A 57,671-nucleotide genomic window follows, 5' to 3' on the forward strand; every position below is an offset into this window, starting at 1 on the left:
CCCGCCAGAGAGGCGAAGAAGTCATCGAACCAGCCCGCCCACACCTGCACCGCCCGCTCCGTACTCACGGACAGGTCAACGCATCACACGGCTACCAGACACGGACACGAGTCACGGCTGTAGTACCGGGGGAAGAGAGCGAGTGCCACGTGCGCCTTCTCACGGCCATGACCAGCGGTGACGCAACGGCGCTGGGAACGTGGCTGGATGAACGGCACGGCCCCGGCACCTTCGCGGGCCTGTTCCGAACGCCGGGATACTTCGACCCCGGCCTGACCGCCTGAGCGGTCCCTTGGCGGCCCTGTCCGTGCGTCGTTCCCCCGTGGCGCACGGGCGGGGCCTTGCTCTGTTCAAAGGGGTTGGCCACGTGACCAACGCATGACCAACAGCGGCCAGGAACGGGCAGAAACAGCAGGTGAGCATGACCAACCCTCACCACTCCCAAGGGGGTTCAGAGGGTACGTATCCGCAGGTCAGCTAACTAATGAGCTGGTGCCCGAGTGGAGAGTTCAAGTCCCCCCTCGGACACAAAGAACACGCAAGGGGCACCCGCCTCTGGCCTCACGGCCGGGAGCGGGTGTTTTTGTCGTTCCGCAGCCTGGGGCCCACTTCCGCCCACACGGTCTTGCCACCCGGCGGATACGGTTCCCTGCCCCAGCGGTCGGCGAGGCCGGCGACCAGAAGCAGGCCCCGGCCCGACTCGCTGTCCACCGGTGTTGCGAAGTCGGCGCGCAGGAGCGGGAGTTGCTCGCCGCGTGCGTCAGCGACCGCGATGCGTACGGTGCCGGTCGCGGTGTCGAGCGTCAGCGCGACCTGGAAGTCGCGGCCCTGGACACGGCCGTGCAGCGCGGCGTTGGCGGCGAGTTCGGCGACGGTACCCAGGGCGACAGCTGCGTCGAGGTCGCCCTCACCCAACGGGCCATCTGCGTACGGGACTCCAAGGATCTGGCGCGCCCTCACTTCGCGGTCGGGCGTGACGGCTGGACCTCGTTCGTACGGTACGCCGCGTACGGCTGAGCCCCTCGGGCAGGCCCAGCCGTACGGCGTGGATCAGTCCCGCAACCGGTCGATCTGGCGCAACTTGTTCGTCGCGTCCAGAGCTGCGACCTTGTAGGACTCCGCGAGCGTCGGGTAGTTGAAGACCGCGTTGACGAGGTAGTCGACCGTGCCGTCGCAGCCCATCACGGACTGGCCGATGTGGATCAGTTCGGTCGCTCCCGTGCCGAAGCAGTGGACGCCGAGGAGCTTGCGGGTCTCCGGGCAGACCAGCAGCTTGAGCATGCCGTGGGAGTCGCCGATGATCTGGCCCCGGGCCAGTTCGCGGTAGCGGGAGACGCCCACCTCGAACGGGATGCTCTCCTCGGTGAGTTGGTCCTCGGTGCGGCCGATGAAGCTGATCTCGGGGATGGTGTAGATGCCGATGGGCTGGAGGTTGTGCATCCCGTCGACCTGCTCGCCGCACGCGTGGTACGCCGCAGCCCGGCCCTGTTCCATCGAGGTCGCGGCGAGGGCCGGGAAGCCGATGACGTCGCCGACGGCGTAGATGTGCGGCACCTCGGTGCGGTAGTGCTCGTCGACCGTGATCCGGCCGCGCCGGTCGGCGGACAACCCGGCCTTGTCGAGGTCGAGTTCGTCGGTGAGGCCCTGTCGGCCCGCCGAGTACATCACCGCGTCCGCGGGGATCTTCTTTCCGCTCTCCAGGACGGTGAGGGTGCCCCGGGCGTGGCGTTCCACCGCCGCGACCGTCTCCCCGAAGCGGAAGGTGACGGCCAGGTCCCGCAGGTGGTATTTCAGCGACTCGATCACCTCGACGTCGCACATGTCGAGCATCACGGCCCGCTTCTCGACCACCGTGATCTTGCTGCCCAGGGCCGCGAACATCGAGGCGTATTCCATGCCGATCACCCCGGCCCCGACGATGACCATGGAACGCGGCACACCTTCGAGGTTGAGCACGTTGTCGGAGTCCATGATCGTACGTTCGTCGAACTCGACGGTGTCAGGACGGGCCGGCCGGGTCCCGGTGGCGATGACGATGTGCTCGGCGCTCAGCAGCTTCTCGTTGCCGCCCGCTTCGTGCACGGCCACGGTGTGGTCGTCGACGAAGCTGCCGGTGCCTGCGAACAGGGAGACGTGGTTGCGGGACAGCTGGCTGCGGATGACGTCGACCTCGCGACTGACCACGTGCTCGGTGCGCGCGGTCAGGTCGGCGACGGTGATGTCCTCCTTGAGGCGGTAGCTCTGGCCGTACAGATCGCGCTGGGTGAGGCCGGTGAGGTAGAGAACCGCCTCGCGCAGTGTCTTGGAGGGGATGGTGCCGGTGTGGATGGAGACCCCACCGACCATGTCGGGGCGGTCGATGACGGCGACGCGGCGGCCGAGCTTGGCCGCCGCGATGGCAGCCTTCTGGCCGCCGGGGCCGGATCCTATGACAAGCATGTCGAAGTCGGGCACCCTGGTGAGTCTGTCAGCCCGAGGCCGCCGCCCGAAAGGGTGAACGGGCAACAGTTGACGTCAACACCGCCGGTCCGGACCCTGATTCTCCCGCGCGATCGTCCCGCGTTTCGGCTCAGGACGGCCGTGGAGTGAGGCGTTCGAGACCCTTGCGGTCGTAGTAGCGGGCCATCGCGAAGCCGAAGAGCAGCGCGAGCGTGGCGCCGACCGCGATCATGATCCAGGCGCGGGTCAGTCCGGCGTCCCCGCGGGCGTCGAAGTAGAGGATCGCGCGGGCCCCGTCGCCGAGTTGCCGCATGGGCTCGAACACGGACAGGAAGCGGTAGAAGTCCGGGACCGCCTGGAGCGGGACCGTGGCCCCGGACGAGGGCAGGCCGAGGACGATGAACACGAACATCGACACGAGCTGCCCGATCCCGCCGAACGCCGCGTTGATGGCCTGGACGCCGAGGCCGACCGCGAGGGTGGCGCAGTACGAGTACAGCCACAGGAGGGGCAGGTGGTCGGCGTCCATGCCGAGGATGCCGACGGTGGCGACCATGATCAGGGAGACGCTCAGGAGGGTGATCCCGGCGGTCATGCCCATCTTCAGCAGCAGGGTCTGGGTGCGGGTGATGGGCACGGTGGGCCGGCGCGTGTGCCAGGGACCGATCTCGTTGTCGGCGTAGCCCAGGGAGGTGTCCACCCCGTTGCTGATGACGTTGGCGCCCAGGAACCCGGCCAGCACGAGCAGCAGCGTGTAGTAGAAGGTGCTGAGTCCCAGGCCGCTGTGGGTGCCGATGGGGTGGCCGACCTGAGGAGTGACCGTGACCGGGTCGGCCAGCAGCAGCTTCGTCGTTGCGCTCGCCCCCTTCGCGCTCGCCGTCAGCTGCTCGCCGATGGTCTGTGAGGCCTGGTGCGCGGCCAGCGTGGTGATCTGACTGGCGAGGGAGGAACCGAGGCTGCCCTTGCCGGGGTTGGTCAGCACGGTCAGGGCCGGACGGGCGGTGGCGTCGGTGCCGGTCAGCGCGCCGACCGAGGCGGTGAAGCCGTCGGGTACGACCAGCGCGCCGTAGAGCTTGCCCGAGTCCAGTTCGTCCTGGGCTTGGGCGAGGCTCAGTTGACGCCACTCGGCCTTGTCGCCGTTGGAGGTGTCGGTGGTGATCGCCTTGATGATCTGCGCACCCAGGTTCTCCTTCTGCCCGGGCAGCGGCGCACCCCGGTCCGCGTTGACGATGCCGATGGGCAGGTCGTGCAGGTCGCGGTTGGGGCTGACGATGCCGCCCATGTAGAGCAGCGACAGCAGCAGCGCCAGCAGCCCGGTCAGGACGGTGGGCAGCAGCCACAGCTTGGGCCGGCCCAGCAGCGCGGTGGCACGCGCCTGAACACCGGTGGACGTGGGGGAGGGAGACGGGGACGGGGATTCGGACGTGCTGTCCTCGGTTGCCATGGTTCTCCGGTGGCTCTGGAGCGGTTCGGGACCGTGCGGGGGGAACGGTCGGCGTAGCGGCGTGGGACCGGCAAGTTGCCGCCTGCCGGCCCAGGATCGTGCGTACGGCGGCACAGCCGCGTCAGCGACTCGCCGAGCCGGAGACTACGTCCCCCGGGTGAACACCCATCGCGGCAGGGTCGCGGCGCGGAGGGGACGGCGTCGGCTGCCGCTCATCTCGTCCGCGAGCAGCCGGAGCGGTTGCCTGGCCGGTGTGTCCTGCCCGGGGGGTCGGGCTCATCGGGTCGGGGAACCGCCAGCGGGAGCACGCGTGCCTGTTCGCGCTTCGCGAGGCCGACTCGCCCTTCACCCCCGTCCGGTACCAGGCGGGGCAGAGCAGGGCAGGCAGGGCAGACACCATCCACGACTTCGTGACACTCAACGCCCCGCGCGGGACCTGCGCCGCCGAAGCCGCCGTCGGCCGGGCGCGCAGCACCCCGTACGGCACTCGCCACCGCCTGAGGGCCGTACCCCGGAGAAGGGCCGCCTCACATGGCGTCGAGATAGTCCCGCAGCACCTGCGAGCGGGACGGGTGGCGCAGCTTGGACATCGTCTTGGACTCGATCTGGCGGATGCGTTCGCGCGTCACGCCGTACACCTGGCCGATCTCCTCCAGGGTTCTGGTCCGGCCGCCGGACAGGCCGTAGCGCAGGGAGATGATGCCGGCTTCCCGGGGTGTCATCTCCGCGAGGATGGACTGGATGGTCTCCTGGAGCAGCAGGAAGGTGACCATCTCCATCGGGGTGACGCTGTCCCGGTCCTCGATCAGGTCGCCGAGCTCGCCGTCGCCGTCCTCTCCGAGGGCGGTGTGCAGGGAGACGGGCTCCCTGGTGTAGGCGCTGAGTTCCGGCAGCCGCTCCACGGGGACGCCCGCCTTCTCCGCCAGTTCCTCCGGTGTGGGTTCCGTCCCGAAGTCCTGGATCAGCTCGCGGCGGGTACGGGCCACCCGGTTGATGACCTCCACCAGATGCACGGGGATGCGGATGGTCCGGCCCTGGTCCGCCAGCGCGCGTGAGATCGCCTGCCGGATCCACCAGGTCGCGTACGTCGAGAACTTGAAGCCCTTCGTGTAGTCGAACTTCTCGACGGCCCGGATCAGGCCAGTGTTGCCCTCCTGGACCAGGTCCAGGAACAGCAGCCCGCGGCCCGTGTAGCGCTTGGCGACGGACACGACCAGGCGGAGGTTGGCCTCGATGAGATGGGACTTGGCGCGTTCCCCGTCCGCGGTGAGGATCTCCAACTCGCGCTGGAGTACGGGGCCCTCGGGTGGGTCCTCCAGCAGTTTGTGCTCGGCGTACAGCCCGGCCTCGATCCGTTTCGCGAGGTCGACCTCCTGCGCGGCGCCGAGGAGCCGGACCCGGGCGATGAGCCGGAGGTAGTCCCGCACCTGGTCGACCGAGCCTCCGCCGGTGGCCAGCCGGGGGAGGGGAGCATCGCTCTCGTCCTCGGTGGCCGGGTCGAACACATCGGTCACCTCGGTATCGGTCGCCATCGTGCTCACTTCCTCTCCAGGAGTGCACGTAGGAACGTCCCTGTAGGAGAACGAGGCACCGCCGCCACGTGTTCCGGAGTCTCCTGGGCAATCGCCAGGCCACCGCCGGTCCCGCCCTCCGGGCTGATATCGCTCACCCGTTCGACCCTAGGATACAGGGGGCTGTGAGGTTCCGAATCGTCAACGAATTTGGCGGAGCGGGAATTCGTGCACACGGATGCACACGGATATGCGTCATTGTCAATTCCCCGGGGATTTTCCATTTCCCCTTCCCCGTCCCCGGGGAATTGCCGTCAGGTGCGCCGGCCCGGTGGGTCAGCAGTCGCGGAACTCCGGCGACTGGTTCAGGACCTGCGAGCGCAGCGAGGTGAAGCGGGCGTAGGTCGCGCCGCTCTGCGCGCCGGGGTGGAAGGCCGCGACCCGGTGGCAGTTCTGGAAGGCGAGCGCGATACCGAAGTGCCGCTCCAGGCTGCCGCGGATCGCGTCGCTGGCCAGCGCCCGCAGCAGCTGACCTCGCTCCTTCTCGGAGGGCGGCGGGGTCTGGTTGTCGGCGAACTCTGCCGTGCCGCCCCGGAGCTCGGAGGCGAGGTCGGCGATGAGGCCGTAGGCGTACGGGAGCGAGGTGCGGACGGTTTCGACGAAGTCGTCCTCACGGATGTCACCCTGCTCGGCTTCGGCGAGGAGTTCGGGGGAGACGTCGAGCGACATGTATGGGTGTCCTGTTCTTTTCTCTGGATCTGTTCTCTGGTTTTCTTGCGTTCTCGCGGGTGGCGAGTCCGGGGTGCGACCGAGGTGGGATCAGACGAGAGCGGCGGGCCCGTGTACGAACTCCGGGTCGACCTGCTCGGCCAGGTCCAGGCCCGTCGCCCGGTCCGCCCACGCGCGGGCGTTGCGCAGATGGAACTCGACGGCGTGCCGCTGAAAGGTGGCCCAGTCCTTGGGCCGGGCGTCGACAGCGTCCCGGAGCTGGCTGAGCGCGTGCAGGTTCTGCGGCTCCAGCTCGCCCTGGTCGCGCCCCTGTTCGGCGGCGCGCACCCAGCTGGACTGGACGAGATGGGTGAGCAGGTCGTCGCCGGTCTCCTCCTTGAGGAAGAGCAGGTCGTCCTCGCCGGTGACCTTGTTGCCGATCACCGCGAGCGGAATCCCGAACTCGCGGGCGTGGTCGCGGTACTGGCGGTAGACGGAGACGCCCTTGCGGGTCGGTTCGGCGACCAGGAACGTCATGTCGAACCGGGTGAACAGCCCGGAGGCGAACGCGTCCGCGCCGGCGGTCATGTCGACGACGACGTACTCGCCGGGTCCGTCGACGAGATGGTTGAGGTAGAGCTCCACCGCGCCCAGTTTGGAGTGGTAACAGGCCACGCCCAGGTCGCTCTCCTCGAAGGCGCCGGTAGCCATCAGCGGTACGCCACCCACGCGTTCGACGTGCCGGGAGTGGATCTCGTCGTCGCCGAGCGGGCGCAGCAGCCGTGAGCCCCGGCCGGCCGGGGTCGTCTTGACCATGGCCTCGCGCGACTCGATGCGCGGGTTGGCGCCGCGCAGATAGTCCTTGATGTCACCGAGGTGGGCGCTGAGCGGCGGCGCGGCGAACGCCTCGCCGCCGACCGGGTCGAGCGCCTCGGCCAGGTGCTGGTTGATGTCGCCGTCGATGGCGACCACGGGCGCGCCGGAGCGTGCGAGATGGCGGGAGAAAAGTGCGGACAGCGTGGTCTTGCCGCTGCCGCCCTTACCGACGAACGCGACGCGCATCAGCGGGCCGTTCCATGTTCATCGGTGGCCGGCCCAGGGGCAGCCATTTTGAAAATGAATGTCATGTGGCAAGTTTTTATGCGGCGCCCGGGCCTCTGTCAAATCGCATCGCCATCAACTGGGCTGCGACTGTGCGGAGTTGGCGATCATTTGTTCGATCAACTTAAATGCATATGATGTGCAGGTGCGTGATTACTGCATCAGGACGGCGACCCCTGGCGACCTCGACGGCGCGCGAGCCGTCATGCTCGACACCGTCTACCGCGACTTCGAAACGGGCTATGTGCCGCGCTGGCACGGCGACATCGTCGATCCGGCGTCCGCCTATCTCGTGCCAGTCCGTCACACCCTCCTCGTCGCGGTCGACCAACGCGACGCGAGCATCGTGGCCACCGCCGCCCTCGACTCGCGCGGCCCGCTCCATCCGCCGAACCCGCGCCATCTCGCGGAGCGCTACCCCTCGGGCGCCACCGCGCAGTTGCGTCGGGTGTACGTCCGTCCCGAGCACCGCAGGCGTGGCCTGGCCCGGCGTCTCGTGGCCGAACTGCTGGCGTTCGCGGCGGCCGACGGCGGATATCGCGCCGCGTATCTGCACACGGACCCGGCGGTGGCCGGTGCCGAGGGGTTCTGGCGGTCGCTGGGCAAGGTCGTGCACGACGAACGCGAGGATGCGGGCGGCGGGCAGAGCGTCGTGCACTTCGAGGTTCCGCTGACGCGGTGACGGCCGGTGGTCGCAGGCGGTCGCCGGTGGTCGCAGGTGATCGTCGACGGCCGACCCGGGCTGGCTATTGGAAATGATTATCAGCTAGGCTCCCGTTTCTGTACGGCCGACCCGTCCCTGTACGGCTTCTTCGTGCTGCCCAGCCTTTTGCAGAGACCCCTGCAGAGCCCTCTGTAGACCCCTGCAGACCCTTACGGAACCGAGGATCATGCGCACCCCCCGCCGCCCCCGACTGCTCGTCGGACTACTGCTCTCTCCGCTTCTCACCGGCTGCTTCGCCTCCGGCGGCGGCGACGGCGACTCCTCGTCCGACGCCGGGTCCGGCTCCCGGCTGCGGGTCGCGCTCGCCTTCCCGCCCGCAGAAAACCTCTCGCCGTACGGTGCCGACGCCACCCTCCTCAGCCGCCTCGGCGTCACCGAGGGCCTGACCACCCTGGACGCCAACGGCTCCGCCGCTCCCGCGCTCGCCGAGTCCTGGACCCGCAAGGGCGACCGCACCTGGCTGTTCACGCTGCGCGAGGCCACCTTCCAGGACGGCACAGACGTCACCGCGCCCACCGTCGCCGCCGCTCTCACCCGGGCCACCAGGGCCGAGCCCGAGCCCGCCGCCCTCACCGGCGTGACCCTCACGGCGAAGGCCGCCGGTGACGGACGTGTATCCGTCACCACCGCCGAGCCCGACCCCGTGCTCCCGCTGCGCCTGTCCAGCCCCGGCCTCGCCGTGCTCGCGCCCAAGGCGTTCGCGAAGAAGGGCGCCGTCGATCCGGTCGGCACCGCCACCGGACCCTTCGAGCTGACGAAGACAACCGGCTCCACCGCCGCGACCCTCGACCGCTTCGACGACTACTGGGGCGGACGCGCCCAGGCCGCCGGGATCGACGCGAGGTTCATCGCCGACGGCACCGCCCGCGCCAACGCCCTGCGCACCGGTCAGGTCGACATGGCGGAGGCGATCCCCGTCGCCCAGGCCGCCTCCCTCGACAAGTCGACCAGCCGTGAGACCGCCACGGCCCGCACGACCTCCCTGCACCTCAACACCAGGACTGGCGTCTTCAAGGACGCGAAGCTGCGCGCCGCCGCCCGCGCCGCCGTGGACACCTCCGCGCTCGCCGACGGTGTCTACGAAGGTCACGCCGACACCGGCCAGGGCATCTACGGCCCGGCGCTCACCTGGGCCGAGGGCAAGCGCGTCCAGCCCACCGGACGCGCGAAGGCGGCGGCGCCCGAGGGTGCGTCCGTCACCCTGGCCACGTACGACAACCGGCCCGAACTCCCTGAAGCCGCCCAGGTGTTGAAGCAGCAGCTGGAGAAGGCCGGGTTCAGGGTGAAGCTGGAGGTGCGGGAGTACTCACGCCTCGAAAGCGACGCGCTGGCCGGTAAGTTCGATGCCCTTGTCGCCGCCCGCAACACCATGCTCGACTCCGGAGACCCCGTCTCCGTCCTCGCCAGCGACTACACCTGCGACGGCGGCTACAACCTCTCCCTGCTCTGCGACAAGAAGGTCGACAGGGCCGTCGCCAGGGCCGAGGGCATCGAGGACACCGCCGAGCGTCAGGACGCGGCCATGGCGGCCGAGGCCCTGATCCTCGGCGACGACGCCGTCGTCCCGCTGGTCCACCAGCGGATCATCACCGGCGTCGACGCTGAGGTACAGGGCGTGCTCCTCGATCCGTACGAGCGCACGCTGGTCGGTACCGGAACGCGGCGCTGACCCGTGCGGGGTCGTGTGGGCACGCTCCTGTGGCGTGCCCTGCTCGCCGCGCTGCTCGTGTGCGGGATCGGTCTGCTGCCCTGGCTGACCCGCACCGACCCGGCGTTCACCGTGCTCAAGGCCCGGTCGGCCGAGCGTGAGGCCACCCCGGCCGTGCTCGCCGACATCCGGGACCAACTCGGCCTCGACGCCGGGCCGTTGCGGCTGCTCGGGGACTGGCTCGGCGGGCTTCCGCGCGGCGACGCCGGGCGGTCCTGGATCTCCGGGGCCGAGGTCATGCCCGATGTTCTGCAGGCGCTCGGAGCCTCGCTGCTGCTGATGGCCGTGGCGCTGACCATCGCCTTTCTCGTCGCCGCCCTGGTGTGCGCACGGACGTTGTGCGGCGGCGGGCGGCGGCGCGGTGGCGGCAGCGGGTCGGCGATGGTCGCCGCGCTGCCCGAGTTCCTCACGGCATCCGTGCTGGCCACGGTCGTCGGCGTCCAGCTCGGCTGGCTGCCCGCCCTCGGCTGGTACGGACTCCAGTGGACGATCCTGCCCGGCCTCGCCCTCGGCCTGCCCGCCGGGGCGCTGCTAGGACGGCTCCTCGACGATCTGCTGCCCGGCGCCTTTGCCGAGCCCTGGGCGCTGGCCGCCGCCGCACGCGGCATCCCGGCCCGTCGCATCGCGAGCCAGGCCGTCCGGCGCTGCCTGCCCGCACTGCTCCCCAACGCCGGTCTGTTCGTCGTCGGACTGACCGGCGGCTCGGTCGCCGTCGAGCAGATCTTCGACATCCCCGGCCTCGGCCGCACCGCCCTCCAGGCCGCCATCGCCCAGGACCTGCCCGTCCTTCAGGCGAGCACCCTCGCCCTCGTCCTGCTCGCGGCCCTCGCGGCAGGCGCGACCCGGATCACCGCCCGGCTGCTCATCGGCCCCGCCCTGCGCGACGGCGGCCTCTCCTCCCTGCACCGGCCCGCACCGCCCGCCCGCCCCACCCCGCCTCTGCTGTACGGCGGTGTGCTGCTCGGCGTCGTCGCCCTCGGGCTGCCACGTGACCCGCTCGCGCTTGACACCCGGGCCCGGCTCCAACCCCCTTCCTGGGCGCACCCGTTCGGCACGGACGCCCTCGGCCGGGACGTCCTCGCCCGCGTCGGGCACGGAGCCCTGGACACGCTGCTGCTCGCCTCCGCGATCAGCGCCGCCGCCCTGCTGATCGGGCTGGCACTCGGGCTGATGCCCCGGCTGTCCGGACCGCTCGTCGACACCGTGAACGCGATACCGCCCGTACTCGCCGCGCTGCTGGTCACGGCGGTCGTGGGCAGCGGCGGGGCCACCCCCGCGCTCGCCGTGACCGTCGTCGCCTGGGCGCCACTGGCCGCGCACACCGCCGCCCTCCTTCGCCAGGAACGGGCCACCCTCCATGTCACGGCCACCCAGGGTCTGGGCGCCGGCCGCTGGTACGTCCTGCGGCATGAACTCCTGCCCGCCGCACTGCCCCCGGTCACCCGGCACGCCCTGCTGCGGCTGCCCAGTGTCGCCCTCGCCCTGGCCGCCCTCGGCTTCCTCGGCCTCGGCGCCCAACCGCCCTCCCCGGAATGGGGGTTGCTCCTCGCCGAGAACCAGCCGTACGCCGAACGCGCCCCCTGGGCGGTCCTCGCCCCCGCCGCCGTACTCGCCCTGCTCGGCGCCCTGGCCGTGACCGCCGCAGGCGTGAAGTTTCGGCCGCGGAAGACTGTGCGTGTGGTCCAACCGCGCCCGGAGACAAGAGAGTTGGCCTTCCAGTGACCGCGCCCGCGTCCGCAGGCCTGCAGGACGAGGCGCCTGCCCGGATGCGGCTCTCGCCGCTGCTGCGGCTGCTGATCCTGACCCAACTCGCCTTCAACGTGGGCTTCTTCGCCGTTCTGCCCTTCCTCTCCGAGCACCTCGGACAGTCGATCGGCATGGCGGGGTGGCTCGTCGGGTTCGTCCTGGGCCTGCGCACCTTCAGCCAGCAGGGGCTGTTCGTGGTCGGCGGCGCGCTCGCCGACCGGTACGGGATCCGGCCGGTGGTGCTCGCGGGCTGCACCCTGCGCATCGCCGGCTTCGCCTGGCTCGGCTACGCCGACTCGACCGCGACCGTCATAGGCGCCGTCCTCCTCATCGGCTTCGCCGCCGCGCTGTTCTCGCCCGCCGTCGAGTCCGAGGTGGCCCGGCAGGCGGTGGCCTGGGAGCGGGAGGGCAACGGCTCGCGCACCCGAGTCCTCGCGCTGTTCACCGTCGCCGGACAGGCGGGCGCCTTCGTCGGGCCGCTCCTCGGCGGGCTTCTGCTGGCCGTCGACTTCCGGGTGGTGTGCCTCGCGGGCTCCGGGATCTTCGTCCTCGTCCTCGCCGGGCACGCCTGGCTGCTCCCGCAGCACATACCCGGCCGGGAGCGCATACGCGCGAAAGGGGGCGTGCGCGCACTGCTGCGCAACCGTCGGTTTCTCGCACTCTGCTCGGCCTATGGCGCCTATCTGCTCGCGTACAACCAGCTGTATCTGGCGCTACCCGCCGAGGTGGAGCGCGCGACCGGCTCGCAGACCGCGCTGGCCTGGCTGTTCGCCCTGTCCTCGCTGCTCGTCGTGACCGCCCAGCTGCCGGTCACCCGCCGGGTCGGCGACCGGCTCGCCCTGCGCCGCTCGATGGTCACCGGCATGCTGCTGATCTCCGCCGGGTTCGCGGTGGTGGCCCTGGCCAGGCCCGCAGGGTGGACCGGCACGGCCGGGCTGCTGCCCGCGGCCGGCTTCGTCGTACTGCTCACCTTCGGCCAGATGCTGGTCGCCCCCGTGGCCCGCGCGTGGGTGCCCGACCTCGCCGAGGAGGGCCGACTCGGCCTCTACACCGGCGCCCTTTCGTCGGTTTCCGGCCTGATCGTGCTGGTCGGCAGCTCACTGACCGGCACCCTTCTCGACACCGGGCTGCCCGCGGCAGTGCCCTGGCTGGTACTGGCCGCCGTACCTCTCGGGGCGATAGCGGTGCTGCCGCGCCGGGCCTGAACCGTGGCCGGGGGACCACCCCAGGGGTCTGGGCGGCACAGCCGTGGGGCATGCCGAATTGGTAGCGTCACACCACTCACGCCGACAGGCACGAGTGAGCATCGACCAGCACCACCGACCAGCACCATCGAGCACGACCAAGCACCACGATCATGCACAACGACCACTGATATTCGTACGCGCTTTCGTACAGGGGGGCCCATGGCCACGATTCGCAGGGCAGTCATTCCCGCCGCCGGACTGGGGTCCCGGCTGCTGCCGCTCACCAAGGCGACACCGAAGGAGATGCTGCCCGTCGGTGACAAGCCCGTCATCGAGCACACCGTCCGGGAGCTCGTGGCATCCGGCATCACCGACATCACCATCGTGGTGTCCGGCGGGAAGGGCCTGATCCAGGACCACTTCCGGCCCAACCCCGCCCTGGTCGACCAGTTGCGCGCCGACGGCAAGGCCGCCTACGCCGACGCCGTCGAGGAGGTCGGCGAGCTGTCGCGGCTCGGCCACATCACCTACCTCGACCAGCACGGCCCGTACGGCAACGGCACCCCGGTCCTCAACGCCGCCCGCAACTTCGGCGACGAGCCGATGCTCGTGCTGTGGCCCGACGACGTGTTCGTCGCCGAGGTCCCGCGCGCCCAGCAGCTGATCAAGGCGTACGAGGCGACCAACTCCCCGGTCCTCGCGCTGATGCCGATGGACCCGGGCGACTCGCAGCGCTACGGCGTCCCCGTCGTCAAGGAGGACCTCGACGACGGTCTCCTCCGCATCACCGGCCTGGTGGAGAAGCCCCGCCCGCAGGACGCGCCCTCCTCGTACGCGGCCATCGGCGGCTACGTCATCACGCCGGGCATCATCGACGAACTCCGCGTCCAGACCAAGCGCTGGTACGACCATCGCACCGGCGAGGTCTATCTCACCGACGCCATCAACGCCTACGCCGCCAGCCGGGCCGTCTACGGCCAGGTGATCCACGGCCGCTGGTACGACACGGGCAACCCGCTCGCCTACCTCACCGCCCAGTTCGCGGCGGCGCTCAACGACCCGGAGTACGGGCCGCACCTGCGCCGCCTGGCGAAGGAACTGGAGGGTGACGAGACCGGCGGGGCCGAGTGACCCCCGGTTCCTTCCTCGGGGCTCCGCCCCCAGACCTCCGGTCGAGCTGAACGCGCTCGTCCTCAATCGCCGGACGGGCTGGAAACGCGGGCGGCGCTGTGAAGTACACGGACTGGGTGACCCGTCGCGTCGTGCCGTTGTCCAGCCGTGGGAGGATCCCGGCACGATGAGCGCTTCCCCGGCGGTACGGAGTCTGCGCGCCGCGGTGTTCGCCGCGGTGTGCGTCCTGCTGGCCGCCGCCGCGCACGGCCTCGCGACCGGCGGTACGCCGTCGGCGAAGGCGGACGGCGCCGGGTTCGCGGCGGTGTTCGCCGCCGGGTGGCTGCTCGGCGGGCGGGAGCGGTCGCTGCCCGGGATCGGCGCCTTGATGCTGGTCACCCAGGCGGGGCTGCATGTCGCGTTCGGGGCGGTGCGCGGCCGGGCGATGTCGCACGCGCACCACCCCGGGATGCAGATGCCCCACGCCCACCTGCATGCCATGAGCGCCCACACCGTCTCCGCGCACGTCGTCGCCGCTCTGGCCGCCTCCTGGTGCCTGCGGCGTGGCGAGGCCGCGCTGTGGTCGCTGCTGCGCTGGGCGGTCGCCTTCGTACCGGGCCTCGTCGCCTGGTGGCAGGGCGCGCCCGCCGGTCTGCCCCGCAGCACGGGCCCGGGACGCGTGTCGTCGCAGGCCGTCCGGGTGCGCCGGCTTCTCCTGAGGTACGCGGTGAGCGGTCGAGGGCCGCCGACAGGGATTCCGTACACGCCCTGAAGTTCCCCGACACCAGTCACCACTCACCAGTACTGAAGTACTCAAGTACGGAGTTCCGCTCATGTTCTCTGCACGCATCACCCTGCGCCGCGCCGGCGTCGTCACCGGTCTCACCGCCGCCGGTGTCCTCGCCGCCGCGGGCGCCGCCTCCGCGCACGTCACCGTGCACCCCGAGAGCTACGCGAAGGGCGCCACGGACGGCGTCCTGACCTTCCGGGTCCCCAACGAGGAGGACACCGCGAGCACCACGAAGGTCCAGGTCTTCCTGCCCACCGACCACCCCGTCCTCGGCGTCCTGGTCACCCCGGAGGAGGGCTGGACCGCGAAGGTGACGACCACCGAACTCAAGACGCCGATCAAGACGGACGACGGGACGATCACCGACGCCGTCTCCGAGATCACCTGGACCGGCGGCCGGATCCGGAACGGGGAGTACGAGGACTTCGACGTCGCGTTCGGCCAACTCCCCGACAACACGGACCAGCTGGCCTTCAAGACCCTGCAGACGTACTCCGACGGCAATGTCGTCCGCTGGATCGAGACCGCTCAGGAGGGCCAGGACGAGCCGGAGAACCCGGCCCCGACTCTGAAACTGACGGCAGCGGCGGCGGACGAGGGTGCCAGTGCCAGTCCCTCGGCGGCGGCGTCCGTGAAGAGCGACGCCGGTCAGGCCTCGGACCCGGCCAGTGACTCGACGGCTCGCGGGCTGGGCATCGCCGGGCTGATCGTGGGGGTACTTGGCCTGGCCGCGGCGGCGTTCGCGCTGGTCAGGACCCGGACTTCACGTTCGTAGAACATTCGTAGAACAGGAATTGCAGGACTGCGGCAGTTGTCGTGGAAGCGGTCCGCGTCTTGTCGGGTGCGGGCCGCACCTCAGCGGGAGACGGACTCGGACATCAGGGCACGCAGCTGCTGCTCGACCGAGGCGACCGAGGCGATCGAGGTGAGCGACGCGACGGGCGACGCCGTACGCGGGCGGGACGTCCGGTACAGCCAGAGGATGTCCCGGCCGAACGACCAGACCAGCGTGCCCAGGGCCAGTGCGATCACGGCCTCCGTCGCGGCGAGGGGCAGGTAGCCGGAGGCGCCGAGCAGGAGCAGGATGCCCTGGAGGGCGGCCACGGTCTTGCGGGCGGTGCTCGGGGGGAGCGGGGCGTTCAGCCAGGGCAGAACGCGGGCGGCGGCGACGAAGGCGTAGCGCATTCCGCCGATCAGCAGGACCCACGGGCCGAGCGACATCGACACGTACACGCTGAGCACCAGGATGAGGAACGCGTCGACCTCCATGTCGAAGCGCGCGCCCAGCGTCGAGCAGGTGCCGGTGCGGCGGGCGACCTTGCCGTCCACGCCGTCGAGGATCAGGGCCACGGCCGTCAGGCCGACGAACAGGGTGACGGGCGGCGAGCTGACATAGGAGTCCGCGACCAGCGCCGTCACCCCGCCGACCAGCGTCGCCCGGCCGAGGGTCACCCGGTTGGCCGGGCCGAACGACTTCGATCCGGACCGGTGCAGCGCGCGGGACAGCACGGCCCAGGTGGCGATCGCGAACGCCAGTCCGGTCAGCCAGCCCACCGGGCCCAGGCCGATCGCGGAGCCGAGCAGAACCAGCAACAGGACCTGCAGGCCCGCCCCCAGAGCGGTCTCCTGCTGAACCAGCCTCGCCTCGTACGTGTTGATCAGGGCCACCGCGAGTCCTCCGCCGTATGTACAGAGTGGATCATGCCGCGTACTGTGCGCGGACTGTGCACCCCGCAGTACGTGAACAACTTCCCAAGCGTTCAGGAGGGACTCCGATGAAGCGCGCCGCACGTGCGTTCTGGCTCGGTTCGCCGGACCACGGAGAGATCCGTGACGTCGAACTGCCGGCGCCCGGCGAGGGCGAGGTACTGGTCCGCACCCTGTTTTCGGGCGTGAGCCGCGGCACGGAGACCCTCGTCTTCCGAGGTGGGGTCCCGGTCAGCCAGTACGCGGCCATGCGGGCGCCGTTCCAGGAGGGCGACTTCCCCGGTCCGGTCAAGTACGGGTACCTCAACGTCGGTGTGGTGGAGGAGGGCCCGGACGCGTTGGCGGGCCGTACGGTCTTCTGCCTCTACCCGCACCAGACGCGTTACGTAGTTCCGGTGGACGCGGTGACACCGGTGCCGGACGGGGTGCCCGCCGAGCGTGCGGTGCTCGCCGGGACCGTCGAGACCGCCGTGAACGCGCTCTGGGACGCCTCGCCGCTGGCCGGTGACCGGATCGCGGTGGTCGGCGGCGGGATGATCGGCTCGTCGGTCGCCGCCCTGATCGCCCGGTTCCCGGGGGTGCGTGTCCAGCTGGTGGACGCCGATCCCGGGCGGGCGAAGACCGCGGAGGCGCTCGGCGTCGACTTCGCGCTGCCGGGGGACGCCCTGGGGGAGTGCGACCTGGTCGTCCACGCCAGCGCCACGGAGGCGGGACTGGCCCGCTCGCTCGAACTCCTCACCGCCGAGGGCACGGTCATCGAGCTGAGCTGGTACGGCGACCGGCGCGTCAGCCTGCCGCTGGGTGAGGCGTTCCACTCCCGGCGGCTCACCGTCCGCAGCAGCCAGGTGGGGACCGTGTCCCCGTCCGCGCGGCCCGGCCGCACCTACGCCGACCGGCTCGCCCTGGCCCTCGACCTGCTGGCCGACCCGGCGCTCGACGCCCTGATCACCGGTGAGTGCGCCTTCGAGGAGCTCCCGGACGTGCTGCCGAGGCTCGCCTCCGGGGAGCTGCCGGCGCTCTGTCATCGCGTCCGCTATCCGGACGTCGGCTGACGGATTCGACCGACCCCCGCAAAGTGGTTCGGGCACATGAACAAGTCGTTGAACAAGCTGTCGTGGGTAGCCGTACTACTCGGCATGCCCCGGCAGCGATCAGCACGGGGCAAGACGCGCCGCACCTGGAGGGTCGTCCGTTGTTCAGCATCACCGTCCGCGATCACATCATGATCGCCCACAGCTTCAGCGGAGAGGTCTTCGGACCCGCCCAGCGCCTGCACGGAGCGACGTTCCTCGTCGACGCCACGTTCCGACGTGAACAGCTGGACGACGACAACATCGTCGTCGACATCGGCCTGGCCACCCAGGAGCTCGGCGCCGTGGTGAGCGAGTTGAACTACCGCAACCTCGACAACGAGCCCGACTTCGCCGGGATCAACACCTCCACGGAGTTCCTGGCCAAGGTCATCGCCGACCGGCTCGCCGCACGGATCGAGAAGGGTGCCCTGGGTGAGGGCGCCCGAGGCCTGGCGGGCCTCACCGTCACGCTGCACGAGTCGCACGTCGCCTGGGCCGGCTACGAGCGTGCCCTGTGACCGACACGACCCTCGACCGTCCGGTTTCCCTCACCCCGGCGGCTGTTTCGGCCGCCCCGGCCCAGGTACAGGTACAGGTTCCCGTGCAGACGACGCTCAACTACGTGCCCGTGCAGAACGCGGCCCTCAAGAACGCGGCGATCATCCCCATGTCCCTGCGCTCCGTGCACTTCGTGATGCCGGGTGGCGTCGACGACCCGGCCAAGCCGAGCGGCGGCAACGCCTACGACCGGCGGATCAGCCTCGACCTGCCCGGCTTCGGCTGGCAGGTCCACAAGCACGCCGTCGACGGTGACTGGCCCCGGCCCGGTGAGGACGCCCGTGCGGAACTGGCGCGGACGCTGCGCGAGCTGCCGGACGGCACGGTCGTCCTGCTCGACGGCCTGGTCGCCTGCGGGGTCCCCGAGATCATCGTCCCGGAGGCCGAACGGCTGCGCCTCGCCGTGCTGGTGCACCTGCCGCTGGGCGACGAGACGGGCCTCGACCCGGCCGTCGCGGCCGAGCTGGACGCCCTGGAGCGGGCCACCCTGAGGGCGGTGCCGTCGGTCATCGCGACCAGCGACTGGGCCGTCCGCCGCCTCGTCTCCCACCACGGACTCGCCCCGGACCGCGTGCACATGGCGGCCCCCGGCGCCGACATCGCCCCCCTCGCCTCCGGTACCGACGGTGTCTCCCGTCTCCTCTGCGTGGCCGCCGTGACCCCGCGCAAGGGCCAGCACCGCCTGGTGGAGGCCCTGGCCGCGGTGACCGACCTGCCGTGGAGCTGCGTCTGCGTGGGCGGGCTCGAACAGGATCCCGAGTACGTCGCCGAGCTGCGCGCCCTGATCGCGAAGCACGGCCTGCAGGACCGGCTGCACCTGGCCGGCCCCCAGGCGGGCGCCCAGCTCGACGCCAGCTACGCCGCCGCCGACCTGATGGTCCTCACCTCCTACGCCGAGACGTACGGCATGGCGGTCACCGAAGCCCTCGCGCGCGGCATCCCGGTGCTCGCCACGGACGTCGGCGGCCTGCCCGAGGCGGTCGGGCGCGCGCCCGACGGTGGCGTCCCCGGCATCCTCGTACCGCCGGAGAACCCGGCGGCGCTCGCGGCGGAACTGCGCGGCTGGTTCGGCGAGGCGGATGTCCGCCGACGCCTGAAGGCGGCGGCACGAGGCCGCCGGGCAGCCCTGGACGGCTGGGCGGCGACGGCACGGAGCCTGGCCGGCGTACTGGGCCGGATTCCCTGGGAACCCCGGAGGGCGGCATGAGGACAGCGACGACGACGGGTGCCGGCATAGGGTCCGTCTCCGCTCGCGGGCTCCGGGCGGCCGCGCTGCGGAGTGCCGTCGGCGTGCGGGGGCCGATTCCCCCGGTCGTCTCGGAGGGTGGCACGACCAAGGTGACGACGATCACGGCCTCGGCCGACCCGGCGACGCCCATGGACGCCGACATCGAGCTGGTCGCCGCCCGGGGACGCCGAGTGGCCGCGCTGCGGAGTCTCGTAGGTGCGCTGGGGCGGACCCCCCGGGAAACGAGGAGCGCGGCATGAAGAAGACGACGATCACGACTTCGGCGGCGTCGGAAATACAACGACGGGGACCGGTGACTCCGGTGGACACGAATGCCAAGCCTGCCGCCGGGATCCCGGCCCAGCCGACGCACCGGGACGTGAAGCCCGGTGCCGGGCCGGTGGGCCCGGGGGAACGGGGCACGGTCCGGCTGCGCGAGGCCGGGCCCGACGACCCGCCCCGGTACGCCCCCGACTGGCTGGAGCTGCGCGAGGGCCCCGACGCCGCCGCGCGCTCCGTCGAACTCCTCGTCCCGCTGCGCGCCCGACTGGCCGACCTGCCCGGAAAGCCGGGCGGGCACGTCATCCACGACATGGGCTGCGGCACCGGCTCCATGGGCCGCTGGCTCGCGCCCCGGCTCGACGGCCCCCAGCACTGGGTCCTGCACGACCGTGACCCCTACCTGCTGCACTTCGCCGCCGTGGCCTCGCCGCGCGCCGCCGCCGACGGCAGCCACGTGACGGTCGAGACGCGGCGCGGCGATGTCGCCCGGCTGACCGCCGACGCGCTGGCCGGTGCCTCGCTGGTCACCGCGTCCGCCCTGCTGGACGTCCTCACCCGTGAGGAGGTCGACGCCCTCGCCGCGGCCTGCGCGGGCGCCCGCTGCCCGGCCCTGCTGACCCTGTCCGTGGCCGGCCGCGTCGAGTTCGGCACCCCCGACCCGCTGGACGGGGACATCGCCGACGCGTTCAACACCCACCAGCGCCGGGCGGGCCTGCTCGGCCCCGACGCGGTCACGGCGGCCTGCGAGGCCTACGACCAGCGGGGCGCCACGGTCCGTGTCCACCCGAGCGCCTGGCATCTCGGCCCCGTGGAGGCCCCGCTCACCGCGGAGTGGCTGCGCGGCTGGGTCGCGGCGGCGGTGGAGGAACGCCCGGCACTGAAGTCCCGCGCGGAGACCTACCTCACCGAGCGCCTGGAGGCCTGCGCGGCCGGGGAACTCCGGGTGGAGGTCCACCACAGCGACCTCCTGTCCCTGCCGAGGCCGACGGACGGGACAACGTCATGAGCGTGCAGACGGTGGAAGTGACGGAGGCTGTGCTGAGCGGCTTCGGGGAGGTCGGGCGCGGACCCGCGCCCCTGAAGGGGCGCGGGGAACTGCGCGACCAGCCCCCACTGGCCCGCGGCCGACGAACCGCATATCCCGAGGCGCGCTCCTCGGCCGGCCGCGCCGGAGTCATCGGCTTCGTCGGGCCCCGGGAAGCCGCCCCGCAGGCAACCGAGCCGAGCCGTCTCCGCCGCGCGGCCAAAAGCATCCGCCCCCACCTGGGAACCCTCGCCGGAGTAACGATTCTCGGTGTGCTGCTCTGGCGCCTGGGCACCGGTGTCTTCCTGGACGGGCTGCGGCGGATCGACGTACCGATCCTGTTCGTGGGCCTCGGGATCGGACTGCTCACCACCGTGTTCAGCGCCTGGCGCTGGGCCCTGGTCGCCCGGGGCCTGGGGATCAAGCTGCCCCTCGTCCCCGCGATCGCCGACTACTACCGCTCGCTGTTCCTGAACGCGGCCCTCCCCGGCGGCGTCCTCGGCGACGTGCACCGTGCGGTGCGGCACGGGCAGAGCGCCGGTGACATGGGGCGCGGCGTCCGTGCGGTCGTTCTCGAACGGGTCGCCGGACAGATCGCGCTGATCACCGTCGGCGGAGTGGTACTGCTCACCCAGCCGTCGCCGGTGCTGGCCGACGCCCGCCGGGTCGCGCTGATGGCGGTCTTCGCCGTCGTGGGCGCCGTCGCGGTCGTCGTCGCCGTCCGGATGAACCGCGCCCCGAGTGTCGCGGCCCGCCGGGCCCGCGCCCTGCGCGCCGCGCTCACCGAGGCCCGCGGCGCCCTGCTCTCCCGCGAGAACCTGCCGGGCGTCGCGCTCTCTTCCGTGGTGGTCCTTTCCGGGCACCTCGGGATGTTCGTGGTCGCCGCCCGGGTCGCCGGATCCCACGCCACCGTCGCCGAACTGCTGCCGCTGGCCGTACTGGCGCTGCTGGCGATGGGGATCCCGCTGAACGTCGGTGGCTGGGGGCCCCGAGAGGGTGTCACCGCCTGGGCGTTCGGCGCGGCGGGGCTGGGCGCCAGCATGGGGCTGAGCGTCGCCGTCGTGTACGGCGTGCTGAGCTTCGTGGCCGCCCTGCCCGGCGCGGTCGTCCTGGTCGTCCGCTACTTCTGGTCGCCGACGCCGCCGGCATCGGCAGCAGCCCCGGCAACGGCATCGGCATCGGCATCGGTGAGCATCGAGAAATACGCTCCGAAGGACTCGGCGAAGCTCGCCAGCAACGCCCTCCCCTTTTCGGCGGAGCCCAGCGAGGGGCGGCCGATGACACCGGAATCGGTGTAACCGGCCATACCGAGGGTGAGGAGATGCCGGCGGTCGTCGGCGACGAAATCAGCGGTTTCATAACCGGGACGGAGCAATTCGGGATGAGCGTGCAGCAGGATGGAGGTCTCGATTTCCCCCGCGTGCATGTCGGTGAGCAGCGAAGTCACCACTCCGGCCCGCTCGCGCGCCGTCTCCCAGTCCTCCCCGGCCGGGAACAGCGCCATGCGCTCACCGCGCGCGGAGGATTCCTGAACGACGTTGCCCAGTACGTAGTTTCCGCCGTGTCCGTTGACGATCACCAGGGCGTCCACGCCCGAGCGGCGCAGCGAATCGGCGATGTCCCGGACTACCGCGTGAAGGGTCACGGAGGAGATGCTGACGGTTCCCGGCCAGGCGGCGTGCTCGTGCGAGCACGCGATGGTCACCGGCGGAAGGAGGTGCACCGGGTATGCGGATGCGATCTCCCGGGCAATGGCACAGGCGACCAGGGTGTCGGTCGTCAATGGAAGGAAGGGACCATGTTGTTCGAAGCTCCCGACCGGAAGAACGGCTACCTGCGTTGAGACGCCGGCGGCTCGTGTCCGTACGTCTTCCGTAGTGTCCACCGGCAACAGGCCGCCGGTCGGCAACGCTACGGACGCCGTCGGCCGTATTCCCGAATCATCCATGTTCTCCCGGCCTTTCGTCTCTGCTTAGGAACCAGATCATGACAGAAAAAATTGGCGTACTCGGCAAAGCCTCCCAGGCCTCGGGAGTCGAACGCGTGGTGAATGCGCCGTTGCCCACCGTGTACGGCGATTTCCAGGCGGTCGGATACATGGACCACGATCGCGGTGACGAGCAAGTGGCGCTGGTCTACGGTGAGATCGCCGAGGACGACGTTCTCACCAGGCTGCATTCCGAATGCCTGACCGGCGACGCCTTCGGCTCCCAGCACTGCGAATGCGGTGATCAGCTCGACTCCGCGCTGCGCGCGATAGTCGCCGAGGGAAGCGGCATTCTCGTCTACCTCAGAGGGCATGAGGGCCGGGGCATAGGTCTGCTGGCCAAGCTGCGCGCGATGCAGCTCCAGGCGGAGGGCCTGGACACCGTCGAGGCGAACCTCGCGCAGGGTCTGCCGGTGGACTCCCGCGACTACGGCGTCGCGGCGGAGATCCTCCACGACCTCGGTGTCCGTTCGGTGCGCCTGATGTCCAACAACCCGCGCAAGCGCGAGGCGTTGCTCCGCCACGGCATAAAGATCGCGGAGGACGTGCCGCTGCTGATCCCGCCGTGCGAGAACAACATCACCTATCTGCGGACAAAGCGCGAGCGTCTCGACCACGTCCTGCCGCACCTGGACGCGGTGGCGCACTGGTCCTGACCTGACCGGGAGACCCGGCCGGGAGCCCCGAACAGGGGGCGCGCGTCACTCTGACGCGCGCGGGGGGTGCCAGAAGGCCCGATTCCGGAAAGGAAGAGGGAATGACCGATGACGTCCTCTTCCTCTCCCGGGACCAGGTGACGACCCTCCTCGACCCCGACACGGCGATCGCCTCGCAGCGCGCGGCGTTCGGCGCGCTGGGCGCGGGTGGCGCGCGTACGCCTGATCTGCCCGGGAAGATCATGCATCCCAGCCGCTTCGACGACAGTGTCGTCTTCGCGTACGTCTCCCGGCTGTCCCGGGACACCGGCGCGGTGGCGAAGTTCGGCAGCGTCAACCCCGGCAACGCGGCGGCCGGCCTGCCGACCGTGCACGCCGTCATCACGGCCCTCGACCCGGTGACGGGCGAACTCGTCGCAGTCATGGACGGCACGGCGGTCACCACCCTGCGCACGGCCGCCGCCAGCGCGGTGGCCTTCGACGCGTTGTCCACCGCGGACAGCGCCGAACTGGCCCTGATCGGCTCGGGCACCCAGGCACTCGCCCACGCGCGGGCCGTCGCCCGGGTACGTGATCTGAAGTCCGTACGGGTGTGGAGTCCGAGCCCGGAGCGGCGCGCGCGGGCGGCGGAGCTGCTCGCAGCCGAACTCGGCATCGCCGCCGAGGCGACCGGCACACCCCGGGAAGCGGTGACCGGGGCATCCCTGGTCGCGGCCTGCACCCTCAGCACCACCCCCGTCGTGCGCGGCGCATGGCTCGCGCCGGGGTGCACGGTGGTCAGTGTGGGCTCGTTCGAGCCGACCCGCAGTGAGGTCGACGCCGGAGTGGTTCGGCGGGCGGCAGCCGTCGTCGTCGACGACCCGGAGACCGCGGCGGAGCACGCGGGACCGGTGGTCGACGCGCTGCGGGACCGACTGCTGACCCGCGCGGACCTGATCGGGCTCGGCGACGTCCTCACGGGCGTGCGGACGGCCCGCACCGGCCCGGACGACATCGTCTACTACAACAGCGTGGGGCTCGGCGTGCAGGACGCTGCTGCGGCCTGGGCCGTCATCCACGCGGCACGCGGGGAGGGCCGATGAGCTCCTCGCGGCACGCGGGCGTGGTCATGATCGGTGTTGGGGAGACGGGACCTGGCACGCGGACAGCCTGTACAGGCTCTGCCGACACCGTCTTCCACAACAGTGTCGGGCTCGACGTGGAGGACGCTGTTGCGCCCTGGGCCGTCATCCACACGGCAAGCGGGGAGGGGCGATGACCGTGACGCGGGCCGACGCGGTCGTGGTCGGTGGTGGGGTGATGGGCACGAGCATCGCCTACCAGCTGGCCCGGGCGGGTGTACGGGACGTGGTCCTCGTCGAGCGTGACGAACTGGCCTCCGGCTCCACCTCGCGGGCGGCCGGCGGGGTCCGGGCGCAGTTCTCCGACGAGCTCAACATCCAGCTCGGGGCGCGGAGCCTGGAGGCGTTCGGGCGGTTCGGGGAGGAGATCGGGCACGACATCGGACTGCACCGGGTCGGCTATCTCTTCCTCCTCTCCACACCCGAGGACGTCGCGTCCTTCGAGGCGGGGGTGGCCCTGCAGAACGGCCTGGGCGTACCCAGCCGGATGCTCACCCCGGCCGAGGCACACCGCCTCTCCCCGCTGATCAGCACGGACGGCCTGCTGGCGGCGGCCTACTCGCCCGACGACGGCCACTGCACGCCGGAAGCGGTGGTCCACGGCTACGCCGCCGCCGCCCGGCGCCACGGCGCGACCGTCCTGCGCCACACCGAGGTCACCGGCATCGAACGCGACGGCGACACCATCACGGCCGTGGTCACGGACAAGGGCCGGATCGCCACCGACACCGTGATCTGCGCGGCCGGCGCCTGGTCACGGGCGGTCGGCGCGATGGCGGGAGTGGAGCTGCCCGTGGACCCCCTGCGCCGCCAGATCGCGGTCACCGAACCGGTCCCCGGACTGCCGCCGACGCTCCCCATGACCATCGACTTCAGCAGCAGCCTCTACTTCCACACCGAGGGACCCGGCCTGCTCCTCGGCATGTCCGACCCCGACGAGACGACCGGCTTCGCCACCGACACCCACGACCGCTGGATCCCGCGGCTGTACGAGGCGATGGAACACCGGGCGCCCGCCCTGCTCGACCTGCGCCGCACCGGCGGCTGGGCGGGCCTGTACGAGATCACCCCGGACCACAACGCCCTGATAGGCGAGGCGAGTTCACCCTCCCGCTTCCTCTACGCGACAGGGTTCTCCGGCCACGGTTTCCTCCAGGGACCGGCGGTCGGTGAGGTGGTCCGCGACCTCTACCTCGGCCGCGTACCCTTCGTCGACATCAGCCCCTTGAGCGCCGGCCGTTTCGCGGCCGATGCCCTGCGCCCGGAGGTCAACCTCGTATGACCGAGCTCCACTTGTGGCTGCGCCACGAGACCCGTACGACCGAACGCCGCACACCCGTCGTCCCGTCCGACGCCCGGCTCCTCGTCGAGCAGGGGGTACGCCTGACCGTCGAGGAGTCCCCACAGCGGATCTTCCCGACCGATGAGTACGAGGCGGTCGGCTGCGGCGCTGCCGACGCCGGGTCCTGGGTCTCCGCTCCCTCCGACGCGGTGGTCGTCGGCCTCAAGGAACTCCCCGACCAGCCGGGCGAGTTGCGCCACCGGCACATCTACTTCGGGCACGCCTACAAGGGCCAGCCGGGCGCGGCCGAGCTGCTGGGCCGCTTCGTCGCCGGGGGCGGGGCGCTGCTGGACCTGGAGTACCTGGCGGACGACCAGGGGCGCAGGCTGGCCGCCTTCGGCTACTGGGCCGGATATCTGGGGGCGGCCCTCGCCGTGCTCCAGCACCGGGGCAGGCTGGCGACTCCGCTGGTTCCGACCACCAAGGATGCGCTGGAGGCCGAACTCCGGTCACCCGGGACACGGTTGAGCGCGCTGGTGATCGGCGCCCTGGGCCGCAGTGGCCGGGGTGCGAGGGTCGCGCTCGACGAGGCCGGGGTCGACCCCACCTGCTGGGACCTGGCCGAGACGCGGAATCTGGACCGACCGGCCCTGCTGGCCCACGAGTTGCTGGTCAACACCGTCCTCACCACGAGCCCGGTACCGCCCTTCCTGACGGACCAGGACGTCGACACCCCGGGTCGCCGCCTTCGTACCCTCTCGGACGTCACCGTCGACGTCGGCTCGCCCATGAACCTCCTCCCCGTGTACGACACCGCCACCACCTGGGACGACCCCGTGCGCAGGCTGCGGGACGAGCCGCCGCTCGACCTGATCGCCATCGACAACCTGCCGTCCCTGCTGCCCCGCGAGGCGAGCGCGGACTTCTCGGCCGACCTGGTCCTTCAGCTCCTCGACTTCGAGGTGGGCGGCCCTGGCGGTCCCTGGGGGCGCTGTCTGGAACGGTTCGACGAGACATGCCGTGAACTCGGTCTGGTGAAGGACGAGTCGGGAACTCCGGGAAGTCCGGGAAGTCCGGGAAACGAAGGGGGAGTGGGCGCATGACCGACAGGGTTCCCGCGAGCGGCACCGTCCACTGGATCGGCGCGGGTCTGTCCACGGGCGGCGGACTGGCCGCGCTGTGCGACAGCGACGCCGTGCGCCACGTACGGGTGTGGCACCGCACGGAGGGTCGCGCGGCCGGGGCGCTGGCGCACCTGGGTCTCACCGGCCGGGCCGAACCCCGCGCGTACAGCCTCCCCGCGCTCACGGCCGAACTGGCGCCCGGAGACGTGGTCGTCTCCATGCTCCCTGCGCCCGAGCACGCCCCGCTGCTGGCGGTCTGTGTGCGGGGCGGGGCCCACTTCGCGTGCTCGAGCTATGTGTCGGAGGCGGTACTCGAGCACGTCCCGGCGGCCGAGGCTGCCGGGCTGGTCGTCCTCACCGAGTGCGGGCTCGACCCGGGCATCGACCACCTCTTCGCGCACAGCCTGGTCACCCGCGCCGAGCACGCGATCGGCGCCGGCACACCGGCCTCGTACCGCCTCACGTCGTACTGCGGAGGCATCCCCGCGGTGCCCAACGACTTCAGGTACCGGTTCAGCTGGGCGCCCGCCGGAGTCCTCAACGCCCTTCGCTCCCAAGCCCGTTACATCGAGGAGGGCGCCGAGACCGTCGCCGAGAGGCCTTGGGAGGTCACGCGACCGCACGGAATCGACGGTGAGACCTTCGAGGTGTACCCGAACCGGGACAGCGTGCCGTTCGTCGAGCAGTACGAGCTGCCGACGGCCTGGAAGGCGCGGACCTTCGTCCGGGGCACCCTGCGCCTGGACGGCTGGCTCAGCGCCTGGGACTCCGTCTTCGAGGAGCTGAAGGGCGGCGACGACGAGCGGATCGGCGCCCTGGCAAGGGAGTTGGCGGCGCGCTACCCGACGACCCACGCCGACCGCGACCGAGTGGTCCTCGCCGTCTCCCTGGACGTGGAGGTGGACGTGGAAGTAGACGTGAACGCGGAGGGGGAGGCGGGCAGTGATTCCGGGCGGCGGCGGAACTGGTCCGGCCGCTATCTCCTCGACCTGGAGGGCGATGCGGCCGAGAGTGCGATGGCCCGCTGTGTCTCCCGCACGCTGGCCCTGGGCGTCCGCCACATTCTCGACGGTTCGCTGCCACCCGGCCTGAGCCGCGCAGCCGAGACGGCGCGGCGTTCGGAGGACTGGCTGAGTGAACTCGGCGGGGAGGGAATGGAGTTCAGGCTCACCGTCGGCTGACGGCGGCACGCTCCCCGCCAACTACTTGTTACCTGTTACCCGTTACCTGTCAACCGCTACTCGGTGACGACCGCCTCGTGCACCAGACGCTTGAGGTCCTGCCAGTACGACTGACTCGTCCTGTGTCGTACCTGGGTCATGAACTGCACGGTCAGATCACGGCTCGGGTCGACCCAGAACGTCGTCGTCGCCACCCCGCTCCAGCCGTACGTGCCGAGGCCGGCCGGTGCCTGGGCGCGGTCCGGGTCGATCACCACCGAGACCCCGAGGCCGAAACCGACGCCCGCGTTGCCGGGTTCGTCGTGGGGACGGGCGCCGAAGGTCCGCAGATCGGCGCCGCCCGGAAGGTGGTTGGAGGTCATCAGGGCCACCGTCCCGGACGACAGGATGCGCACGCCGTCGAGTTCGCCGCCCCGGCGCAGCATCTCCATGAACCGGTGGTAGTCGTGGGCGCTCGCGACGATACCGCCGCTGCCGGACAGGAACCGGGGTCGGCTCTTCAGGGGCAGGCCGAGGATCGGCTCGATGCCGCCGTCCTCGGTCTCCCCGTACAACTCGGACAGCCGGGCCACCTGTTCGCCGTTCACGCAGAAACCGGCGTCCGTCATGCCGAGCGGACGGAAGACCCGCTCGGCGATGAACTCGTCCAGCGGCTTCCCGGACGCCACCTCGATGACCCGGCCCAGGATGTTCGTGGCGACCGAGTAGTTCCACTGGGTGCCCGGCTCGAACTGGAGCGGCAGCCCCGCGTACACCGAACACGTCTGGGCCAGGGTCGAGCCCGGCACCACCGACGACTCCAGGTTGGCGGCGCGGTACAGGGCGTCGACGGGGTGCGAGTGGTAGAAGGCGAAGGTGAAGCCCGCCGTGTGGGTCATCAGGTGCCGGATCAGGAGAGGCTGGGCGGGCCGGGTGCTGAGGTCGCTCCCGGAACCGCTCACATGCACCTGCGGGTCGGCGAACTCCGGCAGGAAGCGGGAGACGGGGTCCGTGAGCGCGAGCCTGCCCTCCTCCAGCAGGATCAGCGCGGCGACCGAGGTGACCGGCTTGCTCATGGAGTAGATCCGCCACAGCGTGTCGGCCTCGACCGGAAGGCCGGCCGCCCGGTCGCGCCGGCCGTGTGTGGTGAGGTGTGCGACGCGGCCGGCGCGGGCCACGGACACGAGGAAGCCCGGCAGCCGTCCCTCGTCGACACAGTGGGCGAAGTGCTGGTCGAGGCGGTCCAGCGCCTTCACGTCCAGTCCGACCTCGCCCGGGTCGACCTCTTGTCGCAGCTGTGCCATCGTTCCCCTCCGGTCGCTTGAAGTGCCGTCCTGTCATACCCCGACAGGATCACCTCAGGCCTCAGACCCCCCATGGTGACGCAGGGACCCCGCAGGCGTCGCCCGCAGGTCACCCGGGTCCGGCAGTTTCAGGGCGGCCAGTACACCTACGAGTGCTATACCCGCCAGTACGGGCAACGACATCCGAAGCCCGTCGGTGACGGCGGCGAGCGTGGCCGCGGTGGCCACCCCGAGGACCGGTCCGACGTTCATCGCGGTCTGCTGCAACCCGCCCGCCACCCCCGCGGACTCGGCTGCCGCATGCCGTACGACGACGGCCGTCGCGGTCACCATCACGGTGCCGAAACCCGCTCCGAGCAGTAGGAATCCACCGCCGAACGTCTCGGTCCCGGACGCCCGGAACAGCACGAGCACCCCGAGCGCGAGCAGCAGCAGCGCGACGACGGTCGTACGCCGGGCCCCGTACCGACGCAGGAGTACGGCGGCAGACGGGGCCCCCAGCACCATCGCCACACCGCCGGGCAGCGCGGTCAGACCGGTGCGCAACGGGTCCATGCCCAGCTCGTCCTGGAGCACAAAACTGGCCACGAAGAGTGTGCCGAACATCGCAGCCGACGCGGCCACGAGAATGCCCAGCGCGGCGCCCACGACCCCTGATCCGAGCATGCCGGGCGGCAGCAGCGGGTCGGCGGTGCGCCGCTCGTGGCGTACGAGGACGAAGCCCGCGCCCGCCGCCGTGAGCAGCCCGAGGACGGCCGGGGCACTCCAGCCGTGCTCCGGGACGTCGACGAGGGTGTGCACGAGGCAGGCGAGGGTCAGCGCGAGCAGGGCGGCGCCGGGGAGGTCGAGCCGCCTGTGTCCGGCCGCGGGGGACCGGCGTGGGCCGGGAGTGCGGACGAGCAACGCCAGTACGCCCAGCACCAGCGCCGGTACGACATTGAGGAAGAACACCGCGCGCCAGCCCAGGTGGGTCACCAGGACGCCACCCACCAGCGGACCGGCCGCCGCGGCCACCCCGATCGCACTGGTCCGCAACGCGATCGGCATCCCCAGCCGGTCGGGCGGGAACGCGGCCCGCAGCATCCCGAGCGTGGCGGGTTGCAGCAGCGCGCCGAAGACGCCCTGGAGGACCCGCAGCCCGATCACCCACCCCACCCCGGACGCGAACCCGATACCCGCCGACACCGCCCCGAAGCCCAACACCCCGATGGCGAAGAGCCGTTGGTGCCCGTACCGGTCCCCGAGCCGCCCGGCGAACACCAGCAGACTCGCCACCGCGATGAGATACCCGGTGCTCGTCCACTGGACCTCGGCGAAGGAGGCGTGCAGATCCCGTTGCAGGGCGGGCTGCGCCATGGTCAGTACGGTGCCGTCGAGAGCGACGACCACCGCCCCGATCACGCTGCTCGCGAGGGCGATCCGACGATGTGCGGTCACCGCTCCTCCGGTCCGAGGTGCGCGTCGAGGGCCGTACGCAGCAGGGGCGCGAAGTCGTCGGCGCCCGTGGTGAGCTGGAGGCTGCCCCAGGCCCACAGCTGGGCGATGCCGTAGAGGTTCGCCAGCAGCGCTCCTGCGACGAGCCGGGCGTCGGCGTCCGGCCGGGCCTGCCCGACGAGGTCCACCAGCAGGGCGAAGACAGGCAGGCTGGCCTCGCGCAGACCCAACTTGTTGCTCTCCAGCAGGTCGTGACGGAACATCAGCTCGTGCATGCCCCGGTTGGCGAGCGCGAAGTCGAGGTACGCGCGCCCGAGTACGGCGATCCGTGCCCGGGGTCCCGCCGTACCGGGCCCGATCTCCTCGATCGCCTGCGATCCCCTGGCCGCCAGCTCGGTGAAGCCACGGCGCGCGATGGCGGACAGCAGCTCCAGATGGGTCGGGAAGTAGCGGCGCGGGGCGCCGTGCGAGACGCCGGCGCGGCGGGCGATCTCCCGGAGGGAGAGCGCGTGGACGCCCTCCGCGGTCACCAGCTCGACGCCGACATCGATGAGCCGGGTACGCAACGACAACGAGTCACTCATAGACACTGTCTACCAAACTTGGTAGACAGTGTCTACTGGAATGAAAGGCCGGTGGCGTGCTGTTGCACGGGACATGACTCAGGACGACGCGCAGGACCCGCTCCTCAAGCTGCTCTCCGAGTACGACGGCGGAGTGCTGACGACCATCAAGGCCGACGGCCGCCCCCAGCTCTCGAACGTCAACCACGTCTATGACCCCGACGAACGCACCGTCCGCGTCTCCATCACGGACTCCCGCGCCAAGACCCGCAACCTGCGCCGGGACCCGCGGGTCTCCTACCACGTGACCAGCGGCGACCGCTGGGCGTACACCGTGGTCGAGGGCGTGGCCGACCTGACACCCGTGGCCGCGGACCCGCACGACGAAACCGTCGAGGAGCTGGTCCGGCTCTACCGTGCCGTGCGGGGCGAGCACCCCGACTGGGACGACTACCGCGCGGTCATGGTCCGGGACCGGCGGCTCGTGCTGCGGATCAGGGTGGAGAGGGCGTACGGCATGCCGCGCCGATAGGTGAACCAAGGTGGGTGACTGTCCGTCAGGAAGCCCTGGAGTCCCTGGGCAAGGAGGCCACCCGCGACTTCGACGGCCGCCCCCGGCCGGCCCTCCTGCACGGCCCGGAAGGCATCGGCACCAGCACCCTCGCCATCCACTGGGCCTGGCGGCAACAGGCCCGCTTCCCCGACGGACAGCTCTACGCGGATCTGCGCACCCTCGGCCCCGAGGCCGCCCTCGCAACCCTCCTGCGCCAACTCGGCCTGCCGGACGAGGAAGTACCGCCCGCTGCCGCCGACCGCGCAGACCTCCTCCGGCGCTGCCTCGCCGACCGGCGTCTGCTCCTCGTCCTGGACCACGCCCAGTCGGCGGGCCGGGTAAGGGCGTTGCTCACTTCGGCGCCGGGCGTCGTCACCCTGGTCGTCGCCCGGCAACCGCCGGCGGGCCTGGACGCGCTACGAGTCCCGGTCGGTCCCCTGGCACGCAAGGACGCCGTTCGGCTGCTCACCGACCTGGTCGGCAAACCCGCGATCGGTGCGGCCCGCGCCACCCTGCCCGGTGTCCTCGACCGCTGTGCCGGCTCGCCGTACGCCCTACGGGCAGCGGCACCCCGCCTGACCATTGCCCCCTCCGCGACCACCACAGAGAGCCCCGCCGGTGATCGCGCCCCGGACGCGGTGGGCGCCGCCACCGAGGACTCCTACCGGCTGCTGACCCTCGACGCCGCCCGCCTCTACCGCCTGGCTGGGCTGCACGCCTGGCCCGCCTCGACACCGCCGCGGCGGCCCGCGCCGCCGGCCTCGCCGAGCCCGAGGCTGCCCGGCTCCTCGAAGAGCTCGCCGACGCGCTGCTCCTCGAACACGCGGACTCCGGCCGTTACCGCCCCGCCGTACGCGCCCACGCCGAGCGCACCGCTGCCGCCACCGACGGCATCGCCGCGTGCTCTGCGGCCGTCACCCGTACCGTCGATCACTATCTGCACCTGGCGGTGGGCGCCGCGCGGGCCGCACTCCCGGAGAGCCGGCGCGTCCCGGCCGGAACCTCGCCGATCTCGTACGGCGACCGGGGCAGGGCCGTCGCCGCCCTCGCCGCCGAGGCGCAGAACCGCGTTCCCGGAACGCCGAGTCCCCGAACAGCCTGTGGCTGCCGGGGACTTGGGAAGGAGGGAACGGCTCAGGCCGACACGGCTTCCCGCTTCGACACGTTCTCGGCGCCACGCTCACCGAGCCGCTCCGTCGGCACCCGGTGTGTCTCACGTGCTGTGATCGCGGCCAGCACCGGCGGGATGCACAGGGCCGAGGTGAACAGGGCGACGGAGAACCAGTCGTCCCCGTCCGGACCGGCGATCTCCGCGGCGAAGGTCACCGCGAAACCCGCGACGGCGAAGCCGATCTGCGTGCCGATCGCCATGCCCGACAGACGTACCCGGGTCGTGAACATCTCGCCGTAGAAGGAGGGCCAGGTGCCGTTCGCGGCGCTGTAGACCACGCCGAAGGTGACGATACCGAGGACCATGATCAGCGGGTACGAACCCGTGGAGATCGCCCACAGGTAGACGAACATCATGACCCCGCTGCCGGCGGCGCCCGCCAGGAACACCGGGCGGCGGCCGATCCGGTCGGACAGCGTGGCCCAGAGCGGAATCGCGGCCAGCGCGACCAGGTTGGCGAGCGCGGCCACCCACAGCATCGACGAGCGGTTCATGCCCACCGAGTCGCTGGTCGCGTACGCCAGCGCCCAGACCGTGAAGATCGTGGAGACGGAGGCCACCAACGCGCCCGCGATCACCCGCAGTACGTCCGCCCAGTGCTCGCGCAGCAGGATCAGCAGCGGCAGCTTCACGACACCCTCGGCGGCGGCCTGCTCGGCGAAGGCCGGGGTCTCCTCCAGCTTGCGGCGGATGACGTAGCCGACGACGGCGACCGCGATGCTCAGCCAGAACGGCACCCGCCAGCCCCAGGACAGGAGTTGGTCCTCGGGCATCGCCGCGATCGGGATGAAGACCAGCGTGGCGAGGAGCTGGCCGCCCTGGGTGCCGCTCAGGGTGAAGCTGGTGAAGAAGCCGCGTCGGTCCGGCGGGGCGTGTTCGAGCGTCATGGAGTTGGCGCTCGCCTGCTCACCGGCGGCCGAGATGCCCTGGAGGACGCGGCAGAGCACGAGCAGGACCGGCGCGAGGGCGCCGACCTGGTCGCGGGTGGGCAGGCAGCCGATGAGGAACGTCGACAGGCCCATCAGGATCAGCGTGAAGACCATGATCTTCTTGCGGCCGAGCCGGTCGCCGAAGTGGCCCAGGAAGAGCGCGCCGACCGGGCGGGCGGCATACGCGACGCCGAAGGTGCCCAGTGACAGCAGGGTCGCGGTGGCCGGGTCGGACTCGTCGAAGAAGACCTTCGGGAAGATCAGGGCGGCAGCGCTGCCGTAGATGAAGAAGTCGTAGTACTCCAGGGCGCTCCCGATCCAGGCGGCCGTGGCGGCCTTCTTCGGCTGGCCCCCGGGTGGGGCGCCCAGGGGTGCTGCGGGGTCGTGGGATGCGACGGAATCCGCCACGGCGTGCTCCTTCGAGGGAACTCCAACGTGCGTGGAGTGAGCGGAGGGGAGGGAGAAGTGCCGGATCCCTGGGGTGACGGGACGGCCGGGCCGGGAGCTACCCGGTTAATTAACCCACTGGATAGTTAGTAGCGGTTGGCTACGGATGTTGCGCCCACGTTTCCCGGGTGTCAAGAGGTCGCGGCGGAGGATCTTGCCCTTCACGGGCGGGCGCGGTCGCCTCGTTCAGGCCGTACGGTCCGCCGTCAGATAGGCGATGACCATGTCGCCGAGCATCGCCCGGTAGTGCTCCCGCTGGTCGGGGGCCGTCAGGTCGCGGCCGAACAGCGCGCCGAAGGTGTGCCGGTTGGCCACCCGGAAGAAACAGAAGGAGCTGATCATGGCGTGCAGGTCCACGGCGTCCACGTCGGCTGTGAACAGACCCGACTTGCGGCCCGACTCCAGGATCCGGTGGATCACCTCCAGTGCGGGCGAGCCGATCCGCCCGAGCTGTTCGGAGGCGGCGATGTGCTCGGCCTCGTGGATGTTCTCGATGCTCACCAGGCGGATGAAGTCGGGGTGCGCCTCATGGTGGTCGAAGGTGAGCTCCGCGAGGCGCCGGATGGCCGCGACCGGGTCCAGATGCTCGACGTCGAGGTCCTGTTCGGCCTGCCGGATCACGGAGTACGCGCGCTCCAGGACGGCCGTGAACAGCTGCTCCTTGCCGCCGAAGTAGTAGTAGATCATCCGCTTGGTGGTGCGGGTGAGTGCGGCGATCTCGTCCACCCGGGCCCCCGCCAGGCCGGCCCGGGCGAACTCCTTGGTGGCCACGTCGAGGATCTCGGCCCTGGTCCGGGCGGCGTCGCGGATGCGCCCGCCTGTGCGTGCCGGTTCTTCGACGCTGGTCATCAGGTTCCTTCGGGCGAGGGGCTGCCGGTCCCGTGATTCTAGAAGGACTCGTGACGCCCCTTCCGAAGCGCTCGTGGGGGCTTCCCCGATGCGCCGTGATGCTGATATAGCTAACGTACTAGTTCGTACATTAGTGGAGGTCGGTCGTGGCCAAGGACTCGTTTCTCGTCGGGCTCATCGGCTCCGGTATCGGCCCGTCGCTGAGCCCCGCGCTGCACCAGCGGGAGGCCGACCGGCAGGGGCTGCGCTATCTGTACCGGCTGATCGACATCGACACGCTGGGTGTCGAGGCGCACGCGGTGGGCGATCTCGTACGGGCCGCCCGTGACCTAGGGTTCGACGGGCTGAACATCACCCACCCGTGCAAGCAGCTCGTCATCGAACACCTCGACGGCCTCGATCCGCAGGCCGAGGCGCTCGGCGCCGTCAACACCGTGGTCTTCGAGGACGGTCGCGCGATCGGCCACAACACGGACGTGACCGGCTTCGCCGCGTCCTTCGCGCGCGGTCTGCCCGATGCCCCGCTGGAACGGGTCGTGCAGCTCGGGGCCGGTGGCGCCGGCGCGGCCGTCGCCCACGCCACGCTCACCCTCGGCGCCGGTCGGGTCACCGTCGTCGACGCGCTGCCCGACCGGGCCGCCGACCTCGCCGCGTCCCTCAACCGGCACTTCGGCGCCGGCCGGGCGACCGCCGCGACGCCCGACCGGCTGGCGGCGCTGATCGGCCGGACCGGCGGCGCCGACGGACTGGTGCACGCGACGCCCACCGGTATGGCCGCCCACCCCGGCCTGCCCCTTCCCGCAGAGCTGCTGCACCCCGGCCTCTGGGTCGCCGAGGTGGTCTACCGCCCGCTGGAGACCGAGTTGCTGCGTACCTCGCGCGCGATCGGCTGCGCCACGCTGGACGGCGGCGGCATGGCCGTCTTCCAGGCCGCGGACGCGTTCCGTCTCTTCACCGGCAGGGAACCCGACACCGCGCGCATGCTGGCCGACATCGCGGAACTGGCGGGCGCGCTCCCGGCACCGAAGTAGACGTAGCGAAGCGGAAGCAAAGAGAAGGCAGAGGTACCGACGTGCGTACGTCCATCGCCACCGTGTCGCTCAGCGGCTCGCTCACCGAGAAGCTCACGGCTGCCTCCCGGGCCGGTTTCGACGGGGTCGAGATCTTCGAGAACGACCTGCTCGCCAGCCCTCTCACCCCCGAGGAGATCCGCGCCCGCTGCGCCGACCTCGGTCTCAGCATCGATCTCTACCAGCCGATGCGTGACATCGAGGCCGTGCCCGAGGACGAGTTCGCCCGCAACCTGCGCCGCGCCCGGCACAAGTTCGAGCTGATGCGGCGGCTCGGCACCGACACCGTCCTCGTCTGCTCCAGCGTCTCCCCGCTCGGCCTCGACGACGACGCTCTGGCCGCCGCCCAGCTGAGCCGACTGGCCGATCTGGCACAGGACTTCGGCGTCCGCGTCGCCTACGAGGCGCTCGCGTGGGGGCGGCACGTCAGTACGTACGACCACGCCTGGAGCATCGTCGAGGCGGCCGGCCATCCCGCGCTCGGCACCTGCCTCGACAGCTTCCACATCCTCTCCCGGGGGTCGGACCCGAAGGGCATCGAGGACATCCCCGGCGAGAAGATCTTCTTCCTCCAGCTGGCCGACGCCCCGTTGCTCGCCATGGACGTGCTGCAGTGGAGCCGCCACTACCGCTGCTTCCCGGGGCAGGGCGGCTTCGACATCGAGGGTCTCCTCCAGCACGTCGTCAGGGCCGGATACGACGGCCCGCTCTCCCTCGAGGTCTTCAACGACGTCTTCCGGCAGGCCGAGGCCGGACCGACCGCGGTGGACGCCCGGCGCTCCCTCCTCGTCCTCCAGGAGAGCATCGGCCTCGCCCCGCTGCCCGAGCCCGTCGTCCCCACCGGCATCGCCTTCGCCGAACTCGTCACCCCCGACGCCGAACCGGTCGCAGCGGTACTCGGCGCGCTCGGCCTCGCCCGTACGGCACGCCACCGCAGCAAGCCCGTCGACCTCTGGGAACACGGCGAGGCCCGCATCCTCGTCAACACCGGACCGGCCGCCCGCCGTGACGGCACCGGACTCGCAGCCGTCGGCCTGGAGTCACCGGATCCGGAAGGTGCCGCCCGCCGGGCCGAGGCCCTCCTGGCGCCGGTCCTGCCCCGCCGCCGCACCCCGGAGGACGCCCCGCTCGACGCGGTGGCCGCCCCCGACGGCACGGAACTCTTCTTCTGCGCCACGGACCGCCCCGAACTCCCCGACTGGCAGACCGACTTCGAACCCCTTGAGTACATCGGGACTGCCGGGGACGCAGGGGGCGGCGTCAATCGTATCGACCACCTGGCCCTCACCCAGCCCTGGCACCACTTCGACGAGGCCGCCCTCTTCCACCGCAGCGTGCTCGGGCTGCACGGCCAGGAGAGCGTCGATGTCGCCGACCCGTACGGGCTCTTCCGCAGCCGGGCCGTCACCAACTCCGATGGCAGCGTACGCATCGCGCTCGCCGTCGGCCCCGCGCCCACCGAGGACGAGACCCGCGCCCAGCACATCGCGCTCGCCACCGACGACGTGATCGCCGCCGCCCGGCGCTTCCGGGCAGCAGGCGGCAGCCTGCTGCCGATGCCCGCGAACTACTACGACGACCTCGCGGCCCGCTATGAGTTCACCGAGGGCGAGTTGGCCACGTACCGCGAACTCGGCATTCTCTACGACCGTGACGCACAGGGCGAGTTCAGGCACTGCTACACGCGGACCGTGGGCCGCGTCTTCTTCGAACTCGTCCAGCGAGACGGCGGCTACCAGGGCTACGGCGCCCAGAACGCACCGGTACGGCTCGCCGCCCAGCACGCGCAACGCCCGCTCCGCTGAGACGAGTTACGGGGCCGACGGACTCACTGCCGGGTGACGCTCCTGCTCACCCCGGCGATGACGGTCGTGGCCAGGATCCAGCCGGTCAGGATGAGGACGTACGACAGGATCTGGTACCCGCCCGTGGGTGCGAAGGCCCCCTCCTGGCCGAAGGAGATCACCGGGAGGAGCAGGTCGAGGGTGAAGAAGACCGGGTTGAACTCCGGTGCCTCGTCGGCCTTGAGCGGGAGCGGGTGGTGCAGGGCGTACGCGATCGAACCGGCGGCCAGCAGCGACAGCAGCCAGACGGCGGCGCGCAGCGGACGGAAACCGTAACCGACGGTGGTGTCCTGGAGATGACCCCACGCCCGGCCCAGCCAGGGCAGGGTGGCCCGGTGCCGGCGCTGCTTGGCGAGCTGGACCCGGCGGGCCGCGCCCTCGTCGCCGCCATGCCGGTAGGCGGCGGCCAACTGCTCGTAGGCGTACGGGACATAGCCGTCGCCGTCGCGTTCCAGCAGGGGCAGGCGGCGATGGGCCGGTTCGTGCGGATTGAGCGCCGTGTAGCTGAGGTTGTTGAAGAGCACCTCGCCCGGTGCGACCTCCGACTCGAAGCCCAGCACGTCGATCCGGGAGCGCCGCAGATGCAGCCGGCCCTCGATCGGTGCGCACCGGTACAGCCACAGCTCACCGATGGTGCAACTGCTGGCCCGCAGGGCCGTACCGCCGGGGTTGGACAGCCGCGCCCGCGTGAAGTCGAGCGAGCCCGCGATACGGGAACCGCGCAGGTCGATGCCGCCCTGGGTACGCAGGTTTCGCGCCCTTACGTCGGCCCGCACTTCGAGGGACCGCGCGCACAGGGCATGGCCGCCCGGGTTGCTCAGTTCGGCGTCGTCCAGGCTGATCGACCCGCCCACCGTGGCCCCGTCGAGGCGTACCTCGCCCCGTACCCGCAGTCCCGGTGCCGCGAAGCCGTCGCCGAGCACGGCCTGATGGAGCTGGAGCACCGGCACGGACGGGTCGGACGCGGTGACCTCGGCTCCGTCCATGAAGAGCGCGCCCGCGATCTCCGCGCCGGCCAGCCGCACCGTCCCCCGCACACGGCAGTCGGTCATGCGCAGCGGACCGTCGATCCGTGTACTCGCGAGGTTGATCGCGGGGAGCACCGATCCGCGCAGGTTCAGTTGGCGCAGCCGGGTGCCGTAGAGGTCGGGCGACTCGTCGAAGTGGCAGTACCGCAGATGGAGCGGGTGGTCCACCACCGCGTACGCGAGCTTCAGTTGCCCTGTGATGCGGGCGCCCGACAGCCGGAGCGTGGGGATCTCGCCGTCCTCGTGCGCGGTGCCGAGCAGCAGAGCCCGCAGCACGGAGGCGCGTACCGTCCGCTCCGGGCCCCAGTCAGGGCCGATGTCCGGATTGTCGGTTCCGGCATCGCCCTCGCGGAAGTCCACGGTCTCGCCCTTGGGAAAGGCCCGCCACACCCGCTCCTCGGCCGCCGTCAGATCGTTGATCTCCATCGGGGCGACTCTGGCGTGCCCCGGACACACATGTCAATCGGGTCCGGGGACAAAGCCCCGGACCCGATCGTCACTTCAGTTGCCCAACCGTGACAGGCGGATCAACTCGCCGGTTTCCAGCGGGAGTTCCACTCCGCGATCACCGGGCGGTCGTGCTCCGTGGAAAGCCTGCTGACCGTGCCCGTGGCGAGCTGGAACAGCCGTCCGGCGGCGGGCGGCAGCCCGAGGTAACGGGCCGTCAGCACGCGCAGGAAGTGCCCGTGTGCCACCAGGATCACGTCACCCTCCGCGAGCGCGTCCTTGATGTGGTCCAGGGCGCGGTCCGCGCGCCTGCCCACCTCCTCGGGCGACTCACCCGGGTGCCCGTCCGGACCGGGCGCCACCCCGTCCGTGAACAGGAACCAGTCGGGCCGCGTGCGCTGGATCTCGGCGGTCGTCACACCCTCGTATCCGCCGTACTCCCACTCGTGCAGGTCCGGATCGGTCAACGCACCGGACAGCCCCGCGAGTTCGGCGGTGCGGACCGCGCGGGTGAGGGGGCTGGTCACTACTCGTGCGAAGGTCCGTCCGGCGAGGAGCGGAGCGAGGGACTTGGCCTGCTCCTCGCCGTGCGGGGTGAGGGGCAGGTCGGTCCAGCTGGTGTGCTGTCCCGACGCGCTCCACTCCGTCTCGCCGTGGCGGACCAGAAGAAGGTCACCCACGGCGTACTACTCCTTGGACTCGACGGCGTGACCGCCGAACTGGTTGCGCAGCGCCGCGATCATCTTCATCTGCGGGGAGTCGTCCTGCCGGGACGCGAACCGCGCGAAGAGGGACGCGGTGATCGCGGGCAGCGGCACGGAGTTGTCGACGGCCGCCTCGACCGTCCACCGGCCCTCGCCGGAGTCCTGCGCGAAACCGCGCAGCCGCTCCAGGTGCTCGTCCTCGTCGAGGGCGTTGACCGCCAGGTCGAGCAGCCAGGAGCGGATGACCGTCCCGTCCTGCCAGGACCGGAAGACCTCGCGCACGTCTGTGACGGAGTCGACCTTCTCCAGCAGCTCCCAGCCCTCTGCGTAGGCCTGCATCATGGCGTACTCGATGCCGTTGTGGACCATCTTCGAGAAGTGCCCGGCGCCCACCTTGCCCGCGTGGACATAGCCGTACGGGCCCTCGGGCTTGAGTGCCTCGAAGATCGGGTGGAGCCGCTCGACGTGGTCCTTGTCGCCGCCGACCATCAGGGCATAGCCGTTCTGGAGCCCCCACACACCGCCCGAGACACCGGCGTCGACGAAGCCGATGCCCTTGGTGCCCAGCTCCTCGGCATGCTTCTCGTCGTCCGTCCAGCGGGAGTTGCCGCCGTCGACGACCGTGTCGTTCGCGTCCAGGAGGCCGCCGAGCTCGTCGACGACGGACTGGGTGGCGGCGCCGGCCGGGACCATCACCCAGAGCACGCGCGGCGCTTCGAGCTTCTCGACCAGCTCGGCGAGGCTGCTCACGTCGGAGACCTCGGGGTTGCGGTCGTAGCCGACGACGGTGTGGCCGGAACGGCGGATGCGCTCGCGCATGTTGCCGCCCATCTTGCCGAGACCGATCAGACCAATCTGCATGTCAGTTCACTTCCTGAGCGTCACGAAGAGTGCGGTACGTGGCCACGAGGGCGGCGGTGGAGGAGTCGAGGCCGGGCACATCGGCCCCTTCGGTGAGCGCGGGCTCGATGCGCCTGGCGAGGACCTTGCCAAGCTCGACGCCCCACTGGTCGAAGGAGTCGATGTTCCAGACGGCGCCCTGTACGAACACCTTGTGCTCGTACAAGGCGATCAACTGGCCCAGCACGGACGGTGTCAGCTCGCGCGCGAGGATGGTGGTCGTCGGGTGGTTGCCCTGGAACGTCTTGTGGGCGACCAGTTCCTCCGGCACTCCTTCGGCCCGCACCTCGTCCGGTGTCTTCCCGAACGCCAGCGCCTGTGTCTGCGCGAAGAAGTTGGCCATCAGCAGGTCGTGCTGGCCCTTGAGTCCGTCGCTCAGTTCCGCGACCGGCTGGGCGAAGCCGATGAAGTCCGCCGGGATCAGCTTCGTCCCCTGGTGGATCAACTGGTAGTAGGCGTGCTGCCCGTTCGTCCCGGGCGTGCCCCACACCACCGGCCCGGTCTGCCACTCGACCGGGTTGCCGTCACGGTCGACCGACTTGCCGTTGGACTCCATGTCCAGCTGCTGAAGGTACGCCGTAAACCTGGACAGGTAGTGGCTGTAGGGCAGTACGGCATGCGACTGGGATTCGAAGAAGTTGCCGTACCAGATACCCAACAGGCCCAGCAGCAAAGGTGCGTTGCTCTCCGCCGGCGCGGTCCGGAAATGGTCGTCGACGAGCGCGAACCCGTCCAGCATCTCCCGGAACCGGTCCGGGCCGATCGCGATCATCAGCGACAGCCCGATCGCCGAGTCGAACGAATACCGCCCGCCGACCCAGTCCCAGAACTCGAACATGTTGTCCGTGTCGATCCCGAAGTCGGCGACCTTCCCGCCGTTCGTCGACAGCGCCACGAAGTGCTTGGCGACCGCCTTGTCGTCGCCGCCCAGACCCGCGAGGAGCCACGAGCGGGCCGAGGTGGCGTTCGTGATCGTCTCGATCGTCGTGAACGTCTTCGACGCGACGATGAACAGCGTCTCCGCCGGGTCCAGGTCGCGGACCGCCTCGTGCAGGTCGGCGCCGTCGACGTTCGACACGAACCGGAACGTCAACTCCCGCGCCGTGAAAGCCCGCAGGGCGTCGTACGCCATCGCCGGACCGAGATCCGAGCCACCGATGCCGATGTTGACGACGTTCTTGATACGCCTGCCCGTGTGACCCGTCCACGCACCCGAGCGCACCCGGTCCGCGAAGCCGGCCATCCGGTCCAGCACCGCGTGCACCGCCGGGACGACGTTCTCGCCGTCGACCTCGATCACCGCGCCGCGCGGCGCCCGCAGCGCGGTGTGCAGCACCGCCCGGTCCTCGGTGATGTTGATGCGGTCCCCGCGGAACATGGCGTCCCGCAGACCGAACACATCGGTGGCGGTGGCGAGTTCCTGGAGGAAGGCGAGGGTCTCGTCCGTGATCAGGTGCTTGGAGTAGTCGATGTGCAGGTCGCCCACCCGCACGACGTACCGCTCCGCGCGCCCCGGATCGGCGGCGAACAGTTCACGCAGCTGCGGATGGAGGAGCGCGTCGGCGCGGTGGTCCTCCAACGCGGTCCACTCGGGGCGCCTGGTGAGCCTGGGGGAGTCAGACATGACTTGAGGTCTCCTTGGTGCCGTCGCCCCGCAGAGCGATGGCGTACATCTCGTCGGCGTCCAGGCGCCGCAGTTCCTCGGCGATGAGTTCGGAGGTGGGCCGCACCTTCAGCGCGAGCGTGCGGGAGGGCTGGCCTGGCAGGGTGAGCGTGGCGAGCGGGCCCTCGGGGCGGTCGATGACGATCTCGCCCTTGTCGGTGCCGAGGCGGACGGCCGTGACGACCGGCCCCGCGGTGACGACGCGGTCCACCTTCACCGACAGGCGAGCGCCGAGCCAGCGGGCCAGCAGTTCGGCGCTCGGGTTCTCGGCCTCGCTCTCGACAGCCGCCGAGATGATCTTCGTACGGGCCTGGTCGAGGGCCGCGGCCAGCATCGAGCGCCACGGGGTGAGGCGCGTCCACGCCAGGTCGGTGTCGCCGGGCGCGTACGAGCGAACCCGGGCCTCCAGTGCGACGAGCGGCTGCTCGACCGCGTACATGTCGGTGATCCGGCGCTGGGCCAGCGCGCCCAGCGGGTCCTTGGCGGGCACCTCGGGGGCGTTCACCGGCCACCAGACGACGACCGGCGCGTCCGGCAGCAGCAGCGGCAGGACGACGGAGTCCGCGTGGTCGGACACCTCGCCGTACGTCCGCAGGATGACCGTCTCGCCGGTGCCGGCGTCGGCGCCCACCCGCACTTCGGCGTTGAGGTGGGACTTGGTGCGGTCGCGCGGGCTGCGGGCGTGCCGCTTGATGACGACCAGGGTGCGCGCGGGGTGCTCGTGCGAGGCATCCTCGGCCGCCTTGATCGAGTCGTAGGCGTTCTCCTCGTCCGTGACGATCACCATCGTCAGGACCATGCCCACGGCAGGGGTGCCGATCGCGCGCCGCCCCTTCACCAGTGCCTTGTTGATCTTGCTTGCCGTGGTGTCGGTGAGGTCGATTTTCATGGCCTGCGCCAGCTCCGTCCGTCTCGTGCGAGCATCTCGTCGGCTTCCTCCGGGCCCCAACTGCCCGAGGAGTACTGCGCGGGCCTGCCGTGCGTGCCCCAGTACTCCTCGATCGGGTCGAGGATCTTCCAGGACTCTTCCACTTCCTGGTGACGGGGGAACAAATTGGCGTCGCCGAGCAGGACGTCCAGGATGAGCCGTTCGTACGCCTCCGGGCTTGACTCCGTGAAGGACTCGCCGTAGGCGAAGTCCATCGTGACGTCCCTGATCTCCATCGAGGTACCCGGGACCTTGGAACCGAAGCGCACGGTCATGCCCTCGTCGGGCTGGACGCGGATCACGATCGCGTTGGCGCCGAGTTCCTCGGTGGCCGTGGAGTCGAACGGGGAGTGCGGGGCGCGCTGGAAGACGACCGCGATCTCCGTGACGCGCCGCCCCAGCCGCTTGCCGGTCCGCAGATAGAAGGGGACGCCCGCCCAGCGGCGGTTGTCGATCTCCAGCTTGACGGCCGCGTACGTGTCGGTGCTGGACTGCGGGTCGATACCCTCCTCTTCGAGGTAGCCGCTGACCTGCTCACCGCCCTGCCAGCCCGCCGCGTACTGCCCGCGCACGGTGTGCTCGCCCAGGTTCTCGGGCAGCTTCACCGACTTCAGGACCTTGAGCTTCTCGGTCAGCAGCGACTCGGCGTCGAAGGCGATCGGCTCCTCCATGGCCGTCAGGGCCATCAGCTGGAGAAGGTGGTTCTGGATCACGTCGCGCGCCGACCCGATGCCGTCGTAGTAGCCGGCCCGGCCGCCGATGCCGATGTCCTCGGCCATCGTGATCTGGACGTGGTCGACGTACGACCGGTTCCAGACGGGCTCGTACATCTGGTTGGCGAAGCGGAGCGCCAGGATGTTCTGGACGGTCTCCTTGCCGAGGTAGTGGTCGATCCGGAAGACCTGCTCCGGGTCGAACACGTCGTGCAGGACCCGGTTCAGCTCACGCGCGCTCTTCAGGTTGTGCCCGAACGGCTTCTCGATCACCCCACGCCGCCAGGAACCCTCCGGCGCGTTCGCCAGCCCGTGCTTCTTCAGCTGCTGGACGACCTTCGGGAAGAACTTCGGCGGTACGGAGAGATAGAAGGCGTAGTTGCCGCTCGTGCCCCGGGACGCGTCCAGCTCCTCGACGGCCGCGCGCAACTGCTTGAACGCCGCGTCGTCGTCGAAGTCGCCGGGGATGAACCGCATGCCCTCGGCGAGCTGCTGCCAGACCTCCTCGCGGAACTCCGTACGGGCGTGGTCGCGCACCGAGTCGTGGACGATCTGAGCGAAGTCCTCGTCCTCCCAGTCCCGGCGGGCGAAACCGACGAGCGAGAAGCCCGGCGGGAGCAGGCCCCGGTTGGCCAGGTCGTAGACGGCCGGCATCAGCTTCTTGCGGGACAGGTCACCGGTCACCCCGAAGATGACCAGCCCGGACGGGCCCGCGATCAGGGGGAGACGGCGGTCGCCGGGATCGCGCAGCGGGTTGTCCCAGTCGCCCTCGGCGACAGCTTCCAGCACGGTTGATTCGGCGCTCATTCCCCGTCAGCTCCCTTGCTGCCCACGCTGTCCAGCGACTTCGTGACGGCGGTCAGCAGGTCGTCCCAGGCGACCGCGAACTTCGCGACGCCCTCGTCCTCCAGCAGCTTCACGACCTCGTCGTACGAGATCCCGAGCCCCTCGACGGCCGCGAGATCGGCGCGGGCCTGGGCGTAGCCGCCGCTCACCGCGTCGCCGTGGATGTCGCCGTGGTCGGCGGTCGCGTCGAGGGTGGCCTCCGGCATCGTGTTGACGGTGCCGGGCGCGACCAGCTCGTCGACGTACAGCGTGTCCTTGTACGCGGGGTCCTTCACGCCGGTCGAGGCCCACAGCGGACGCTGCTTGTTGGCGTGGGCGCCACCGAGGGCGGTCCAGCGGTCACCGCCGAAGACGTCCTCGTACGCCTCGTAGGCGAGTCGCGCGTTGGCCAGCGCCGCCCTGCCCTTGAGGGCGAGGGCCTCGTCCGTGCCGAGCACCGTCAGGCGCTTGTCGATCTCGGAGTCGACGCGGGAGACGAAGAACGAGGCGACCGAGTGGATCGAGGCCAGGTCGATGCCCGCGGCCTGTGCCTTCTCCAGGCCGGCCAGATAGGCGGCCATGACCTCGCGGTAGCGCTCCAGGGAGAAGATCAGCGTGACGTTGACGCTGATCCCGAGGCCGATGACCTCGGTGATCGCGGGCAGGCCCGCCTTCGTCGCCGGGATCTTGATCATCACGTTGGGCCGGTCGACCAGCCAGGCCAGTTGCTTGGCCTCGGCGATCGTCGCCGCGGTCTCATGGGCGAGACGCGGGTCGACCTCGATGGAGACACGGCCGTCCCGGCCGCCCGTGGCGTCGTACACCGGGCGCAGGATGTCGGCGGCGGCCCGTACATCGGCGGTGGTCATCATGCGTACGGCCTCGTCGACCGTGACGCCGCGCACGGCCAGGTCGGCGAGCTGTTCCTCGTACCCCTCGCCGGAGCCGATGGCCGCCTGGAAGATCGACGGGTTGGTGGTCACGCCGACCACGTGATGGGTGTCGATGAGCGCGGCGAGGTTGCCGGAGGCGATGCGCCCCCGGGAGAGGTCGTCCAGCCAGATCGAGACGCCCTCGTCGGAGAGGCGCTCGAGTGTTCCCGCGGTGGCGGTTGTTTCGGTGGTCACTGTGATCATCTTCCTTCTGGCGTGCGGATCAACCACGGGCTGCGGCGAGACCGGTAGTTGAATTGAGTACAGCCCTGGCCGCCCGGGCGACGTTCTCGGCGGTGAAGCCGTACTCGGCGAACAAGGTCTTGGCGTCGGCGGAGGCGCCGAAGTGTTCGAGGGAGACGATGCGTCCTGCGTCACCGACGTAGCGGTACCAGGTCAGACCGATGCCCGCCTCGACCGCCACGCGCGCCTTCACGGACGGCGGAAGGACACTCGCGCGGTACTCGGCGGACTGCTCCTCGAACCACTCCACGGACGGCATCGACACCACCCGCGTACCCACCCCCTCGGCCTCCAGCGCCTCACGTGCGGCGACGGCGAGCTGGACCTCGGAACCGGTGGCGATCAGGACGACGTCCGGGGTGCCGGTGGAGGCGTCCCGCAGGACGTAACCGCCCTTCGCGGCATCCTCGTTGCGGGCGTACGTGGGTACACCCTGCCGGGTGAGCGCCAGGCCGTGCGGGGCCGGGTTCGTGGCGTGTCGCTTGAGGATCTCGGCCCAGGCGACGGCCGTCTCGTTGGCGTCGGCAGGGCGGACGATGTTCAGGCCCGGGATGGCGCGCAGGGAGGCCAGGTGTTCGACCGGCTGGTGTGTGGGGCCGTCCTCGCCGAGGCCGATGGAGTCGTGCGTCCAGACGTACGTCACGGGCAGCTGCATCAGCGCCGCCAGGCGTACGGCGTTACGCATGTAGTCGGAGAAGACGAGGAAGGTGCCGCCGTAGATGCGGGTGTTGCCGTGCAGCGCGATGCCGTTCATCTCGGCGGCCATCGAGTGCTCGCGGATACCGAAGTGGACGGTACGGCCGTACGGGTCGGCCTCCGGGAGCGGGTTTCCCTCGGGGAGGAAGGAGGACGTCTTGTCGATGGTCGTGTTGTTCGAGCCGGCCAGGTCGGCGGAGCCGCCCCACAGCTCGGGCAGGACCGGGCCCAGGGACTGGAGCACCTTGCCGGAGGCCGCGCGGGTGGCCACGGACGCGCCCTCCTCGAACACCGGCAGCGCGTCCTCCCAGCCTTCGGGCAGCTGACCTGCCACGACCCGGTCGAACAGCTTCGCCCGCTCGGGCTGCGCGGTGCGCCACTCGGCGAGGCGCTTGTCCCAGGCGGCGTGCGCCTCGGCGCCCCGGTCGAGGGCCTGGCGGGCGTGGGCGAGAACCTCGTCGGCTACCTCGAAGGTCTGGTCCGGGTCGAAGCCGAGGACGCGCTTGGTGGCCGCGATCTCGTCGTCACCGAGGGCCGAGCCGTGCGCGGCCTCGGTGTTCTGGGCGTTCGGGGCGGGCCAGGCGATGATCGTGCGCATCGCGATGATCGAGGGGCGCACGGTCTCGGCCTGCGCTTCCTTGAGCGCCGTGTACAGCGCGCGTACGTCGATGTCGCCGCCGAGTTCGGGCTCGATCCGCCGCACATGCCAGCCGTACGCCTCGTACCGCTTCAGCACGTCCTCGGAGAACGCTGTCGCTGTGTCGCCCTCGATGGAGATGTGGTTGTCGTCGTAGACGAAGACGAGGTTGCCGAGCTTCTGGTGGCCGGCCAGCGAGGAGGCCTCGGCGGAGATGCCCTCCTCCAGGTCGCCGTCGGAGACGATCGCCCAGACGGTGTGGTCGAAGGGCGAGGTGCCCTCCGGTGCCTCGGGGTCGAAGAGGCCGCGCTCGTAGCGGGCGGCCATCGCCATGCCGACCGCGTTGGCGACACCCTGGCCGAGCGGGCCGGTCGTCGTCTCGACGCCGGCCGTGTGGCCGTACTCGGGGTGTCCCGGCGTCTTCGAACCGTGCGTCCGGAACGCCTTGAGGTCGTCCAGCTCCAGCTCGTACCCGGACAGGAACAGCTGGGTGTAGAGGGTCAGCGAGGTGTGTCCGGGAGAGAGGACGAAGCGGTCACGGCCGGTCCACTCGGGGTCCGCGGGGTCGTGTCGCATCACCTTCTGAAAGATCGTGTACGCGGCGGGGGCCAGGCTCATCGCGGTGCCGGGGTGGCCGTTGCCGACCTTCTGCACGGCATCGGCCGCGAGTACACGCGCCGTGTCGACGGCGCGCTGGTCGAGATCGGTCCACTGGAGGCTGTCGGATGTCTGCGTACTCATCTTCAAGAAGTCCTCGATAGAGGGGGACGAACTGCTCGGACGTGTTCAAACTTAAAAGTCTGACTTTTACGGGGCCAGGTGCCTGTGTGTCACCCTTTGGTGAAAGTGGGACAGAGGCGGCGAGGCCTGGACGGCAAGAGAAGGACATGGCGGACAGAACCATCCAAGACACCATCCAAGACGTCCCGGACGGAGACGGCATCAGGACGTTTCCCTTCCCGGTCGATCTGAGCGTCCTGGGCGTGGGTATGCAGGTCGGCCCGATGTCACCCGACCGCACCTGGCACGACGACGCCCCGCTCGAACGCGTCCACCGCATCGACTTCCACGTCGTGATGCTGTTCGACGACGGCCCGGTCACCCACATGGTCGACTTCGCCGAATACGAGGCGACAGCGGGCGACCTCCTGTGGATCCGCCCGGGTCAGGTGCACCGCTTCTCCCGCACCACCGAGTACCGCGGCACCGTCCTCACCATGCAACCCGGATTCCTGCCCCGGACCACGGTCGAGGCGACCGGCCTGTACCGCTACGACCTGCCCCCGCTGCTGCGCCCGGACGCTCCCCGACTCGCCGCTCTGCGGGCGGCCCTGGCTCAGCTGGGTCGCGAGTACGAGGACACGGCCACCCTCCCGATCGGCCTGCACACCTCGGTACTGCGCCACTCCCTCACCGCGTTCCTGCTGCGCCTGTCCCATCTCGCGACGAGTTCGGCGGAGGCGGCGGGAGGCCGGACCGACACCACGTTCACCCTCTTCCGGGACGCGGTGGAGAAGGGCTTCGCCACCAACCACAGCGTCAGCGCGTACGCCGACGCCCTCGGTTACTCCCGGCGCACCCTCGTCCGCGCGGTGCGCGCGGCGACCGGTGAGACGCCCAAGGGCTTCATCGACAAGCGGGTGATCCTGGAGGCCAAGCGTCTGCTGGCGCACACCTCCCTGCCGATCGGGCGAGTGGGCGTGGCCGTCGGCTTTCCCGACGCGGCGAACTTCTCCAAGTTCTTCCAACTGCACACGGGGGCAACGCCGGTGGCGTTCCGGGCGGAGCTGAGCTGAGCTGAGACGTCAGGAGGGGCGGGCCGTCCGGCCCGCCCCTCCGTCAACGTTGTGCAACAGCCCTGTCAGTGGCCGAAGTTGAACCAGTTCACGTTCACGAACTCCTGTACCTGGCCGCTGGTGAAGGTCAGGTAGACGTCATGGGTGCCGGTGACCGCGCTCATGTTCACCTGGAGCGTGCGCCAGCTCTGCCAGCCGCTCGTGTTGCCCACCTCGAAGGTGCCGATCGGTGTGTTCGTACGGCTGTCGAGGCGTACCTGGACCAGGCCGCTCACGCCCGAGCCGGCCCCGCTCGCGACCCTGCCGACGAACTGCGTGGCGGCCGTGGAGCCGAAGTTGACGCTCTGGTAGAGCGCCCAGTCGCCGTTGGCGAGCGAGCCGATGTTCTGGCCGCCGCCGGTGTCGGTGGTGGTCTCCGTGCTGGTGCCCGACTGGCTGTTGTAGGACTCGGCCTGGATGGCGGCGTACGCGTCCCGGGTCCCGGTCGGCGGAGGCGTGGTCGTGCTGCCACCGGTGGTCGACTGGAGCACCTGCACGTAGTCGACGACCATCGGGCGCCCCGAGACCGTGTTCGCGTCCGGGCCGCCGCCGAACGCCGCCGGGAAGGCGCCGCCCATGGCCACGTTCAGGATGATGAAGAACCCGTGGTTCGTGGCGTTGGCCCAGGTCGTGGCGTCGACCTGGTTCGCGGTCACCGTGTGGTAGTTGGTGCCGTCGACGTAGAAGCGGATCGCCTCCGGGCTCACCGAGCGGTCCCACTCCATGCGGTAGGTGTGGAACCCGGCCTGACAGGTGGTGCCGGTGCAGCTGGTGGTCCCGCCGATGCCGGTCGTCTCGTTGCAGGCACCGCCCGGGCTGGTGCCGCAGTGCAGGGTGCCCCAGATGGTGTTGAGGCCCTGGGTGTTCTCCATGATGTCGATCTCGCCGACGCTCGGCCAGTTCTGGTAGTTGCCCCGGTAGGGCGCCCCGAGCATCCAGAACGCGGGCCAGTAGCCGAGGGCGGACGCGCCGGTGACGTTCGGCACCTGGAGGCGGGCCTGGACGGCCAGTTTGCCGCCGGCCGGGGGCTGGAAGTCGGTGCGGTTGGTCTCGATGCGGCCCGAGGTCCAGTTGCCGGCGGAGTCCCGCACCGGGGTGATCCGGAGGTTGCCGCTGCCGTCGAGCGAGACGTTGTTCGTGCTGTTCGTCATCGTCTCGATCTCGCCCGTGCCCCAGTTGGCGGGGCCACCGGAATACGAAGTCCCGGTCGCATACTGCCAGTTGGTGGTCGAGACGCCGGTTCCGGCGGTGCCGTTGAAGTCGTCGAGGAAGACCTGCGTCCAGCCGGTCGGCGGCGTCGGCGCGTCCGCCTGGGCCACGGTCACGGCGGCTGCCGCGAGGCTGAGGACGGCGCCGACGGCGACGAGCACGCGACGGAGAGGGCCACGTGCGGTGGGTGGGCCTGAAGTGAGCGAAGTGCCTGAAGTGTCCCTCATGGGTGCCTCTTCGGGTACGGGGTGGGGATGCGGGGTGCCTTCGAGTGCCCTTGAGAGCGCTCTCAGAGTGGGCCCAATGTGCTCCCGGTGACTCCGGCCGTCAAGAGGTGAAACCCAGAATTTCCTTCCGTCACAGGTGAGTTCACCCGATGAAGACATGAATGTGATAGGGCCGAAGAGCCTCTACAGGGCGCTGCCCGCCTTCCAGTCCGCCCAGTTCAGGTTCCAGCCGTTGAGGCCGTTGGCCGGAGCGACCGTCTCCTCGTCCGAGTTCCTGACGATCACCACGTCCCCGAGCATGGAGCTGTCGTAGAACTTGTAGCCCGGTACGGAGCTGTCGTTCGCGCCCTTCGTGTCGTGCAGTCCCACGCAGCCGTGGCTGGTGTTGCTGCTGCCGAACACCGAGGTCGAGGCCCAGTAGTTGCCGTGCACGAAGGTGCCGGAGGTGGTCAGACGCTGGGCGTGCGGGACGTCGCCGATGTCGTACTCGTCGCCGAGCCCGACCGTCGAGGACTCCATCCGCGTCTGCTTGAACCGCTCGCTGATCACCATGATCCCGGACCAGGTGGTGTGCTCGGCGTCGCCGCTGGAGACGGGGTAGGTGGCCGTGGTCGCGCCGTCCCGCCGTACGGTCATGGTCTTCGCCTTCAGGTCGACCGTGCTGATCTGCTCGCGGCCGATGTGGAAGGTGACGTCCTTGGACTGGGTGCCGTAGACCCCGTCCGCGCCCTCGACGTCCTTGAGCCGCAGCCCGAGCGTGATCTTCGTGCCGGCGGCCCAGTAGGTCTCCGGCCGGAAGTCGAGCCGGGTGTCGCTGAACCAGTGCCCGACCACCTCGACGGCCGGCTCGGCGGTCACGGTGATCGCCTTCTGGACCGCGGCCCGGTCGGTGACCGCCTCCGTGAAGTTGATCGACACCGGCATTCCGACGCCCGAGGTGGAGTCGGCCTCAGGCGTGAAGTACCCGACGAAGGTCGCGGACGGCGAGGCGGTGGTGAAGGTCGCGGTCTGCGCGGCGGCCCCGGTGACCTGCGCCGACACCGTGTACTTCGTCCCGGAGTACGGGTTCCCGGTGGACGTCCACTTCGTACCGGCCTCGTCGAGGGTCCCGGCCAGCGTGCCGCCGTCGCCGGTGACCGTGACGGAGGCGAGGGTGCCGTCGGTGACGGTGACCTCGACGGGGGTGGCGAAGTCGGCGTGCTCGGTACCGTCGGCCGGGGTGACGGTGACGACGGCCTTCCCGGCGGCTTTCACGGACGGGCTCGCGCTCGCACTCGCCTTCGTCGCCGCCGAGGCGTCCGCGGAGCCGCTGCAACCGGTCAGTACGGCCGCCGGTACGGCCCCGAGCGCGGCGAGGATCCCGCGCCGGGACCAGTTGGCCGGCCCCTGCCCGTTCGGCTCGGACGGGTTGGATATGTGCGGAACGCCCACGGCACGCCTTTCTGAAACGACCAGGTGTGATCGATGCTGCGCGTGCATGGTGCGCTTTCTGTATGGGTTTGTTCTTTGAAACTGGGGCTCGCTGCCTGAGATTCAGGTAAGGACGCCAATGGGGCGGCTCCACCAGGGACCGCCCCGCACGCCGGGGTCAGGCGTCGGCCGTCACCCGCTCCGGGACCGGCGCCTCCTCGCGCAGCCCGAACCGGTCGTGCACGCGGCGCAGCGGCGGCGGCGCCCACCAGGCCCGGCGTCCCAGCAGCGCCATGGTCGCCGGAACCAGCAGCATCCGTACGATCGTCGCGTCGATCAGCACGGCCGGCGTCAGACCGAGCCCGATCTGCGGGATGGGCGCGAAACCGCCCGTCATGAAGGCGCCGAAGACGACGGCCAGCAGCAGTGCGGCACAGGTGACCACCCGGCCGGAGCGACGCAGCCCGGTCGCCACGGCATCGAGGTCGTCACCGCTCTGTGCGCGGGCCTCGCGCATCCGGGCCGGGATGAACAGCTCGTAGTCCATGGCCAGCCCGAACGCGATGGCGATGATCAGCGGCGGCGCGGTCAGGCTGAGCGAGCCCAACTGCTCGGAGCCGAGCAGACCGGCCAGATGCCCGTCCTGGTCGTGGCGATGGTCCGCAACGGGATCAGCACCGACCCGGTGAAGGCGAACAGCAGGGCGAAGATGCCGACCAGGACGGTGGCGGCGGCCCACGGCGCCCGGTCGCCGAACATCTCCCGGAAACGGTCCGCCCGGCCCGCGCCACGGTCCGGTGTACGGCCTCGACGACGTCGTCGGTGTGCCGGCGCTCCTCACGGAAGCGGACCGCCATCAACAGAGCGTAGTCCACGGCGAGTCCGAGCCCCAGCATGGTGGTCACCTGGATGGCGTGCACGGAGATGTGGGTGACCTGACTGAAGGCGAACAGCGCGAGGAACGCGCCGGCTGTACCACTGACGGCGACGAGCAGGGGCAGCCCGGCGGCACGCAGCCCGCCGAAAATGAGGAACAGCAGCACGAGCACGTCCGGCAGGGAGATCAACTCGGCCTTCTTGGCGTCTTCTTGGGCCTGCCCGCCCAGCTGCTTCCCGAGCAACGGCCCGCCGCTGACATGTACTTCGGGCGCGTCGATCGCCTCGATCCGATCGACAGTCGAATCGATGACGGAGCCCTCGGCGTCGTCGTAGAGCCCGCTCTTCAGAGTGACGGGGATGAGTACGGCCCGCCCGTCCTCGGCGACGAGCCCCGGGGGGACGTACGGGTCGGGCACGGCGGCGACACCGTCAACGGTACGCAACTCGGCGACAGCCCGCTCGACTTGGGCGCGCAGCCCGGGGTCGGACACGGCGAGCCCGGCGACGACACCGGTAAGGGTATCCCCGGTCGGGGACACCTCGTCGAGATAGGCGGCGGCCACCTCGGACTCGGTCCCGGGAACGTTCGGAACATCATCGGACAGCTTGCCGAAGACCCCGGTACCGAGGCCGAACCCCAGCAGCAGGAAGAGCGCCCAGACGGCGATGACGGTGAGCGGGCGGCGGGTTGTCGCCCGGGTGAGTGTGGCGAGCACGGTCCCTCTCACGGGATCGGTGGACTTGACGTCACCGAACAGGCTGCTGCCGGGCGGGGGTTGGGGGGATCGCCGGGGGAGGGGTTTCGGGGGCTCGCTCTTGCGGGGGAGAAGCGGGGTGGCATGGGTCGTGCGGGGGAGTGGACGTCCCGCAGGAGTCAGCAGGCGGTCGCAGGGACGATCTTGCGGACGTCGGCGGTGCGCAGGACGAGTGGCTTGGTGGTGTCGCCGGTGGTGGGGAGGAGGGTGACGTTCGCGTGGGTGTAGGAGACGAGCTGTCCGCAGAAGTCCCCTGTGGTGGAGGCGACTTTGACGAGGTCGGCGGCGGGATCCTCGGTCTGGGTCCAGGAGACGCCGAGGGCGGCAGCCACGAGGGCCATGCCGAGGGTGAAGGCGGACATGCTCAGATACAGCGCCTGGCGCACCCGTCGAATCTCGGTCAGGGTCCATTTCCGCAGCGACTGCCCACCGAGATGGAGCAGTTCGCCGGGCTTGCCGAAGGAGGCGCGCACGGCGATCAGCGAACCCGCCACGAGGAGCAGGAAGGCCGAGCCGAGCAGCAGGATCGCGACGGTCTGCCAGGGTGAGGGCAGCTTGGACAGGTCGTCGCGGCCCTTGAGTACGGCGAGGACCGTGACGAGCGCGGTGAGTCCGATCAGCCCGTTGCGCCAGCCCTCCGCCTGCTTGCGCAACTGGTCGAGCTGACTGAACTGGAGTTCCCGGGCCAGCTCCTCCCAACGACGGTCCGCACCGGCGCTCATGGCTTGAACTTCCAATGGGCGCCGCAGCCCTCGAAGAGGGTGTTCTCCGGCTGCCCAGAGTGCGCGAAGCCGCATTCGCAGAAGAACGTCTCGGTTGCCTTGAGGGCGACCTGTTCGGCGAGGGACGGCACCTTGTCCTTGGACCAGGGGAACAGGCTCTTCGTGCCCGCGATCCCCAGCGGGAACGTGGTCGAGGTGCCGCCGTCGCAGCGGGGGCAGACGCCGGTGACGGTGATCCCGTCGGTGTCGGCGGTTACCTGGAAGACGTCGTCGACCTGCCCGACGTCGACCTGTGCGTATGCCAGGTTCTGCTGGTGGGAGGGGGTGCTCAAGTCGCTTGCTCCTGGGGTGCGTTCGAGTTGTCGGTGGCTTCGGTCTCGGCGACGTCCAGTTGGAACATGGCCGCGTAGACGCGCAGGCGTTCTGTCACCCAGCCGCTGTCGGTGTCCAGTTCGCGGGCCAGCGATTCGACCTGGGCCGCGGAGACGGTGCCGTGGAGGGCCGGTTCCTGGCCGTTGAGACCCTCGCTGAGGAGGACGAGGTCCTGCCAGAGAGGGAGAGTGTCCGGGGCGTGGGGGATGTCGAGTGCAACGCCGAAGGGTTCGTAGCGGCTGAGGCGCTCGTACACCCTCTGGACGGTCCGGCCGAGCCGGGCGGCCAGGGCCACCAGTTCCAGGGGTCTGATGGGGGAGGGGTCGCGCGGCTCCTTCAGGGCCATGCTCGAGGACAGGGCGAGGAGGTCGTGCCGGTCGGGTTCGAGTCCGGTCACCTGGGTGAGCTCTTCGTCGGTGAGCTCGGGGACCAGGGCGCCGAGGGCGCGGTACGGGGCGAGTTGGTCGAGGGCCATGTCGATGGTGAGGCCGGCCTCGTGGGCGTATTTTGCGAGGCTGAACGGTGTGATGTCTTTCCAGGCGGCCCGGAAGGGTTCGCCGGTGGTGATACCAGTCAAGCCCGTCAGCAGCTCGGAGCCGCCCTCGCCAGGCGTGAGGGAGAGGGCCGATGAGGGAAGGACCGGGACCTGCTTGAGGAGCTTGGGCCCATGGGTGGTCAGCCGCTGCAGGCAGTCACCGAGCGACTCCCCCAGCCCGCCCGCCACACAGACCAGGGTGACCGCGGTCCACGGGACGCCTGGATCGAGACTGCTGATGAGGAGGGCGATGCGGTCGCGCGGGGAGAAGTCCAGCCACTGGTGGAGGGGTTCGAGGTCGTCCGGGACGCTCATACCGAGCGCTTCCAGCCGCCGCAGACGGGACACGAAGGCGCCCCACGGCTCGTAGTCGAAGTCCGCACCGAGACCGGGCATACTGCCCCCGGGTGCGTAGCACAGAGCCAGGACGTCTATGGGGATCGACTGGGTGGGCAGCGGACTGTTGGTGTCTCCGTCGATAGTGAGCAGTTTCAGATCGTTCTCCTCCAGCGGGCGGGCCTCGGCCGACCGCGGGCTCAGCTCGGGCAGCCGCATACCGGCCTGGACGGCGAGATCCCCGACGGACTCCAAGAGGGCGTCGACCGTGATCTCGCGGCGTGCCGCCTCTGCCAGCAGGGCCTGGAGAGTGGGCGTCCGTCGGCCTTCGGACGGATCCCACAAACGGTTGAACATCTCCCACTGGTCCCAGCTGGGGGCGGCAGGCAACAACTGCTCCTCCGAGGGCAGTTGGTAGCCGAGAAACTCCCAAGGCCGCAGTTGTGCCAGCACCTCGGCACTGGTGAGCCCGAGTTTCTCCGCCAGCCGGGCGATGTGGACCGACAGGACGTCTTTCGGCAGTGCGTCGGTGCTGTAGGAACGCTGGTGCTTCGTCCAGCCGGCCAGCAGTTCGGCTTCCCTGGCGGTCGCGACATTGGCGGTGATGTCGGCGACCGGCACGTCGGGCGCGGCCAGGCCGAGCGGCGCGTACTGGAGGCAGCGCTCCAGCAGATGGCCGATACTCAGGCCGGTCTCGGCCGATATGGAGAACAACTGCCCTGCGGCGGGAAGCCACTCTGCCCGGCGGTTCGTCATCCAGGTGAGCAGCTCCAGGTCGACGGCCTCGGGAACGAAGTCCAGGCTGGGCGTGTCGTCCGCCACGACCGAGGGGATCTGCAGTCGGGGGCCGAGGATCGCGAAACGACGCAGGGCACGCAGGGCCTCGGCGACGGTCCGGCCGTTGGTGCGGATGTGGGCGGCCAGGTCAGTGATGTCGCGGTTCGCCTTGTCGAGCAGTTTGTTGTCGCCAGGGTGCGGGACGGGGTGTCCGCCGAGGTCCTCGGGGAGCACGACCGTGCTGTCGACATCATCGTTGACACGGACGCCCTGGTCGCGCAGGACCGCGAGGCGCCACGAATCGGTGAGGTCGGTCAGGTCGGTCGTGCTGTGGAGCACGGCCAGGGGCTCCGGCGGGAGGAGGTTGCGGTCGTCCGGAAACCAGCCGACGGAGTCGAGATCGACGTCCGGCTGATGATGGACGGAGATCCGCCGGACGGGCAGGGTGAGCCCGCTTCCGGCCAGCTCGGCGGCCACGGTCCTGGCCAGTGAGTCCATGTCATCCTCCAGGTTCCACAGCCACTGGAGGTCCAGTCCCTCCCACCCGGCCAGGTCGGCCACGGCCAAGCGCAGCTCCTCGGTGGCCCAGTTCCGGTCCCAGCTCAGCAAGCTGTTGCGGTTGACGCTGAGCTGGGGTGCCTGTGGGCCAGTCAGATTGATGACGTACCCGAAGGGATCCTGCGAGGTGACGATGCCGTCGGCGAGGACCATGCCCCTGTCGGCCACCCACCACACATGTCCTCGGGCGTCGAGCGGCGCGACGAGACTGCGGTCGTCCCGGGACCTGGGGTGCCGCAGCTCTCCGGCCGGCCACACCACGGGTTCGCCGCCCTCCTCGCGGAGGCTCAACTCGTACTCGTTCAGGCGCACCTGACGCCTCAGTACATCCAGCGCGGACACCAACTCCTCGCCCGTCTCTGGCTCGCTCAGCATCAGCCGGACCAGGGTTCCCCCGTCCCGGATTGGATCGCCCCCGTCCTTGTCCTCGTACCGCCGGATCCGGAACAGGCCGCTGCTGCTCGAAATGTCGACGATCAGGGCCTGTCGGGCGGTCGAGCCCTCGG

49 protein-coding genes and 2 pseudogenes (1 of these 51 running past the window's edge) are annotated in these 57,671 nt (G+C 70.5%); 24 read left to right on the plus strand and 27 right to left on the minus strand.

What is annotated here, in order from left to right; genetic code table 11:
• Positions 1-561: 561 nt before the first annotated feature.
• Positions 562-915 carry an ATP-binding protein gene (locus G3I71_RS08165; protein ID WP_203729697.1) on the minus strand — a complete coding sequence of 118 codons (354 nt, stop codon included), beginning with the start codon at positions 913-915 and terminating at the stop codon, positions 562-564.
• Here G3I71_RS08165 and G3I71_RS08170 point away from each other — a divergent pair.
• Positions 841-1,017 carry a DUF397 domain-containing protein gene (locus G3I71_RS08170; RefSeq protein WP_164313270.1) on the plus strand — a complete coding sequence of 59 codons (177 nt, stop codon included), beginning with the start codon at positions 841-843 and terminating at the stop codon, positions 1,015-1,017. The genes G3I71_RS08165 and G3I71_RS08170 overlap by 75 nt on opposite strands.
• Positions 1,018-1,050: 33 nt before the next feature.
• On the opposite strand, the gene sthA is transcribed toward G3I71_RS08170, so the two are convergent.
• The 5 genes from sthA to G3I71_RS08195 form a co-directional block, all read right to left on the minus strand.
• On the minus strand, positions 1,051-2,454 hold the full coding sequence (sthA, locus tag G3I71_RS08175) for a Si-specific NAD(P)(+) transhydrogenase (RefSeq protein ID WP_164313271.1): 1,404 nt from the start codon (positions 2,452-2,454) through the stop codon (positions 1,051-1,053).
• Between the two features lie 115 nt (positions 2,455-2,569).
• Positions 2,570-3,883: a DUF3533 domain-containing protein gene (locus G3I71_RS08180; protein ID WP_164313272.1), complete on the minus strand. Its 1,314-nt coding sequence runs from the start codon at positions 3,881-3,883 to the stop codon at positions 2,570-2,572.
• 527 nt (positions 3,884-4,410) lie between these two features.
• Positions 4,411-5,415, minus strand: coding sequence for an RNA polymerase sigma factor (locus tag G3I71_RS08185; RefSeq protein WP_164313273.1), 1,005 nt, complete (start codon positions 5,413-5,415; stop codon positions 4,411-4,413).
• Positions 5,416-5,730: 315 nt separating this feature from the next.
• A complete protein-coding gene (locus G3I71_RS08190; protein ID WP_164313274.1) occupies positions 5,731-6,123 on the minus strand; it encodes an SCO5389 family protein in 393 nt (130 codons plus the stop codon).
• Positions 6,124-6,213: 90 nt separating this feature from the next.
• Positions 6,214-7,164 carry an ATP-binding protein gene (locus G3I71_RS08195; protein WP_164313275.1) on the minus strand — a complete coding sequence of 317 codons (951 nt, stop codon included), beginning with the start codon at positions 7,162-7,164 and terminating at the stop codon, positions 6,214-6,216.
• 184 nt (positions 7,165-7,348) lie between these two features.
• Between G3I71_RS08195 and G3I71_RS08200 the strand changes: the two genes are divergently transcribed.
• From G3I71_RS08200 to G3I71_RS08230, 7 genes are all read left to right on the plus strand, one after another.
• Positions 7,349-7,885 (plus strand): GNAT family N-acetyltransferase, encoded by a 537-nt coding sequence (locus G3I71_RS08200; RefSeq protein WP_164313276.1) that lies wholly within the window; start codon positions 7,349-7,351, stop codon positions 7,883-7,885.
• Between the two features lie 208 nt (positions 7,886-8,093).
• The gene (locus tag G3I71_RS08205) at positions 8,094-9,596 is read left to right on the plus strand and encodes an ABC transporter substrate-binding protein (RefSeq protein ID WP_164313277.1); all 1,503 of its coding nucleotides are present in this window, start codon (positions 8,094-8,096) and stop codon (positions 9,594-9,596) included.
• Positions 9,597-9,599: 3 nt separating this feature from the next.
• Positions 9,600-11,357 (plus strand): ABC transporter permease subunit, encoded by a 1,758-nt coding sequence (locus G3I71_RS08210; protein WP_164313278.1) that lies wholly within the window; start codon positions 9,600-9,602, stop codon positions 11,355-11,357.
• A gap of 44 nt (positions 11,358-11,401) precedes the next feature.
• Complete coding sequence (locus G3I71_RS08215) at positions 11,402-12,586, plus strand: MFS transporter (RefSeq protein WP_164313485.1); 1,185 nt, start codon at positions 11,402-11,404, stop codon at positions 12,584-12,586.
• Positions 12,587-12,787: 201 nt separating this feature from the next.
• Positions 12,788-13,699 (plus strand): UTP--glucose-1-phosphate uridylyltransferase, encoded by a 912-nt coding sequence (locus G3I71_RS08220; protein ID WP_164313279.1) that lies wholly within the window; start codon positions 12,788-12,790, stop codon positions 13,697-13,699.
• Positions 13,700-13,865: 166 nt separating this feature from the next.
• Positions 13,866-14,450, plus strand: a complete 585-nt coding sequence (locus tag G3I71_RS08225; protein ID WP_164313280.1) for a hypothetical protein — start codon at positions 13,866-13,868, stop codon at positions 14,448-14,450.
• Positions 14,451-14,511: 61 nt separating this feature from the next.
• Positions 14,512-15,243, plus strand: a complete 732-nt coding sequence (locus tag G3I71_RS08230; protein ID WP_164313281.1) for a YcnI family protein — start codon at positions 14,512-14,514, stop codon at positions 15,241-15,243.
• Between the two features lie 80 nt (positions 15,244-15,323).
• Here the strand turns inward: G3I71_RS08230 and G3I71_RS08235 are convergent, their stop codons facing one another.
• Positions 15,324-16,136: a CDP-alcohol phosphatidyltransferase family protein gene (locus G3I71_RS08235; protein WP_164313282.1), complete on the minus strand. Its 813-nt coding sequence runs from the start codon at positions 16,134-16,136 to the stop codon at positions 15,324-15,326.
• A 107-nt stretch (positions 16,137-16,243) separates the two neighbouring features.
• Here G3I71_RS08235 and G3I71_RS08240 point away from each other — a divergent pair, with 107 nt between their 5' ends.
• From G3I71_RS08240 to G3I71_RS50965, 6 genes and pseudogenes are all read left to right on the plus strand, one after another.
• Positions 16,244-17,227: a 3-hydroxyacyl-CoA dehydrogenase NAD-binding domain-containing protein gene (locus tag G3I71_RS08240; RefSeq protein ID WP_164313283.1), complete on the plus strand. Its 984-nt coding sequence runs from the start codon at positions 16,244-16,246 to the stop codon at positions 17,225-17,227.
• Between the two features lie 140 nt (positions 17,228-17,367).
• Positions 17,368-17,766: a 6-carboxytetrahydropterin synthase gene (locus G3I71_RS08245; protein WP_164313284.1), complete on the plus strand. Its 399-nt coding sequence runs from the start codon at positions 17,368-17,370 to the stop codon at positions 17,764-17,766.
• Between the two features lie 83 nt (positions 17,767-17,849).
• The gene (locus G3I71_RS08250; protein ID WP_164313486.1) at positions 17,850-19,013 is read left to right on the plus strand and encodes a glycosyltransferase family 4 protein; all 1,164 of its coding nucleotides are present in this window, start codon (positions 17,850-17,852) and stop codon (positions 19,011-19,013) included.
• The gene (locus tag G3I71_RS08255; protein ID WP_164313285.1) at positions 19,010-19,294 is read left to right on the plus strand and encodes a hypothetical protein; all 285 of its coding nucleotides are present in this window, start codon (positions 19,010-19,012) and stop codon (positions 19,292-19,294) included. Before G3I71_RS08250 ends, G3I71_RS08255 begins: the two co-directional genes overlap by 4 nt.
• Entirely contained in the window at positions 19,291-20,322 is a 1,032-nt protein-coding gene (locus G3I71_RS08260; protein ID WP_164313286.1) for a trans-aconitate methyltransferase, read from the plus strand. Before G3I71_RS08255 ends, G3I71_RS08260 begins: the two co-directional genes overlap by 4 nt.
• Positions 20,319-21,380: pseudogene (locus G3I71_RS50965) on the plus strand (lysylphosphatidylglycerol synthase transmembrane domain-containing protein); the annotation flags it as partial. The gene G3I71_RS08260 and the pseudogene G3I71_RS50965, both read left to right, overlap by 4 nt.
• Positions 21,381-21,460: 80 nt before the next feature.
• On the opposite strand, the gene G3I71_RS08270 reads toward G3I71_RS50965, so the two are convergent.
• Positions 21,461-22,288: a creatininase family protein gene (locus tag G3I71_RS08270; protein ID WP_164313288.1), complete on the minus strand. Its 828-nt coding sequence runs from the start codon at positions 22,286-22,288 to the stop codon at positions 21,461-21,463.
• Between the two features lie 38 nt (positions 22,289-22,326).
• Here G3I71_RS08270 and ribA point away from each other — a divergent pair, with 38 nt between their 5' ends.
• The 5 genes from ribA to G3I71_RS08295 all read left to right on the plus strand — a co-directional run bounded on the left by ribA (position 22,327) and on the right by G3I71_RS08295 (position 27,691).
• Complete coding sequence (gene ribA / locus G3I71_RS08275; RefSeq protein WP_164313289.1) at positions 22,327-22,983, plus strand: GTP cyclohydrolase II; 657 nt, start codon at positions 22,327-22,329, stop codon at positions 22,981-22,983.
• A 101-nt stretch (positions 22,984-23,084) separates the two neighbouring features.
• Positions 23,085-24,065, plus strand: a complete 981-nt coding sequence (locus G3I71_RS08280) for an ornithine cyclodeaminase family protein (RefSeq protein ID WP_164313290.1) — start codon at positions 23,085-23,087, stop codon at positions 24,063-24,065.
• Positions 24,066-24,237: 172 nt separating this feature from the next.
• Positions 24,238-25,386: an FAD-binding oxidoreductase gene (locus G3I71_RS08285; RefSeq protein ID WP_164313291.1), complete on the plus strand. Its 1,149-nt coding sequence runs from the start codon at positions 24,238-24,240 to the stop codon at positions 25,384-25,386.
• Positions 25,383-26,489: a saccharopine dehydrogenase gene (locus G3I71_RS08290; RefSeq protein ID WP_164313292.1), complete on the plus strand. Its 1,107-nt coding sequence runs from the start codon at positions 25,383-25,385 to the stop codon at positions 26,487-26,489. Before G3I71_RS08285 ends, G3I71_RS08290 begins: the two co-directional genes overlap by 4 nt.
• On the plus strand, positions 26,486-27,691 hold the full coding sequence (locus G3I71_RS08295) for a saccharopine dehydrogenase family protein (RefSeq protein WP_164313293.1): 1,206 nt from the start codon (positions 26,486-26,488) through the stop codon (positions 27,689-27,691). The genes G3I71_RS08290 and G3I71_RS08295 overlap by 4 nt, the downstream gene beginning before the upstream one ends.
• Before the next feature lie 56 nt (positions 27,692-27,747).
• On the opposite strand, the gene G3I71_RS08300 is transcribed toward G3I71_RS08295, so the two are convergent.
• Genes G3I71_RS08300 through G3I71_RS08310 form a run of 3 tightly spaced genes read right to left on the minus strand, consistent with a single transcriptional unit; the run spans position 27,748 to position 30,998 of the window.
• On the minus strand, positions 27,748-28,974 hold the full coding sequence (locus G3I71_RS08300; protein WP_164313294.1) for a serine hydrolase: 1,227 nt from the start codon (positions 28,972-28,974) through the stop codon (positions 27,748-27,750).
• Between the two features lie 54 nt (positions 28,975-29,028).
• A complete protein-coding gene (locus tag G3I71_RS08305) occupies positions 29,029-30,411 on the minus strand; it encodes an MFS transporter (protein ID WP_164313295.1) in 1,383 nt (460 codons plus the stop codon).
• A complete protein-coding gene (locus G3I71_RS08310; protein ID WP_164313296.1) occupies positions 30,408-30,998 on the minus strand; it encodes a TetR/AcrR family transcriptional regulator in 591 nt (196 codons plus the stop codon). The genes G3I71_RS08305 and G3I71_RS08310 overlap by 4 nt, the downstream gene beginning before the upstream one ends.
• Positions 30,999-31,065: 67 nt before the next feature.
• Here G3I71_RS08310 and G3I71_RS08315 point away from each other — a divergent pair, with 67 nt between their 5' ends.
• The gene (locus G3I71_RS08315; protein WP_164313297.1) at positions 31,066-31,503 is read left to right on the plus strand and encodes a PPOX class F420-dependent oxidoreductase; all 438 of its coding nucleotides are present in this window, start codon (positions 31,066-31,068) and stop codon (positions 31,501-31,503) included.
• Between the two features lie 14 nt (positions 31,504-31,517).
• Entirely contained in the window at positions 31,518-32,750 is a 1,233-nt protein-coding gene (locus tag G3I71_RS08320) for a hypothetical protein (protein WP_203729701.1), read from the plus strand.
• On the opposite strand, the gene G3I71_RS08325 is transcribed toward G3I71_RS08320, so the two are convergent.
• Both G3I71_RS08325 and G3I71_RS08330 read right to left on the minus strand, forming a co-directional pair.
• Positions 32,659-34,032, minus strand: a complete 1,374-nt coding sequence (locus tag G3I71_RS08325) for an MFS transporter (RefSeq protein WP_343242888.1) — start codon at positions 34,030-34,032, stop codon at positions 32,659-32,661. The two genes, G3I71_RS08320 and G3I71_RS08325, sit on opposite strands and share 92 nt — an antisense overlap.
• Positions 34,033-34,257: 225 nt before the next feature.
• Positions 34,258-34,920, minus strand: a complete 663-nt coding sequence (locus tag G3I71_RS08330; protein ID WP_164313298.1) for a TetR family transcriptional regulator — start codon at positions 34,918-34,920, stop codon at positions 34,258-34,260.
• A 146-nt stretch (positions 34,921-35,066) separates the two neighbouring features.
• Between G3I71_RS08330 and G3I71_RS08335 the strand changes: the two genes are divergently transcribed.
• On the plus strand, positions 35,067-35,951 hold the full coding sequence (locus G3I71_RS08335) for a shikimate dehydrogenase (RefSeq protein ID WP_164313299.1): 885 nt from the start codon (positions 35,067-35,069) through the stop codon (positions 35,949-35,951).
• Between the two features lie 41 nt (positions 35,952-35,992).
• Positions 35,993-37,795 carry a sugar phosphate isomerase/epimerase and 4-hydroxyphenylpyruvate domain-containing protein gene (locus G3I71_RS08340; RefSeq protein WP_164313300.1) on the plus strand — a complete coding sequence of 601 codons (1,803 nt, stop codon included), beginning with the start codon at positions 35,993-35,995 and terminating at the stop codon, positions 37,793-37,795.
• Between the two features lie 23 nt (positions 37,796-37,818).
• Here G3I71_RS08340 and G3I71_RS08345 read toward each other — a convergent pair whose 3' ends face one another.
• From G3I71_RS08345 to tkt, 8 genes are all read right to left on the minus strand, one after another.
• Entirely contained in the window at positions 37,819-39,288 is a 1,470-nt protein-coding gene (locus G3I71_RS08345) for a membrane-associated oxidoreductase (RefSeq protein ID WP_164313301.1), read from the minus strand.
• A gap of 101 nt (positions 39,289-39,389) precedes the next feature.
• Complete coding sequence (locus G3I71_RS08350; RefSeq protein WP_164313302.1) at positions 39,390-39,989, minus strand: histidine phosphatase family protein; 600 nt, start codon at positions 39,987-39,989, stop codon at positions 39,390-39,392.
• A 6-nt stretch (positions 39,990-39,995) separates the two neighbouring features.
• Positions 39,996-40,874 carry a phosphogluconate dehydrogenase (NAD(+)-dependent, decarboxylating) gene (gnd, locus tag G3I71_RS08355; protein ID WP_164313303.1) on the minus strand — a complete coding sequence of 293 codons (879 nt, stop codon included), beginning with the start codon at positions 40,872-40,874 and terminating at the stop codon, positions 39,996-39,998.
• 1 nt (position 40,875) lies between these two features.
• On the minus strand, positions 40,876-42,537 hold the full coding sequence (pgi, locus tag G3I71_RS08360) for a glucose-6-phosphate isomerase (RefSeq protein ID WP_164313304.1): 1,662 nt from the start codon (positions 42,535-42,537) through the stop codon (positions 40,876-40,878).
• Positions 42,530-43,465: a glucose-6-phosphate dehydrogenase assembly protein OpcA gene (opcA, locus tag G3I71_RS08365; RefSeq protein ID WP_164313305.1), complete on the minus strand. Its 936-nt coding sequence runs from the start codon at positions 43,463-43,465 to the stop codon at positions 42,530-42,532. Before opcA ends, pgi begins: the two co-directional genes overlap by 8 nt.
• Positions 43,462-45,024 (minus strand): glucose-6-phosphate dehydrogenase, encoded by a 1,563-nt coding sequence (gene zwf / locus G3I71_RS08370; protein ID WP_164313306.1) that lies wholly within the window; start codon positions 45,022-45,024, stop codon positions 43,462-43,464. Before zwf ends, opcA begins: the two co-directional genes overlap by 4 nt.
• Positions 45,021-46,178 carry a transaldolase gene (gene tal, locus G3I71_RS08375; RefSeq protein ID WP_164313307.1) on the minus strand — a complete coding sequence of 386 codons (1,158 nt, stop codon included), beginning with the start codon at positions 46,176-46,178 and terminating at the stop codon, positions 45,021-45,023. The genes zwf and tal overlap by 4 nt, the downstream gene beginning before the upstream one ends.
• 19 nt (positions 46,179-46,197) lie before the next feature.
• Complete coding sequence (gene tkt / locus G3I71_RS08380; protein ID WP_164313308.1) at positions 46,198-48,291, minus strand: transketolase; 2,094 nt, start codon at positions 48,289-48,291, stop codon at positions 46,198-46,200.
• A gap of 146 nt (positions 48,292-48,437) precedes the next feature.
• On the opposite strand from tkt, the gene G3I71_RS08385 reads away from it, so the two are divergent.
• Positions 48,438-49,346, plus strand: a complete 909-nt coding sequence (locus G3I71_RS08385) for an AraC family transcriptional regulator (RefSeq protein WP_164313309.1) — start codon at positions 48,438-48,440, stop codon at positions 49,344-49,346.
• A gap of 65 nt (positions 49,347-49,411) precedes the next feature.
• Here the strand turns inward: G3I71_RS08385 and G3I71_RS08390 are convergent, their stop codons facing one another.
• From G3I71_RS08390 to G3I71_RS08415, 6 genes and pseudogenes are all read right to left on the minus strand, one after another.
• On the minus strand, positions 49,412-50,821 hold the full coding sequence (locus G3I71_RS08390; RefSeq protein WP_164313310.1) for a glycoside hydrolase family 16 protein: 1,410 nt from the start codon (positions 50,819-50,821) through the stop codon (positions 49,412-49,414).
• A gap of 183 nt (positions 50,822-51,004) precedes the next feature.
• The gene (locus G3I71_RS08395) at positions 51,005-52,252 is read right to left on the minus strand and encodes an Ig-like domain-containing protein (protein WP_164313311.1); all 1,248 of its coding nucleotides are present in this window, start codon (positions 52,250-52,252) and stop codon (positions 51,005-51,007) included.
• Positions 52,253-52,409: 157 nt separating this feature from the next.
• Positions 52,410-53,826 (minus strand): annotated as a pseudogene (locus tag G3I71_RS08400) (MMPL family transporter).
• Between the two features lie 158 nt (positions 53,827-53,984).
• Entirely contained in the window at positions 53,985-54,587 is a 603-nt protein-coding gene (locus G3I71_RS08405) for a hypothetical protein (protein ID WP_164313312.1), read from the minus strand.
• Positions 54,584-54,919 (minus strand): hypothetical protein, encoded by a 336-nt coding sequence (locus G3I71_RS08410; RefSeq protein WP_164313313.1) that lies wholly within the window; start codon positions 54,917-54,919, stop codon positions 54,584-54,586. Before G3I71_RS08410 ends, G3I71_RS08405 begins: the two co-directional genes overlap by 4 nt.
• Positions 54,916-57,671, minus strand: partial view of a caspase family protein gene (locus G3I71_RS08415; protein ID WP_164313314.1) — the 3' portion only. 2,329 nt of this gene lie beyond the right edge of the window; only the last 2,756 of its 5,085 coding nucleotides appear in the window; its start codon lies off the right edge, out of view; the stop codon is at positions 54,916-54,918. The genes G3I71_RS08410 and G3I71_RS08415 overlap by 4 nt, the downstream gene beginning before the upstream one ends.

The sequence above is a fragment of the Streptomyces sp. SID12501 genome (genome assembly GCF_010550245.1).
GTDB lineage: Bacteria > Actinomycetota > Actinomycetes > Streptomycetales > Streptomycetaceae > Streptomyces.

Excerpts from the sequence above, each read along its gene's own strand:
- G3I71_RS08180 (WP_164313272.1), bottom strand. The coding sequence starts at position 3,883 with ATGGCAACCGAGGACAGCACGTCCGAATCCCCGTCCCCGTCTCCCTCC.
- G3I71_RS08185 (WP_164313273.1), bottom strand. The coding sequence starts at position 5,415 with ATGGCGACCGATACCGAGGTGACCGATGTGTTCGACCCGGCCACCGAG.
- G3I71_RS08190 (WP_164313274.1), bottom strand. The coding sequence starts at position 6,123 with ATGTCGCTCGACGTCTCCCCCGAACTCCTCGCCGAAGCCGAGCAGGGT.
- G3I71_RS08195 (WP_164313275.1), bottom strand. The coding sequence starts at position 7,164 with ATGCGCGTCGCGTTCGTCGGTAAGGGCGGCAGCGGCAAGACCACGCTG.
- G3I71_RS08205 (WP_164313277.1), top strand. The coding sequence starts at position 8,094 with ATGCGCACCCCCCGCCGCCCCCGACTGCTCGTCGGACTACTGCTCTCT.
- G3I71_RS08215 (WP_164313485.1), top strand. The coding sequence starts at position 11,402 with ATGCGGCTCTCGCCGCTGCTGCGGCTGCTGATCCTGACCCAACTCGCC.
- G3I71_RS08220 (WP_164313279.1), top strand. The coding sequence starts at position 12,788 with ATGGCCACGATTCGCAGGGCAGTCATTCCCGCCGCCGGACTGGGGTCC.
- G3I71_RS08225 (WP_164313280.1), top strand. The coding sequence starts at position 13,866 with ATGAGCGCTTCCCCGGCGGTACGGAGTCTGCGCGCCGCGGTGTTCGCC.
- G3I71_RS08230 (WP_164313281.1), top strand. The coding sequence starts at position 14,512 with ATGTTCTCTGCACGCATCACCCTGCGCCGCGCCGGCGTCGTCACCGGT.
- G3I71_RS08240 (WP_164313283.1), top strand. The coding sequence starts at position 16,244 with ATGAAGCGCGCCGCACGTGCGTTCTGGCTCGGTTCGCCGGACCACGGA.
- G3I71_RS08255 (WP_164313285.1), top strand. The coding sequence starts at position 19,010 with ATGAGGACAGCGACGACGACGGGTGCCGGCATAGGGTCCGTCTCCGCT.
- G3I71_RS08260 (WP_164313286.1), top strand. The coding sequence starts at position 19,291 with ATGAAGAAGACGACGATCACGACTTCGGCGGCGTCGGAAATACAACGA.
- G3I71_RS08270 (WP_164313288.1), bottom strand. The coding sequence starts at position 22,288 with ATGGATGATTCGGGAATACGGCCGACGGCGTCCGTAGCGTTGCCGACC.
- ribA (WP_164313289.1), top strand. The coding sequence starts at position 22,327 with ATGACAGAAAAAATTGGCGTACTCGGCAAAGCCTCCCAGGCCTCGGGA.
- G3I71_RS08280 (WP_164313290.1), top strand. The coding sequence starts at position 23,085 with ATGACCGATGACGTCCTCTTCCTCTCCCGGGACCAGGTGACGACCCTC.
- G3I71_RS08285 (WP_164313291.1), top strand. The coding sequence starts at position 24,238 with ATGACCGTGACGCGGGCCGACGCGGTCGTGGTCGGTGGTGGGGTGATG.
- G3I71_RS08290 (WP_164313292.1), top strand. The coding sequence starts at position 25,383 with ATGACCGAGCTCCACTTGTGGCTGCGCCACGAGACCCGTACGACCGAA.
- G3I71_RS08295 (WP_164313293.1), top strand. The coding sequence starts at position 26,486 with ATGACCGACAGGGTTCCCGCGAGCGGCACCGTCCACTGGATCGGCGCG.
- G3I71_RS08300 (WP_164313294.1), bottom strand. The coding sequence starts at position 28,974 with ATGGCACAGCTGCGACAAGAGGTCGACCCGGGCGAGGTCGGACTGGAC.
- G3I71_RS08315 (WP_164313297.1), top strand. The coding sequence starts at position 31,066 with ATGACTCAGGACGACGCGCAGGACCCGCTCCTCAAGCTGCTCTCCGAG.
- G3I71_RS08330 (WP_164313298.1), bottom strand. The coding sequence starts at position 34,920 with ATGACCAGCGTCGAAGAACCGGCACGCACAGGCGGGCGCATCCGCGAC.
- G3I71_RS08345 (WP_164313301.1), bottom strand. The coding sequence starts at position 39,288 with ATGGAGATCAACGATCTGACGGCGGCCGAGGAGCGGGTGTGGCGGGCC.
- gnd (WP_164313303.1), bottom strand. The coding sequence starts at position 40,874 with ATGCAGATTGGTCTGATCGGTCTCGGCAAGATGGGCGGCAACATGCGC.
- pgi (WP_164313304.1), bottom strand. The coding sequence starts at position 42,537 with ATGTCTGACTCCCCCAGGCTCACCAGGCGCCCCGAGTGGACCGCGTTG.
- opcA (WP_164313305.1), bottom strand. The coding sequence starts at position 43,465 with ATGAAAATCGACCTCACCGACACCACGGCAAGCAAGATCAACAAGGCA.
- zwf (WP_164313306.1), bottom strand. The coding sequence starts at position 45,024 with ATGAGCGCCGAATCAACCGTGCTGGAAGCTGTCGCCGAGGGCGACTGG.
- tal (WP_164313307.1), bottom strand. The coding sequence starts at position 46,178 with ATGATCACAGTGACCACCGAAACAACCGCCACCGCGGGAACACTCGAG.
- tkt (WP_164313308.1), bottom strand. The coding sequence starts at position 48,291 with ATGAGTACGCAGACATCCGACAGCCTCCAGTGGACCGATCTCGACCAG.
- G3I71_RS08385 (WP_164313309.1), top strand. The coding sequence starts at position 48,438 with ATGGCGGACAGAACCATCCAAGACACCATCCAAGACGTCCCGGACGGA.
- G3I71_RS08390 (WP_164313310.1), bottom strand. The coding sequence starts at position 50,821 with ATGAGGGACACTTCAGGCACTTCGCTCACTTCAGGCCCACCCACCGCA.
- G3I71_RS08405 (WP_164313312.1), bottom strand. The coding sequence starts at position 54,587 with ATGAGCGCCGGTGCGGACCGTCGTTGGGAGGAGCTGGCCCGGGAACTC.